The 55,983-nt window shown below is 45.2% G+C and carries 44 protein-coding genes; 25 read left to right on the forward strand and 19 right to left on the reverse strand.

The features are described 5' to 3' along the window. Window positions 1-99 precede the first annotated feature (99 nt). The gene (locus GPLA_RS20885; RefSeq protein ID WP_007107014.1) at window positions 100-1,077 is read right to left on the reverse strand and encodes a GGDEF domain-containing protein; all 978 of its coding nucleotides are present in this window, start codon (window positions 1,075-1,077) and stop codon (window positions 100-102) included. Between the two features lie 273 nt (window positions 1,078-1,350). Between GPLA_RS20885 and GPLA_RS20890 the strand changes: the two genes are divergently transcribed. The 10 genes from GPLA_RS20890 (at window position 1,351) to ilvN (ending at window position 14,638) form a co-directional block, all read left to right on the forward strand. Then, window positions 1,351-3,138: a trans-sulfuration enzyme family protein gene (locus tag GPLA_RS20890; protein ID WP_007107015.1), complete on the forward strand. Its 1,788-nt coding sequence runs from the start codon at window positions 1,351-1,353 to the stop codon at window positions 3,136-3,138. A gap of 227 nt (window positions 3,139-3,365) precedes the next feature. Beyond that, on the forward strand, window positions 3,366-5,375 hold the full coding sequence (locus GPLA_RS20895; RefSeq protein WP_007107016.1) for a RecQ family ATP-dependent DNA helicase: 2,010 nt from the start codon (window positions 3,366-3,368) through the stop codon (window positions 5,373-5,375). Between the two features lie 228 nt (window positions 5,376-5,603). Beyond that, the gene (locus GPLA_RS20900; protein WP_007107018.1) at window positions 5,604-6,752 is read left to right on the forward strand and encodes an efflux RND transporter periplasmic adaptor subunit; all 1,149 of its coding nucleotides are present in this window, start codon (window positions 5,604-5,606) and stop codon (window positions 6,750-6,752) included. Continuing rightward, complete coding sequence (locus tag GPLA_RS20905; protein ID WP_007107019.1) at window positions 6,752-9,895, forward strand: efflux RND transporter permease subunit; 3,144 nt, start codon at window positions 6,752-6,754, stop codon at window positions 9,893-9,895. Before GPLA_RS20900 ends, GPLA_RS20905 begins: the two co-directional genes overlap by 1 nt. A 171-nt stretch (window positions 9,896-10,066) precedes the next feature. Further along, the gene (locus GPLA_RS20910) at window positions 10,067-10,654 is read left to right on the forward strand and encodes a glutathione S-transferase family protein (protein WP_007107020.1); all 588 of its coding nucleotides are present in this window, start codon (window positions 10,067-10,069) and stop codon (window positions 10,652-10,654) included. A 36-nt stretch (window positions 10,655-10,690) separates the two neighbouring features. After that, on the forward strand, window positions 10,691-10,990 hold the full coding sequence (locus GPLA_RS20915; RefSeq protein WP_007107021.1) for a DUF1244 domain-containing protein: 300 nt from the start codon (window positions 10,691-10,693) through the stop codon (window positions 10,988-10,990). A gap of 150 nt (window positions 10,991-11,140) precedes the next feature. Beyond that, window positions 11,141-11,629: a DUF4442 domain-containing protein gene (locus GPLA_RS20920; protein ID WP_007107022.1), complete on the forward strand. Its 489-nt coding sequence runs from the start codon at window positions 11,141-11,143 to the stop codon at window positions 11,627-11,629. A 203-nt stretch (window positions 11,630-11,832) separates the two neighbouring features. Beyond that, window positions 11,833-12,201, forward strand: a complete 369-nt coding sequence (maoP, locus tag GPLA_RS20925; RefSeq protein ID WP_007107023.1) for a DUF413 domain-containing protein — start codon at window positions 11,833-11,835, stop codon at window positions 12,199-12,201. A gap of 221 nt (window positions 12,202-12,422) precedes the next feature. Then, window positions 12,423-14,141 carry an acetolactate synthase 3 large subunit gene (locus GPLA_RS20930; protein WP_007107024.1) on the forward strand — a complete coding sequence of 573 codons (1,719 nt, stop codon included), beginning with the start codon at window positions 12,423-12,425 and terminating at the stop codon, window positions 14,139-14,141. Continuing rightward, window positions 14,141-14,638 (forward strand): acetolactate synthase small subunit, encoded by a 498-nt coding sequence (gene ilvN, locus GPLA_RS20935; RefSeq protein WP_007107025.1) that lies wholly within the window; start codon window positions 14,141-14,143, stop codon window positions 14,636-14,638. Before GPLA_RS20930 ends, ilvN begins: the two co-directional genes overlap by 1 nt. An 87-nt stretch (window positions 14,639-14,725) precedes the next feature. Here the strand turns inward: ilvN and GPLA_RS20940 are convergent, their stop codons facing one another. The 10 genes from GPLA_RS20940 to GPLA_RS20985 form a co-directional block, all read right to left on the reverse strand. Next, window positions 14,726-15,310 carry a thymidine kinase gene (locus tag GPLA_RS20940; RefSeq protein ID WP_007107026.1) on the reverse strand — a complete coding sequence of 195 codons (585 nt, stop codon included), beginning with the start codon at window positions 15,308-15,310 and terminating at the stop codon, window positions 14,726-14,728. A 99-nt stretch (window positions 15,311-15,409) separates the two neighbouring features. After that, the gene (locus GPLA_RS20945) at window positions 15,410-17,452 is read right to left on the reverse strand and encodes a putative bifunctional diguanylate cyclase/phosphodiesterase (RefSeq protein WP_007107027.1); all 2,043 of its coding nucleotides are present in this window, start codon (window positions 17,450-17,452) and stop codon (window positions 15,410-15,412) included. A gap of 134 nt (window positions 17,453-17,586) precedes the next feature. Then, on the reverse strand, window positions 17,587-18,228 hold the full coding sequence (locus GPLA_RS20950) for a GntR family transcriptional regulator (protein ID WP_007107028.1): 642 nt from the start codon (window positions 18,226-18,228) through the stop codon (window positions 17,587-17,589). Between the two features lies 1 nt (window position 18,229). After that, entirely contained in the window at window positions 18,230-19,435 is a 1,206-nt protein-coding gene (locus GPLA_RS20955) for a benzoate/H(+) symporter BenE family transporter (RefSeq protein ID WP_007107029.1), read from the reverse strand. A gap of 158 nt (window positions 19,436-19,593) precedes the next feature. Next, window positions 19,594-20,478 carry a bile acid:sodium symporter family protein gene (locus GPLA_RS20960; RefSeq protein WP_040515580.1) on the reverse strand — a complete coding sequence of 295 codons (885 nt, stop codon included), beginning with the start codon at window positions 20,476-20,478 and terminating at the stop codon, window positions 19,594-19,596. Between the two features lie 75 nt (window positions 20,479-20,553). Then, window positions 20,554-21,264, reverse strand: a complete 711-nt coding sequence (locus GPLA_RS20965; RefSeq protein WP_007107032.1) for a type 2 periplasmic-binding domain-containing protein — start codon at window positions 21,262-21,264, stop codon at window positions 20,554-20,556. A gap of 163 nt (window positions 21,265-21,427) precedes the next feature. Beyond that, on the reverse strand, window positions 21,428-22,177 hold the full coding sequence (locus GPLA_RS20970; RefSeq protein WP_007107033.1) for an SDR family oxidoreductase: 750 nt from the start codon (window positions 22,175-22,177) through the stop codon (window positions 21,428-21,430). A 17-nt stretch (window positions 22,178-22,194) separates the two neighbouring features. After that, window positions 22,195-22,899: a histidine phosphatase family protein gene (locus GPLA_RS20975; protein WP_007107034.1), complete on the reverse strand. Its 705-nt coding sequence runs from the start codon at window positions 22,897-22,899 to the stop codon at window positions 22,195-22,197. Between the two features lies 1 nt (window position 22,900). Next, window positions 22,901-23,998 carry a phosphotransferase family protein gene (locus GPLA_RS20980; protein ID WP_007107035.1) on the reverse strand — a complete coding sequence of 366 codons (1,098 nt, stop codon included), beginning with the start codon at window positions 23,996-23,998 and terminating at the stop codon, window positions 22,901-22,903. A 1-nt stretch (window position 23,999) separates the two neighbouring features. After that, window positions 24,000-25,220, reverse strand: a complete 1,221-nt coding sequence (locus tag GPLA_RS20985) for an acyl-CoA dehydrogenase family protein (protein WP_007107036.1) — start codon at window positions 25,218-25,220, stop codon at window positions 24,000-24,002. A 130-nt stretch (window positions 25,221-25,350) separates the two neighbouring features. On the opposite strand from GPLA_RS20985, the gene GPLA_RS20990 reads away from it, so the two are divergent. Continuing rightward, window positions 25,351-26,259, forward strand: a complete 909-nt coding sequence (locus GPLA_RS20990; RefSeq protein ID WP_040515606.1) for a LysR family transcriptional regulator — start codon at window positions 25,351-25,353, stop codon at window positions 26,257-26,259. Window positions 26,260-26,312: 53 nt separating this feature from the next. Here the strand turns inward: GPLA_RS20990 and GPLA_RS20995 are convergent, their stop codons facing one another. Then, window positions 26,313-27,521, reverse strand: a complete 1,209-nt coding sequence (locus GPLA_RS20995; protein ID WP_007107039.1) for an ammonium transporter — start codon at window positions 27,519-27,521, stop codon at window positions 26,313-26,315. 409 nt (window positions 27,522-27,930) lie between these two features. Between GPLA_RS20995 and GPLA_RS21000 the strand changes: the two genes are divergently transcribed. After that, on the forward strand, window positions 27,931-30,549 hold the full coding sequence (locus GPLA_RS21000) for a S8 family serine peptidase (RefSeq protein WP_007107041.1): 2,619 nt from the start codon (window positions 27,931-27,933) through the stop codon (window positions 30,547-30,549). 274 nt (window positions 30,550-30,823) lie between these two features. Beyond that, window positions 30,824-31,417, forward strand: a complete 594-nt coding sequence (locus tag GPLA_RS21005; protein ID WP_007107042.1) for a hypothetical protein — start codon at window positions 30,824-30,826, stop codon at window positions 31,415-31,417. Window positions 31,418-31,665: 248 nt separating this feature from the next. Here GPLA_RS21005 and gpsA read toward each other — a convergent pair whose 3' ends face one another. From gpsA to GPLA_RS21025, 4 genes are read right to left on the reverse strand one after another with little or no spacing between them, the layout of a single operon-like run. Further along, window positions 31,666-32,664 carry an NAD(P)H-dependent glycerol-3-phosphate dehydrogenase gene (gene gpsA / locus GPLA_RS21010; protein ID WP_007107043.1) on the reverse strand — a complete coding sequence of 333 codons (999 nt, stop codon included), beginning with the start codon at window positions 32,662-32,664 and terminating at the stop codon, window positions 31,666-31,668. A gap of 11 nt (window positions 32,665-32,675) precedes the next feature. Beyond that, window positions 32,676-33,185, reverse strand: coding sequence for a protein-export chaperone SecB (secB, locus tag GPLA_RS21015; protein ID WP_007107044.1), 510 nt, complete (start codon window positions 33,183-33,185; stop codon window positions 32,676-32,678). A 22-nt stretch (window positions 33,186-33,207) separates the two neighbouring features. Then, the gene (grxC, locus tag GPLA_RS21020; protein ID WP_007107045.1) at window positions 33,208-33,465 is read right to left on the reverse strand and encodes a glutaredoxin 3; all 258 of its coding nucleotides are present in this window, start codon (window positions 33,463-33,465) and stop codon (window positions 33,208-33,210) included. A 19-nt stretch (window positions 33,466-33,484) separates the two neighbouring features. Next, a complete protein-coding gene (locus GPLA_RS21025; RefSeq protein WP_007107046.1) occupies window positions 33,485-33,910 on the reverse strand; it encodes a rhodanese-like domain-containing protein in 426 nt (141 codons plus the stop codon). Window positions 33,911-34,182: 272 nt separating this feature from the next. On the opposite strand from GPLA_RS21025, the gene gpmI reads away from it, so the two are divergent. From gpmI to GPLA_RS21060, 7 genes are all read left to right on the forward strand, one after another. Beyond that, complete coding sequence (gene gpmI / locus GPLA_RS21030; RefSeq protein ID WP_007107047.1) at window positions 34,183-35,718, forward strand: 2,3-bisphosphoglycerate-independent phosphoglycerate mutase; 1,536 nt, start codon at window positions 34,183-34,185, stop codon at window positions 35,716-35,718. 62 nt (window positions 35,719-35,780) lie between these two features. Then, window positions 35,781-36,872 (forward strand): murein hydrolase activator EnvC family protein, encoded by a 1,092-nt coding sequence (locus GPLA_RS21035; RefSeq protein ID WP_007107048.1) that lies wholly within the window; start codon window positions 35,781-35,783, stop codon window positions 36,870-36,872. After that, window positions 36,872-37,654 carry a divergent polysaccharide deacetylase family protein gene (locus GPLA_RS21040; RefSeq protein ID WP_226993169.1) on the forward strand — a complete coding sequence of 261 codons (783 nt, stop codon included), beginning with the start codon at window positions 36,872-36,874 and terminating at the stop codon, window positions 37,652-37,654. The genes GPLA_RS21035 and GPLA_RS21040 overlap by 1 nt, the downstream gene beginning before the upstream one ends. Before the next feature lie 39 nt (window positions 37,655-37,693). Further along, window positions 37,694-38,638 carry a DUF808 domain-containing protein gene (locus GPLA_RS21045; RefSeq protein WP_007107050.1) on the forward strand — a complete coding sequence of 315 codons (945 nt, stop codon included), beginning with the start codon at window positions 37,694-37,696 and terminating at the stop codon, window positions 38,636-38,638. A gap of 240 nt (window positions 38,639-38,878) precedes the next feature. After that, window positions 38,879-39,109, forward strand: coding sequence for a ChaB family protein (locus GPLA_RS21050; RefSeq protein WP_007107051.1), 231 nt, complete (start codon window positions 38,879-38,881; stop codon window positions 39,107-39,109). A gap of 171 nt (window positions 39,110-39,280) precedes the next feature. Continuing rightward, window positions 39,281-40,540, forward strand: a complete 1,260-nt coding sequence (locus tag GPLA_RS21055) for a serine hydrolase domain-containing protein (protein WP_007107052.1) — start codon at window positions 39,281-39,283, stop codon at window positions 40,538-40,540. A gap of 394 nt (window positions 40,541-40,934) precedes the next feature. Continuing rightward, complete coding sequence (locus tag GPLA_RS21060; RefSeq protein WP_007107053.1) at window positions 40,935-41,192, forward strand: DUF3081 domain-containing protein; 258 nt, start codon at window positions 40,935-40,937, stop codon at window positions 41,190-41,192. Window positions 41,193-41,221: 29 nt separating this feature from the next. On the opposite strand, the gene GPLA_RS21065 is transcribed toward GPLA_RS21060, so the two are convergent. Next, a complete protein-coding gene (locus GPLA_RS21065) occupies window positions 41,222-44,740 on the reverse strand; it encodes a PAS domain-containing hybrid sensor histidine kinase/response regulator (protein WP_007107054.1) in 3,519 nt (1,172 codons plus the stop codon). A 174-nt stretch (window positions 44,741-44,914) separates the two neighbouring features. Between GPLA_RS21065 and lpxL the strand changes: the two genes are divergently transcribed. Then, on the forward strand, window positions 44,915-45,847 hold the full coding sequence (lpxL, locus tag GPLA_RS21070) for an LpxL/LpxP family Kdo(2)-lipid IV(A) lauroyl/palmitoleoyl acyltransferase (protein ID WP_040515582.1): 933 nt from the start codon (window positions 44,915-44,917) through the stop codon (window positions 45,845-45,847). 72 nt (window positions 45,848-45,919) lie between these two features. Further along, a complete protein-coding gene (locus tag GPLA_RS21075; RefSeq protein ID WP_040515610.1) occupies window positions 45,920-46,537 on the forward strand; it encodes a TcpQ domain-containing protein in 618 nt (205 codons plus the stop codon). A 26-nt stretch (window positions 46,538-46,563) separates the two neighbouring features. On the opposite strand, the gene glnE is transcribed toward GPLA_RS21075, so the two are convergent. Together glnE and GPLA_RS21085 are read right to left on the reverse strand one after the other, a co-directional pair. After that, on the reverse strand, window positions 46,564-49,464 hold the full coding sequence (gene glnE, locus GPLA_RS21080) for a bifunctional [glutamate--ammonia ligase]-adenylyl-L-tyrosine phosphorylase/[glutamate--ammonia-ligase] adenylyltransferase (RefSeq protein WP_007107057.1): 2,901 nt from the start codon (window positions 49,462-49,464) through the stop codon (window positions 46,564-46,566). Window positions 49,465-49,637: 173 nt separating this feature from the next. After that, window positions 49,638-49,946 carry a GIY-YIG nuclease family protein gene (locus GPLA_RS21085; protein WP_007107058.1) on the reverse strand — a complete coding sequence of 103 codons (309 nt, stop codon included), beginning with the start codon at window positions 49,944-49,946 and terminating at the stop codon, window positions 49,638-49,640. 229 nt (window positions 49,947-50,175) lie between these two features. Here GPLA_RS21085 and GPLA_RS21090 point away from each other — a divergent pair, with 229 nt between their 5' ends. From GPLA_RS21090 to GPLA_RS21100, 3 genes are read left to right on the forward strand one after another with little or no spacing between them, the layout of a single operon-like run. Continuing rightward, a complete protein-coding gene (locus GPLA_RS21090; protein WP_007107059.1) occupies window positions 50,176-51,534 on the forward strand; it encodes a TolC family protein in 1,359 nt (452 codons plus the stop codon). After that, window positions 51,531-52,700: an efflux RND transporter periplasmic adaptor subunit gene (locus GPLA_RS21095; protein WP_007107060.1), complete on the forward strand. Its 1,170-nt coding sequence runs from the start codon at window positions 51,531-51,533 to the stop codon at window positions 52,698-52,700. Before GPLA_RS21090 ends, GPLA_RS21095 begins: the two co-directional genes overlap by 4 nt. After that, window positions 52,697-55,918, forward strand: a complete 3,222-nt coding sequence (locus tag GPLA_RS21100; protein WP_007107061.1) for an efflux RND transporter permease subunit — start codon at window positions 52,697-52,699, stop codon at window positions 55,916-55,918. The genes GPLA_RS21095 and GPLA_RS21100 overlap by 4 nt, the downstream gene beginning before the upstream one ends. Window positions 55,919-55,983 lie beyond the last annotated feature (65 nt).

Here is a 55,983-nt window from a genome sequence, read left to right on the forward strand (position 1 = left end):
TTTAATGTAGTTATTAACTGATCTTAACCGATGGGCGAGCCTATACCAATGGCTTTCGGTTTTGCATGGGCTAAACAAAGCGCAAATCTTAGGGGCGACTTATGAGGCCGCTAAACAGCACAGATCTCGGCCCGCTGATTTAGCCTGATACATAGCAGTATCGGCTCGACCTAACCACTCGAACCCCGTTTCATCGGACTGATATTCAGCTAAGCCTATGGACACTGTGATGCGTATACCTTGCTCAAAAGGAAAATCGTTGACTGTCTGACGAATATTTTCGGCCAAGGCGATGGTTTGTTCCAAAGTATTGCTGGCCAGCACCACGAATTCTTCGCCACCAAAACGGAAAAGATGCTGATTTGGGTTCAGAATATGTTCGATTAAGGCCGCAGTTTGGGCCAAAACGTCATCGCCACAAGCATGTCCTTGTCGATCGTTTATTTTTTTAAATTCGTCTAAATCAATCAACAGCAAACAGGCAGAATTGTCAGCGGGTTGTTGGCGTTGTTGCGCCACAAATTCAATCAGCTTCTCTTCCATCGCTCGGCGATTACCTGCCCCGGTAAGGGGATCTTTATAAGACAAAATGAGTAGCTGGGCTTGTTGATAAAGCATGCGATCTGAAAAGGCGTAGCTAAAAATAAAGGTAATAAGGGTGGAAAAATAAAAACGTACGTTATCTAGCATGCTCATGTCCGATGAGAGTAAACAACCAATTACGGCAACCGTTATCACGCACAGCAAAGCCGCTAAATTAGGGGGGATAATAAAAAACAAACATATGATTGCAGGATAAACCCAGACAATCTGTTCTGGCCCTTTAAGCCAGATTGTACCAGTGGCAATACCGATACAGATAATCGAAAGTACCCAACGGGCCAGTAACGTACGCTTGGTAAAGTAGACATAAGCAAGCAAACTGGTGGTGGTGGCAACAGCGACAAAATCCAATAATGCGATGTGCCAATCTTGATTATAAATACGAATAATTAAGAAGGGCAAAATGCACAGTGCCGCTGCTGCACTAATTGACATGACAATTTGCTCTTCTGAGGAACGTTTTTGGTATTTCATAGTGCCCTAAACTTCCTTTTAATACGTATTAGTGGCTTATAGCCATAAACCTATATTAATGGGCTTCCCCTTTATTGCCAATATTACTGCTGATAGATCCGACTAATTTCAAGTGTTAGACCGTTGCGCCGATTTTTACGCTTAACATATTAGTAACGTTTTAATTCCAATATCACCTGTAAATTAAAATAATATTTGCCTATATTGCTTTGTTGTCGATTTTAATTTGGATTATTTTTGTTTTAAGTAATTATAAAAGGATGGCACTCACTCATGCACGATGACAATCACCTGCTCCACGCTAAACTTCTTTCACCTAAACGCAATACCACCCAGGCTGCCAGCATTGACGAACTGACACAGGAACAGCTGCAGCATTTTGGTATCGACGTGAACAGTGATTATGGCCAGGCTTTATATCAAGCCGCTAGCCACTTGTATCATGCTCAAGCGGATGTGAATCAATTATGGAAGGTCACTAATGAGACGTTGGGGCAGTTGGCCCAACAAGATAAAGTGGCGTACTTTAACGCTAAAAAATTCTTATCATTTCAGATCGCTAAGGTACTCGATACCTTGCAAAATCCTTTCAGAGCCACGTACCAAAGCATGACCAATCAAGGGGGAGCAGGCTTATCAAAACATCATTATCCCTTGTTCGATAATGTCACCGCTTTGTTTTCTGCCACACCTGTGGTGGTGCGCACCGCCACCTATGTTTATGCCTGTACCGAATGGGTTGATGATGCATTTCAGGGCAAAGAGTCCACGCATCAGATTTACTCGCGTTTGTTAAACCCCACTAACATATCGTTGGCCAATGCTATTGTAGATTTGGAAGCGGGTCCCTATGCAGCAGATTATCTCGCGTGGAATTTCAACTCAGGAATGGCCGCCATCGATGCCTTATTGTGCAATGTGTTGAGCCACGGAGATGTGCTGATTGTCTCGCGCAATGTTTACGGTGGTGTGTACCAGCTACTACATGACTTTTTCGCCAGAGAAAATCGTTTGAACATTCAATTGGAGTGGTTTGATGGTTATACCGCCCTAGCCTTTGATGAATTTTTAGTTAAGAGCAAAGCCAAACACGCCAAACGTCTGGAAAATAACGCGCTGCATGTATATCTCGAATCCCCCTGTAATCCCCATGGTTATGTACTTGATATTGCCGGTATCAGTAAAATAAGCCACAGTGCTGGTCATTTAGTCATGCTTGACTCCACGTTAGCCACGCCCGTTTTACACCAACCTCTGCAACGCGATGATGAGCAAGAGCGTCCAGATTATGTGGTGCACAGCTACACCAAAGACATTTGCGGTAGCGGGGCAACGACAGCAGGGGTGGTGATAGGACAGGGGTACCGCATGTTTCAGGCAAAAGGGGATTGTGCAAACGGCTATGATTGGTCAAAAACCATGTTCTGGGATGTGTACTACATTAAAGGTGCATTTCTCGACTCTGAAAAAGCCTTTGACGTACTCAATGGTATGAAAACGTTAGAAATGCGTATGCTACAAAAAGTGATTAACACCTCTGTGTTCAGCCAATTTATGGCGTCGCATCCCGATATCAATGTAAATTGCCATGCCATAGAGGGCCACCCCAACAGCAAGTTGCGCGCCAGCCAAATGCGCAACGGTTGGTCTTGCCCACTGTTTACCATGGATATGCAAGGCGGTGATATTGATCGTGACACATTCGTGCGCTTTTTTGACGGGCTTGAGCCTGCGTTCAGCCACCAGGTCAGCATTGGCCAAAGTAATACCATCATTCTATGTCCTGCCTTGACATCACATTCTGAACTAGATGCAGAAACCCAACAAAAAGGGGGTATTTACTTGACCACCATGCGTGTGGCAATGGGAACTGATAATGTAAAAGCGTTAATTGGGCATTTAATTAACAGCGCACGATTACATATTGACCCGCTTTATGCCGGTTTTAGTCAGGGTTTTATGTCTGCTGAGCAGATTGATAGCTTGTATCGCGACGTGGCCACCCAAGTGATGCAGCAACAGCAAGCATCATTAGGCAAGATGCAGGAATGGATTGATTAAGATATGGATAACCCCAGTCCTAAGTACTTGCCAGTTGCATAATTAGGGCTGAAATTCCTTGCTGCTTTACCTATACTGAGCGATTCATACTATTACCCATAGTCGCTCGTTTTCTTTGCTTGGTTTTGTCGACGAAACTCTTACTCAGTTTAGCGCTGCACTTTCGTTAACTGTCGAGTTTGCAATGTCCCATGGTTGGAAGTTTTCGAAGGCCAAAGGAACACGCCATGTCACTGCCACCTTCCACTTTTGCCACTGATTTACCTGCTCAACATGCCAGTCTTGCTAGCCTTTTTGGTTTTACGCAGTTTCGCGGCGGGCAGCAACAAGCGGTGACTCAATTACTAAGTGGGCATTCTTCTTTAGCTATTTTTCCTACTGGCTCTGGTAAATCTTTATGTTACCAGTTCTGCGCGGTCCATCTGCCCCACCTCACGTTACTCGTCTCGCCGTTACTGGCTTTGATGAAAGATCAATTGGCTTTTTTACAAGGCAAGGGGATAGCCGCTGGAAGTATCGATTCGACGCTTAGCGCAGACGAGCAGCGCACAACCATGGAAAGAGTACGCAGTGGTGAAATTAAAATACTTATGGTGTCGGTGGAGCGCTTTAAGAATGAACGGTTTAGGCAGTTCATTGAAAGTGTTGATGTGTCTATGTTGGTGATTGATGAAGCACACTGTATTTCTGAATGGGGGCATAACTTTCGCCCAGATTACCTGAAGTTGCCAGATTACCGGGCCCAATTGAACATCCCTTTGGTATTGCTGCTAACCGCCACGGCGACCAAAAAGGTCAAACTCGACATGGCTAAACGTTTTGCCATTTTACCTGAACATATAGTGCAAACGGGCTTTTATCGACAGAATCTGGATCTACAGATATTGGCCGTACCTGAGCAACAAAAAGCGCACACACTTTTGCAACTGGTTCAGCGTCAGCAAGGCTGCGGTATTGTGTACGTGACCCTTCAGCACACTGCCGAACAGGTGGCCCAACAATTAGCCGCAAATGGCGTCGTCGCTAAGGCCTATCATGCTGGGTTAGCTGATGAAATACGTCAGGGAGTTCAGCAAGACTTCATGGACGGTCATACCCAAGTGGTGGTGGCGACTATCGCCTTTGGTATGGGGATCGATAAATCGGACATTCGCTTTGTTGTGCATTACGACTTACCTAAATCTATCGAAAATTATAGCCAAGAGATAGGCCGGGCGGGGCGTGACGGGCAAATGTCTTACTGTACGACTCTAGGGAATTTGGACGGTCTGCATACAGTGGAAAACTTTGTCTATGGAGATACACCTGAATTACGGGGCATCGAGCATGTGTTGAATGATATTCGCCAGGGTACGCAAGTTGCTGGCGATGCCCAGTTAACTGAACACCAGCGCGGTCACCAATGGGAAGTGCAAATTCATGCCTTATCAAGCCTGAGTAATATTCGCCAGTTGCCACTTAAAACCTTATTAGTACAGCTAGAATTACTGGGCGTAGTGCGCCCGCAATATGCTTATTTTGCTGATGTGCGCTACAAGTTTTTGCATGATAAAGCTGAAGTATTAGGACGCTTTGATGCGCAGCGGCAAGCATTTTTAAATCTTATTTTTCAGCATACTGATTTTAAGAAAGTCTGGGGCAGTCTGAATTTTGATAGCTTGTTTGCACAAACGGGCAGTGAGCGCTCACGGGTTGTGGCCGCCTTGGAGTATTTACAACAACATCAATTAATAGAATTGCAAACGAAGCAAATGACCGAGGTGTTTCAGGTCGATGTTGAAAAACTCAATCAAGGTCAAATGGCTGAAAAACTGTACGCATACTTCATGGATAAAGAACAAAAAGAGTTAAAACGCATTGCTATGTTAGTGCGTTTTTTTGGGCTGGATAAATGCCTGAGTCATAATTTGTCCCGTTATTTTGATGATCAACAAGCGCCTGAAAAATGTGGGCATTGCAGTGTGTGTAAAGGGCAGGTGGCGTATTTAGACGTTACCAACGAGGTCCCTGCCATTGATTCACATGCAGTGGCTGAGGCGATGCAAGTGTTAGCAAAACACATTCAGCAAAAACAAGAGCACCCGCCTAGCGCCGACACCTACTGCCGTTTTCTAACGGGCATGAGTACGCCTTTGTTTACCCGCTTAAAAGTCCGTCAGGTTTCTGGTTACGCACTGTGCGCCCAAGTAAGGTATGGCGCAGTAAAAGAGGTGGTCAGTCAGATATTAGCGCAATGAGTTAATGGGACTTACGTTCATTTTGCCAGACCTAATGATGTAAGCGATGATTGCAGCAAAGCGGCAAATGCGCATAAAATCACAAAAAATACATAACTTGTTACTGAAATTGGATTAAAAGGTATCAATTTACATCTTAGTAACATTTAATCTACTTTCTTAATGCTCCCTTAGCAGTATGCTTTTAGTGAAACATCCAACATAAGCGCTCGTCGTATAGGAAACCCCATGTCAAAGTTGATGCACACCCTTCGCCTGCAACCTTATTGGATAGCGTTGGTTATTTTAATAGTCCTGTCGCTGTGGGTAGCCTCAGGCATGTTATTTGCCGAAGCGGACAACAACGCCCAAGCGCGTAAAGAAGCGAAACACCGAGATGCTGGGCTAGTGAGCGTCAGAGTTGAAAGGGTCAATGCCCAAGCGATTACTCGGGAAATCAACTTGTATGGACGAACCGAGCCGAATCGTGCGGTGACTTTGCGCAGTGAAGTCAGTGGTTTGGTGGAAAAGATATACGTTGAAGAAGGGCAAAGCGTTAAGCAAGGCGAGCCATTAATTGATATTGAAACCAGTGATTTACGCAATCGTTTGACATCGGCCCAGTCAACCTTAATTCAGCGTCAGATCGAACTCGAAGGGGCAAAATCTCTTGGTCAGCAAGGCTACCAGTCGAAGGCGACCTTAGCCCAGGCTCAAGCGAATCTTGAAACCGCAGTATCTCAGGTCAGCACGTTGCAGTTGGCCGTGGAAAAATCAACTTTGCGCGCACCATTCGATAGTATTGTGAACGAACGGCATGTGGAGCTTGGTGATCTACTAAAAGACGGTGACAAGGTGGCGATGCTGGTGGACCTTGATCCGCTGATTATCCGAGCGGACGTCACCGAGAGCGATGTACAAGCACTGACGTTAGGTCAGCCGGCCTCAGGAAGAATGATTTCCGGCAACACCTTACAGGGCAAAATTCGTTATGTGTCTAGCGTGTCAGACATGGGCACCAATACCTTTAAAGTTGAAGTGGCTATCGATAACCCAGGTAACGGTTATTTGGCAGGCATGAGTACCGAGTTATCTGTGCCACTAAAAACCACTATGGCAGTGCGTATCACGCCTTCGGTAATGGCACTGGATGAAGACGGAAATCTGGGGGTAAAAACCGTTGTAAACGAGCATGTAAAATTTATCCCCATTGATATAGTGAAAAGTGATAGTCAGGGGGTATGGCTTGGAGGCATGGGAGATATTACTGACGTGATCACCCTAGGGCATGGCTTCGTACGTGACGGAGATAAGGTGAATGCAATATACAATGACAGCGAAATGAGCCAGCAAGCAAAAATTAAGGCTTCTGGCAGTGCTATTGAGCAGGCCCAGTAATGAATAATTTAATTGCTGCGGCGCTTACCCATAGCCGTACTGTATTGATGATGTTTGTGCTACTCATAGTGGCAGGGGCAGTGACTTACGTCACCATACCCAAAGAAGCGAACCCAGACGTTCCCATTCCGTTTATTTATGTGTCGATTGTACACGATGGTATTTCGCCTGAAGATGCAGAGCGTATGCTAGTCAAACCCATGGAGCGAGAGTTACGCTCCATTGATGGGGTCAAAGAGATGAAAGCTACTGCCGGTGAAGGCTTTGCCAACATCACGCTAGAGTTTATCGCAGGTTTAGACTCAAAAGATGCCCTAGCGGATGTGCGTGACAAAGTGACAGTAGCACGGGCTAAATTGCCTTCTGAGACTGAAGAGCCAACGATCCATGAAGTGACGATGGCCGGTCAACAGGCCGCGATAACCGTTGTTTTGTCTGGTCCTGTGGCGGAACGCGCGCTGGTCACAGTAGCGAGAGAACTGCAAAACCGCTTGGAAAGCCTCAGTGAAGTGCTGGAAGTGGACATAGGTGGAGATCGGGAAGATATAGTTGAAATCGTCGTTGATCCCTTGTTGATGGAATCTTACGGATTGGATCAAAATGATATCTTCAATTTGCTCTCTCGTAACAACCGTTTGGTGCCTGCGGGTACCATGGATAATGGCAAAGGAAGCTTTGCAGTCAAGGTTCCGTCGGTTTTTGAATCCGTTAAAGATGTCATGGAGCAGCCGGTTAAAGTAGTGGGCGAACGGGTTATCACCTTCCAAGACGTGGCTCAAGTCCGGCGTTCCTATAAAGATCCCACGAGTTTCGCTCGCCTAAACGGGGATAACTCAGTTTCCCTAGAGGTGAAAAAACGCCCGGGTGAGAACCTGTTAGAAACGGTTGCCAATGTGAAAGGGCTTATTGAAGGTGCCCAGCAAACGGCTATTTGGCCAAGCAGTGTATATGTGAGTTACACGGGAGACCAAAGTGTCGATGTGAATATGATGCTTGGCGATCTGCAAAATAACGTCTCTAGTGCGGTGATCTTAGTGGCGGTCGTGATCGTCGCCATATTGGGCTTACGTACGGCTATTTTGGTTGGTGTATCGATTCCCGGCTCATTTTTAACCGGTATTTTGATTATCGCTATGTTTGGCTACACCTTAAATACTGTGGTGCTGTTCTCGTTGATCATGGCGGTAGGTATGCTGGTGGACGGGGCAATTGTCGTCACCGAGTACGCCGATAGGTGCATGGGTGAGGGAGCCAATAAACAACAGGCGTACCTTAAAGCGGCCCAGCGTATGGCGTGGCCGATTATCGCCTCAACGGCGACGACACTGGCGGCCTTTGCTCCCCTGATGTTTTGGCCAGGCATGATGGGGGAGTTTATGAAGTATTTGCCGTTCACCCTGATTGCCGTGCTGTCTGCATCGTTAGTGATGGCATTGGTGTTTGTGCCGACGTTGGGAGCCGTATTTGGTAAACCGCAAACCATCTCAGCCAAAGCCAAAGAGCAAATGTTGCTCGCAGAAAATGGTGATTTAAGCAAATTAACCGGCTTTACGGGACGTTACGTACGCCTGCTAGCCAAAGCAATTAGCCATCCGTGGAAAGTGCTCCTGATTGCCTTTGTGGTCGCTGGGTTATCGTTTTTTGCGTATTTTGCATCAGGTCTGGGCTTGGAGTTTTTCCCTAAAGTCGACAGCAGTGGTATCAATGTTACCGTGCGCTCTTCCGGTGATATGTCCATTTACGAAAAAGACACCATAGTGCAAGAGGTGGAGCAAAAGCTGATTGATATGGATGCAATCGAAACCTTGTATGCCCGTACCGGTGGGCGAGACCAAATTGGGTATTTACGGCTAAATTTAGTGGATTGGCATTTACGTCCTCATTCTGACGAAGTACTCAAGGAAACGCAGCAGCGGCTATCAGCCATGGCGGGTTTGGATATTGAAATAACGCCGGATCAAAACGGCCCGCAATCAGGCAAAGATCTGCAAATTCAGTTGTCTTCTCGTTACCCAGAATTACTCAATACAGCGGCATTGAAGGTTCGGCATGCCTTAGATGAAAACGATAAGTTTACCTCCATCAGTGACACGGCATCCCAGCCGGGTATTGAATGGCAGCTAAAGGTTAACCGTGCAGATGCGGCGCGCTTTGGTGCCGATGCAACCTTAGTAGGTAGCACAGTACAATTTGTGACAAACGGTTTGAAAATAGGTGAGTACCGGCCAGATGATGTGGATGACGAGCTTGATATTCGAGTTCGTTACCCGATTGATTCGCGTTTCATCGGTAAGTTAGATGAGCTGCGCATGAAAACGTCCACGGGCATGGTACCTATTACTAATTTTGTGCAGCGAGAAGCGCAGCCTAAAACAGACCTTATTCGTCACGTGGATAGCCAACGTGTTATTACCGTTGAAGCCAACATGGCGCCAGGAGAGCTGCTCAGTATTGAGTTACCCAAGTTGCAAACACAATTGCCTGACTTAAACCTTGATCCTAGGGTGTCGTTAACGGTCAAGGGGCAAAATGAAGAGCAAGCTGAATCAGAAGGCTTTTTAGTGAATGCGTTTTTGGTCGCCTTATTTGTTATGGCGATTATTTTGGTCACGCAATTTAACAGTTTCTATCAGGCGTTTTTAATCCTAAGTGCGGTGCTTTTCTCCACCGTAGGGGTATTTTTAGGCTTGGCTATTTTCCAGAAACCCTTTGGCATAGTGATGTCGGGTATTGGCGTTATTGCATTAGCGGGCATAGTGGTGAACAACAACATTGTATTAATCGATACTTATAATATTTTGCGCAAAGAGGGTTATAGTGCCACTGATGCTATATTGCGCACAGGGGCTCAGCGGTTGCGTCCGGTATTGATGACAACCGTGACCACCATACTGGGTTTGTTACCCATGGTGGCTGAAATCAATATTGATTTTATTGGCCGCAATGTGGATGTCGGCGGACCGTCAACCCAGTGGTGGTCACAGTTGGCGACCGCCGTTGCTGGTGGTTTGGCGTTTGCGACTTTGTTAACGCTCGTGCTGACCCCGAGCTTACTGGCGTTAAAAGCGCGCCGTGAGCAGCGAAAAATCACCACTTTGCCTCTTACGTCGGCTCAAACGCTTACATCAGCAGAGCAACCCTAGGCGGGTTGGTTGCCACAGCATGAGCGCTGAGATCTTTAGCGCTCATGTCATACACTTGGAGGAACTTTACCACAAGTATTTAGACTAAATTTTGACGCGCGCCATCGGTCATTTTTTTCGCTATTATCGGTAGTGCAATTACGCTACTTTTCAGAAAGTAAGGATCTGCATATGTTTACACTGTATGGCTCTACGACTTCTCCCTATGTTCGACGACTACGTATCTGGTTAGCCAACACCCAACATGAATTTGTTAGTATGCAAATTTACCAACAGCAAGACCGGGCGCTACTTATCGAGAAAAACCCAGCGTTAAAAGTCCCAGCGTTAGAACATGTTGTCGGTGAAAAACGTACCCTTATCTATGATTCACGGGTGATCTATCGTTACTTAAGTGAACAACTTAACTATCAGGCTCTGACTTGGCAGCAAGAAAATCAACTCACCTTAGTCGATGCGGTCAATGATAGCTTGGTGCAAATGTTCTTACTTTCTCAGTCTGATGTGGTGGCGGATACCGATAAGCTGTTTTTTAAACTGCAAAAAGAGCGGGTTAACAATGTATTGGCAGAACTGAATGAGCAGGTAGAACAAGGGCTATTCGACCATTGGCATTATCCGGCCATATGCTTATTTAGTCTCGTGGATTGGATTGAATTTAGAAACTTGCATAACTTAAAAGGCTTGGCCGCCTTGCTGCATTTTCACCAGGAAAACGCCCAGCGCATTGAAGTTACCGCAACCGACCCCAGAATGTAGGTCTGACGTTAGTTTCCAATTGATAGGTTAAATATTATGACCCCAGCACAACAAACTGAAGCACAAGCTGCCGCATTTAGGCAATTGATTAAGCACTTAGATGAAAATAAAGAGGTTCAGAACATCGACCTGATGATTTTGGCGGACTTCTGTCGTAATTGTTTATCGAAATGGTACATGGCTGCAGCAAAAGAGCAGGGCGCAGATATAGATTACGATCAGGCAAGGGAAGCCATTTACGGTATGCCATTCGCCGACTGGAAAGCCAAGTATCAAACTCCTGCTACTCCAGAACAACTTGCGGCATTTGAAAAACGTCAAAATCCCTGCGGCTAACCAGCCCCTAAATAGTCGCGTCAATCGTGTTGAGCGACTATTTACTTCCTTCTTTACGCCCGATGTGGCGATTAAATTGTGACGAATAGTTTGTAACTTCTCTGGCTTATTGGCACACTGTTATCTGGTCTAACCAGATAAGGTGGCAAGATGTCAGTTTCTAACCCATTGCGAAAATTTGTCGATAAAGTTAATCAATATCCAGCGTCTGTAAGTGCATTTTTAATGACCAAAGTGTTTCGCTTTAAAGTGAAGCTGGCGGGCACTACCAGTATTGAAGTTGTTTCTACTGATGGGCGCCGGGTTGAGTACCGATTAAAAAATCGCACCAAGGTGCAGAATCATATTGGTAGTGTACATGCTGCCGCGATGGCTTTACTGGCTGAGTCAGCGACAGGCTTTATTGTGGGGATTAATTTACCGGGTGACAAACTGCCATTGATTAAGTGTATGAACTTAAATTATGTGAAGCGGGCGACCGGGGACATGACCGCAGTAGCAACCTTAACTGATGCACAGATTGCGTTGCTTGCACAGCAAGAAAAAGGTGAAATTAACGTACAGGTTAAGGTAACGGATGAGACAGGAATACAACCTGTGGAGTGTGAAATGATTTGGGCGTGGGTGCCTAAACGCTGACATATTTTGCCTGCTTACAATACTTAATGAGGTGTCATAAGAAACATATAGAAACAATAGTGTTGTAATCGCTATTTAATGGTAAAAAATCGTATATAAAATCACACTAAAAATATTGACAGATTTTAGATTTAAATTATAAAGCAAGTTGGCAAATGCCAAATTATGTTGTCTTTAAATTAATTTAAATCGGGGATGCCATCATGGCAAAACTTTCAAGAGAATCATTGTTTCAACGTATTTTTAGTGATCCTAAACACTATCCGTATGGTTTTGCGCGTTCAGGTGACTTTTCAATTTCAGAAAGTCGAGCGCTGAGTCAATACGGCTGCTTAATTACTGCCTTACTTGATGGTCAAATTGAAGCTGAATGTGATGAAGATAACGCATTGTTAGCCTCCGCTAAGGGTGAGAAAGAGCCGAGCACAGTTGCGGAAAAAGCCTGGTCAAAGTACGACAAGCGCATACATCGGCCTAAGCTCGGTAATATTTATGGTAGTAGACCGTCAACACAGCGAGATGAAGAGGACATGTCTGAAGATACTGACCTCGAAATCGAGCTGGATGATTAATCTTAAATCATCGCTATAATCATAAAATCATCCTACAAATGACAGTGTTTTAGCCTGTAATCGAAAGGTATATCCTAATATGTTGCTATATTGGGATATATATCTCACTTTTATGTAAATTCCTGTTTAATCTTCCTCTTCCCTCAAGTATAGTTTTCGTTCGTTTGGTGGCAATATTGTGCCGAAACCTTTTTTTTAACAACTTTTTAGGAGAGTAGCCGATGGAAATGATGTCAGGCGCCGCAATGGTTGTGCGAACCCTAAAAGATCTTGGGGTTAAGCACGTATTCGGGTACCCGGGTGGAGCCGTTTTAGATATTTATGATGCATTATATGCACAGGAAGATGTGGAGCACATTCTGGTGCGTCATGAGCAAGGTGCCGCGCACATGGCTGATGGTTATGCCCGTTCTACAGGTACTACAGGTACCGTGCTCGTCACGTCAGGTCCTGGTGCGACCAATACCCTAACCGGTATCGCCACTGCTTATATGGATTCTATCCCTATGGTCATCTTGTCTGGCCAAGTGCCGTCAATGCACATAGGTGAAGATGCCTTCCAGGAAACCGATATGGTCGGTTGTTCGCGCCCTGTGGTTAAACACAGCTTTCTCGTTAAGCGCGCCGTTGATATTCCTGAGGCGATTGCCAAAGCTTATTATATTGCTAACACTGGACGTCCTGGTCCTGTGGTAGTTGATTTACCAAAAGACATAGTCAATGTGCTTGAAGAGCATCCTTATCAGTTCCCTGAAGATGTGACTATGCGCTCATACAACCCGACGTTGAAGGGGCATCCTAAGCAAATTAAAAAAGCCGCTAAGGTCTTGCTTGACGCCAAACGTCCTATTTTATACGTAGGCGGCGGTGCGATCGCGGCTGAAGCGAGTGAACTGGTTACTGAAATTGCAGAAAAGTTACACCTTCCCGTTACCTCTACTTTGATGGGACTGGGTGCCTTTTCCGGTGTTCATGCTCAAAGTCTAGGCATGCTTGGCATGCACGGCACGCTTGAATCAAATAAAGCCATGCATAACGCAGATTGTATTTTAGCGTTAGGCGCACGTTTTGATGACCGGGTAACCAATAATGTTGAAAAGTTTTGTCCCCATGCGACCATTATCCATGTGGATATCGACCCTGCTTCTATTTCTAAGACCGTTGCCGTTCATATCCCAGTAGTGGGCAGTGTGGATCAAGTGGCTAAGCAGCTACTTGAGCAAATGGGTGACGTTGACAGTAACAAGCAAAAAGAAAAATTAGCTGATTGGTGGCAACAAATTGAACAATGGCGTGGCCGTACTTGTTTAAACTATAAAAAAGACGACAAGCTGATTAAACCCCAGGAAGTAATTCAGTCAGTTTACAAACATACCAATGGCGATGCTTATGTCAGCTCTGACGTAGGTCAGCATCAAATGTTTGCTGCTTTGTATTACCCGTTTGCTAAACCACGTCGCTGGATCAACTCCGGGGGCCTAGGCACCATGGGCTTTGGATTACCGGCGGCTATGGGGGTTCAGATGGCTCACCGTGATGCGACGTCCGTAGTGATCACAGGTGATGGCAGTATTCAAATGAATATCCAAGAGCTATCCACGTGTTTGCAATACAAGTTGCCGATCAAAATCATCTCTCTGAATAACCGCGCTTTAGGCATGGTACGTCAGTGGCAAGATATGAATTATAAGAGCCGTTATTCCAGTTCTTATATGGATTCAATGCCTGATTTCGTTAAATTGGCAGAGGCTTATGGCCATATCGGTATTCGTGTTGATCATCCAGATCAGTTAGATGCAGCCATGGAGCGCTGTTTTGCCGAGAAAGAACGTTTGGTATTCATGGATATCCAGATAGATCAGAATGAACATGTTTACCCCATGCAGATTAAATTCGGCGCGATGGACGATATGCGATTAAGTAAGACGGAGCGCACATAATGAAACGTATTATTTCAGTTTTAATGGAAAACGCGCCCGGTGCTCTATCACGTATTGTTGGTGTATTTTCCCAACGGGGCTACAACGTTGATTCGTTGTGTGTGGCAGCGACAGACGATAAGAGCTTGTCGCGCTTGACCATCACCACCCAAGCAGATGACAAAGTTATTGAGCAGATCACTAAGCAAGTAAACAAGCTTATTGATGTACTGAAAGTGACAGATCTGACTGACGGTAATCATGTTGAACGCGAGTTGATGTTGATTAAAGTTGCCACGCGCAGTGAATTGGTGCGTGCAGAAGTTAATCGCAACGTGGATATTTTTCGTGCGCAGATCATTGATGTCGACCTAAACAACTATACGATCCAGGTCACGGGTACGAGCGATAAGTTAGATGCATTTGCGAACGTATTAGCGCAAAGTACCGAGATTATCGAAGCGTCACGTACTGGGGTATGTGGTTTGGCTCGCGGCGATAAAGCGCTGCGTCCTTAAGCCAGTTCCTAGGCACTAATATTTGCAAAATAGGCTCATTATGAGCCTTTTTTTATGGGTACGCCCCATGCTGAAGAATATGGTTGTTTAAGGTTTATCCCACACGAGTTCTTTAAAGTGTTTACGGCACATTGACTCATATCTGTCATTGCCGCCTACTTCAACTTGAGCACCTTCTCTGGCGGCGTTGCCTTGCTGATCAAGGCGCACCACAAAAGTCGCTTTTCTGCCGCAATGGCAGATAGTCTTTAATTCGATTAGCTTATCTGCCCAGGCCATCAAGTAGCGGCTGCCTTCAAAGGTTTCGCCAACAAAATCAGTACGCAGACCATAAGCTAAAACAGGAATATCTAAGTCATCGACCACAGAAACCAGTTGCTGTACTTGTTGTTTATTTAAGAACTGTGCTTCATCGATAAACACACAATCTAATTTTTTGTCATGGCACATATCTGCAATTTGTTGATGTAAGTCACTACTAGCATTGAATAAAAAAGCACTTGCTTCGAGACCAATGCGGGATGCAACCTTGCCTGCACCGAAACGGTCATCAAGAGCTGCAGTGAAAATAGCGGCGCGCATACCGCGTTCTTTATAGTTGTAAGCAGACTGCAGCAGAGAGGTTGATTTGCCTGCATTCATTGCAGAATAATAGAAGTAGAGCTGTGCCATGTAACACGGGATCCTGAGGTGCACCAAGAGCGCTTGGTATTCGTTATTATTTGCTTGCTATGGTAGCGGATCTGCCAGTTAAAGTCCGCTGCTGTTAGGCTATTTTACGTCTAAGGATTCGCAGGTGATATCGTTTATGGGATTCTGCCACTGAATTAACTGTTCGTTGCGCATGGGTTTAGCAAAATAAAAACCTTGCAGATAGTCCACACCCATAGCGGTTAATGCTTGCGCTTGGGCTAGACTTTCCACGCCTTCGGCGACGGTCTTACAGTTGAGTTCGCTGGCAATAAACAACGTGGCACGAATAATCGCCTCACCATTGTTGTCCATATTATCAATAAAGGATTTATCGATTTTGACTTGGTTGACTGACAAGGTTTGCAATTGGGACAAAGACGAATATCCGGTGCCAAAATCATCAATGGAGACTTGAATTTTCCTGGCTTGGATCGCTTCAAGTTGCTGCTTAATTTTGATTTTATTGTCGACAAATATGGATTCAGTTATTTCCAAATGCAATCGTTCTGGGTCGAGCCCACTGCTACGCAACGCATTATCAAGGGCGCGTATAAAGCTGTCGTCCATCAGTTGAATAATCGATACATTCACTGATACAGCGGCATTGTGGGCATATTGCCACTGACTGGCATCCATGCATGCTCGGTTGAGTACCCAAGCGCCAATTTCTTTAATTAAGCCCGACTTTTCGGCTAACGGAATAAATTGATCTGGCCCGATGAGGCGCCCATTAAAATCCCAACGTAGTAAAGCTTCAAACGACCAAGAAGTACTGTCTTTGGCTGATATAATGGGTTGGTAGCACAAGTATAATTGCCGGCGTTCTGTGGCGTGTTGTAAGCCTTCAAGTATGCTTTGTGAATCAACAACCTTTTGTTGCAACTCATTGCTAAAGATCGCTGGCGTGCGGTTTGAGGTGTTTTTTTGCTCACACATAACTAAATCGGCAAACTGAATTAGCTCAGCCGCGTCAGCACTGTGCTCAGGACACATAGCGATGCCAATGGTTGCGCCTAAATGCACACTATTGTTATTGATGATTATGGCTTGAGAAATACTGGTAATAATCGCGCTGGCAATGGCTTGGGCGGTTTGTGCATCGCTGTAAGGCAGGGCAACTAGAAACTCGTCACCGTTCCAGCGACCGAGTTTATTCTTATCTGCGAATGCGCCGATGCGTTTGGTCACTTCTTTTAAGACGCTGTCGCCCACTTGATGACCCATGGTGTCGTTAATTTTTTTAAAGCCATCGAGATCAATAAACAGTAGCGCTAGGTCGCTGTTACTTTGGGCGGCTCTGGCCGTTAATTTACCTAAGGTTTGGGTAAATGCTTTGCGGTTCATTAATTGCGTGAGGGGATCAAGGTACGATAGTTGGGCGATTTTTTCCGTGCGCTTACTGACTTGCTCTTCAAGGGTATTGTTGATGGCATTGAGCTTGTCATATGCGGCGTTTAATTCTTGATTAACTTCGTCCAATTGACGCTTTTCTTGACGAAGCTGCTCGCTCATCGCCATGTTCATATTTTTAATATGGATGGAATCTAAAGTGAATTTTACCGCCTTATGGTAGGTAAACACTAGCCCAATGCTAAAGGCTAAACCTAACCCTCCGAGTATGACGCGATAATCTTCTTGAGAAATCACGCCCAATAGTGAGATGGGTACCAACAATATCAGTGCATAAGAAATCGATATACGGGCGTTAGCAGCCAACACGGATTGCCCTCCCGCTGCCATAGACGACAACACTATGATCATGGTCGAGAATTCGAGTAGGTTGACTTGATTGAAGGTAAAAAGCGGCAAGCTGGCCCAAATAACAGCGGTGGCTAGGCAACCAACACCAAAACGGCGCTGGGCTGCACCGCCATCAAAATCATTACGTGGCCTTATTTTATGTTGCCAATAGATCCCATCAAGCAGGCGGGCAGTTAATATCGATAACATCACCAACCACCAAAAAAATTTGATCCCTGCTATGTCAGGGTTGGAAAAACCAAATGCGAGAACTGTGCTAGATGCAAGCGTAATCGAACAGCCTGCTATGGTATTACTATAAAGTAATTTCGCCGCGTCCTGACTGTTTAGTGCTCGTAATTCAGCTGAAGTATTACTCACTCTCATCCTAAGTATGTTGACTAATTCTTTGTTTCTCGTTTGTTATTAGCAAAACGCTAAGCAAAACTGAACGTAAATTTATTGCTATTAGACGGATAATCTACCGCAAATTTTTGAAAAAAGTAACAGCTGCTTTACAAGGACTGTTTTAGGTATCTCACTAATTGTTCTCCAGCGATGCGAATGTGCTCTGTGAGCACTTTATTGGCCTTTTGTCGATCATCTTCACGCAGTGCTGTTAGTAACGCCTCATGCTCATTTTGGCTGTGGGATAAATAATCCAACTCCATTTCCTGAAACCCTATGTACCGAGCGCATAATTGATGCAATTGAGTCACAGTGTCGAACAGCGCAGGGCGATCTGCAGGTAGATATAAACAGCGATGAAATTGCCAATTAAGTTCGCCTTGTTGCAGTATATCTCGAGGCTCACTGCTTTTCAGCTTCAACAAGATGTCTTGTGCTTTGCCGAGGGTTTCAAAATTGATATTAGGTATGGCGTGGCCTAGTAACATAGGCTCAAGATGCAATCGCATTAAATACAAGTCTTCAGCGTCACTGGAGTTTAATGGCCGTATCATCACACTGGACTTGCCATGATTACTTAACCAGCCGTCGTTTTTTAAGCGTTGCAGGGTATCGCGTATCGGAATACGACTTACCCCGTAACGCTCAGCAAGTAGCGTTTGCTTGAGCGCGGTATTTTGCGGTAGTTTCCCATGCACAATATCGTGTTTGAGTTGTAGGTACAGACTATCAGTCTTCGAATAATGCATATCAAGCTCTGTTATTAGATGCTGAAATGTGGCTTTTTAGAGCGGCTTTACGATTGAATAATAATGTCAGCATACCAAGGATTAGCCCCCAGAAAGCCGAAGATACGTCAAACAACGACACACCTGAGGCGGTGACCAGAAAGGTCAATACGGCGGCATCACGATATTGGGTATCATGTACCGAGCTATACAAACTCGCCCCTATGGTTCCCAGTAGAGCCAGTCCGGCTAAGGTTGCGACTAACGCCGCAGGAAAGGCGGCGAACAGACTAACGACCGCAGTGGCGCCAAGACCAGCAAGAACATTAAATATCCCGGCTGACAAACCAGCCACATAGCGTTTGGCGGGATCTATATGTGACTCTTCACTCGTACAAATGGCAGCCGTAATGGCGGCTAAGTTGAAGCTAAAGCCACCAAACGGAGCGAGTATTAAATTAAGCGCACCGCTAGTGGTAATAATCGGTGAGATGGGTTGTTGTCCGTAACCACTGGACTTGAGTACCGCCATTCCGGGTAAGTTCTGCGCTGTCATTGTCACAATAAACAAAGGAATACCAACACCGAGCAAGACTGAAAAGTCAAATTGTGGCGAAACCCAGACTGGTGTGGCCATGGTTAAATCAATATCTGTGCTATTAAACATACCAGCATACAGTGCGTAAAGCGTACCTGTGGCCAGCACCAACAAAATACTGAAGCGGGGTAACAAGCGTTTCGCGGTAAAATAGCTAAGCAGCATAATACCCACAAGTTCCGGTTGCAGGGCCAGTGAACTAAAAATCCCCAAGCCGAATTGCAGCAGTATACCTGCCAGCATGGCACTTGCTAAGGGCAGAGGGATGCGTTTTGTCAGGCGATCAAACCAACCTGTCATTCCCGTGATCAGGGTTAGCACCGCCACAAAAATAAATATACCAATGGCTTGTTCGACACTGACCCCTGCAAGGCTAGTGGCCAGTAATGCGGCGCCAGGTGTGGACCAAACAATGATAATGGGACGCTTGTAATACCAAGACAGCCCAAAGCAACCTAGGCCCATACCGACACCGAGCGCCCATACCCAGCTGACAATCATCTCGTGGGTGGCACCTGCTGCTTGAGCGGCTTGAAATACAATGGCCACTGCACTGGCAAAGCCTACGAGGACTGCGATAAAACCTGCGCTCACGGCAGATAAACTCATGTCTTTAAACAGGTTTCTCATTTTGTATACCATGCTATATTTGTATACAAATTTAACACGGCCAAATAACAGCTGTATAGTATTAACCCTTAGGGTTGCTCAATTGAGCTGAAAAAAACAAGAATAGGAGAGAATGTCAGTTAGAACAGCAAGTACTGCCTAGCGACAGGTATCGTTATTTAGGGTACCTGTCGCACGATAATAGGGGGCGAGCGGAATTTTTTGGCCAAAAAAACTAACAAGAAAGCACCAATATACATAGTCACACCATATACACCAGGAGCGACGGCATAATCAGCGCGTTGTAAAAACGTGATCGCAATCAAGATCGCCATTGCTGAATTTTGTACCCCAACCTCAATACCCAGTGTGACGCAGTCCCGAGCAGAGAAACGAAATATCAAGCCTAATCCTATTCCCAGCAAAATTGCGACGAGATTTAAGGTTAACGCACTGGTGAAAACCGCTGAAAATGACGAAGCCAAAGTTGCCTTCTCTTGAATGACAATGGCAAGGATCATCAGCACTAAAAATGCGCTGGCTAAATGGCGGAAGAAGGGTTCACTGGAAATTGCCTTCTCAGCAAAGTAGTGGCGCAGTGTAATTCCTATGATGACCGGAATAAGGGTGATGAAAATCAATCCAATAGTGGTGCTCACTAATGAAAATGATTGTTGCTCTTGTTGCCCAAACTGACTCACAGCAAATTGGATGATAAGGGGCGTTGTCAGCACACAGATAAGTGAGCTAATGGCGGTAAGGCTCACAGAAAGTGCCAGATTTGCACGTGCTAGCTGGCTAATGATATTCGAACTTGTGCCACCTGGGCAGGCTGCTAATATCATGATCCCAATCGCCAGATTAGAGGGTAACTCAAATACGAGCGCTAGAAAGTACGCCAGCAACGGCAGCAACATAAGTTGGCCAAATAAGCCGACAATTATCGGTAACGGGGCACGCCATAATTGCTGAAAATCCTGTTTAGTTAAACTTAGCCCCATGCCAAACATGATAAAAGCCAGTACCAAGGGGGCGATATATTGGGTTAAAAAAGATTCGGTCATTATTTTTATTATTCACTTTATTGGTTCAGCGCTAAGCGTCTATTTTTGAGAGGGAAAGTCGTATTGCTTATGACATCACTGACCATTAAGTTCATTAGGCTCAATTAGGCGGTAGAATTTACGCAACTTTGTCATCAAGGCTTGATTGTTGGAAATAAAGGTATTCAGCTGTTGAATTATATTGCCTTGGTGAATGGTTGCCAGATGAAACGTAACAGGGCCGTGGGGCAACATTTTGGCTAATGTGATTACGCTTTTCTGTTGGGTTGATTGCCACAAGTGTTGAGCCACGTTGTATTCAATGTCAGCTCCATCAACTCGGCCTTTCAACACTAAATTAAGCGCGGCAATAGGGGTATTGACCTCGACTAAATTTAAGCGTTTTTGCGCAATGCGATCTAACCAATGTACAGGCGTAAAACCATGGGGCACAACAAGAGAGCTAAATTTTCCAATGGGATCGAACTCATGTTTTTCTAATACTAGGGTTCCACTGATGGCAGTAATCAGCGGTTGGCTGAGTATTTTTTGTGGCTCCACTTCGCTGGGCAAAGCGCGCCATCCTTTGTTGTCAGGATAAGCAAAATCAATGCTGGCATTGACTAAGGCTCGCTGCAAACGTTTGATGGGATAGGAACGATATTCAAAGTGGTAACCAGAGTGCTGGGCGAATGCTTGTAAAACTGCCCAAGCATAACCTTTGTCCCCTTCCCGGCCAAAATCATAATGGGGGTAATACGCAATATCTTGACTGCCAACAATATAGCTGTGCTTGGTGGCAGCCATGGTGGTGAGGCTAATGCCAGAAACTATAAAGAAAAGCCAAAGCCACTTTATTACATGCATAAGTATTAACACGCTACTTCGATTGAACTATGTGCTTTAGCATAGTTGAAAGTCGTGAGTTCGATGAAAATACCTTCTGTGCAGATAATTCTGAGCAGACAGTCTAGCTCATTTTAGCCAACAGGCGAAGCGGCGCAATTCGTGCAATGTAGCGAAACAGTGCCCAGGGCCAAGTCGGTACAAAACTGCTGGCGACTTCTTTCTCTATGGCTTTTACCATCGCCTTACAGCCGGTTTCTGTGTCAACGATGAAAGGCACGGTTTTAACTTTTTCATTAATTTCACTTTGAATGAAACCTGGGTGAATTGTTGTAACTTTGATTGGGCTACCCAGTACATCAATACGAATGCCTTCCGTCATTGAGGTCAGTGCGGCTTTTGTGGCGGCATAGACAGTCATAGCGCGACGCGCACCGCGCACTGCACTGACTGATGATATGGTAACTAGATGGCCTGCATTTTGCGCCCGAAAAATCTCCATACTGGCTTCACATTGGGCAAGTGCTGAGACAAAGTTAGTGATTGCTGTTTGTTTGTTAGCATGAAAATAGCCTGTCCCAACCGATGCGCCTTTACCCATACCTGCATTGACAATCACCCTGTCTAGGCTGCCCATATCTTCGGCGAAACCTTTAATGACCTCAAACACTTGCGGGTGATCATTCACATCTAGTGGCCGAATAAACACCTCAATGTTGGGGTTGATGGCCAGTAATTCGGCTTTTAATTCTGCCAATCGCTCTACACGTCTAGCGCATAAACCTAAGTTGCGACCCATTTTAGCAAACTCAATGGCCATCCCTTTGCCTAAGCCTGAGCTGGCGCCAGTGATTACAATATTTTTTCTTGTCATGGTGGCGTGTCTCTGTGTTATTTGTAAGTGATAAGACGACTATGATGCCCTTCAAACGCGCAATGTTCATTCAAAGTCGACAATATGTGCCCTTTACAGCCGAGTATAATTTTACTTATCCCGCAATTGACCAGGGTCCAATTTAAATCCATTAATTTTCCAGCTGGAATCTGTAATAGCATCTGACTCAGTAACGCTATTGGCCCGCCGGAACTGAATACGGCTATATTTTTCCCATCGCCAGCTTGCTCGACCGTCGTTTGCAAAGCACGTTGAACGCGGGCTTGGTAGACGGTCCAAGATTCATTATATTGCTCAGCGTGATCGTTTTTTATCCAGCGTGAAAATGCACTGTTCAGTAGATTTTGTAATGCGATATTGGGGTTTTTGTGCTGCATTAGGTGCTGTTTTACCCCGTTGGCACTGGCATAATCCGGATTAAGTTTGCTTAGAATATCTTGGTGGTCATACTCGTTCCAATCAGCATTGATTGTCATTTCGTTGCCAAGTGCTTCACCTATCTGCATGGCTTTTAAGCAACCTTCAGCCGTCTGCTGATGGCGCAACATACCACCCACAATAACTTTGTCGAATTGTATACCGCGACGCAATAAGTCAGCGCCCAAATGGCTAGCTTGCTCTGTGCCAATAGTCGACAGACAATCATAGTCATCTTGGCCGAATGAAGCTTGACCATGCCGGATTAAATATATGCTGGCCATACTAACGAGTTCCTTTAATGGCTTTTCGGCATTGCCACAGCAAATAATGCACAAAAAACCAGATATTTTTAAAGGCTGGATTATTTGTTTGCTTATGGTGATAGCGATAATAAATTTGCTGGGCGATAGCGGCTAATCTAAAGAGGCCATAGACTTCATAAAAAGCAACATTATCAGCCTTAAAACCGGTTTTATCCAGATAGTATGCAATCACTTCTTTACGGGTATACATGCCGTTCAAGTGGGTCGGTTGGCGACGTGTTGATTTTGCCAAGCGATCATCGTCTGCTTGCACCCAATAGGCTAAACTATTGCCTAAATCCATCAGAGGATCACCAAGGGTGGCCAATTCCCAGTCGAGTACGCCGATAATATGCGTTGGCTCGTGGGCATCTAGTACCAAGTTGTCAAAGCGAAAATCATTGTGGGTTAAGCAAATATGTTCATTGTCTGGCAAGTTGGCTTGCAACCAATCGCATATGTAATTGGCTTTGGGAACATTCCACGTACGAGCTTTGTGATAGCGAGTTATCCAGCCATCGATTTGCCTTTGGGCATAACCGCTACCTTTTGCGATGTGACTCAGATCTGCAGCCTGATAATCAACTTTGTGTAACTCAATCAAACTGTCTAATGCGTTCTCGCATAAAGTACGAGTATCCTGGGTTGATAGCGGTAAATCTCTAGGCATGTTTTTACGCGGAATAATGCCATTGAACTTCTCCATGATGTAAAATTCAGCGCCTATTACGCCTTTATCCTCGCAGTGAGCAAGCATCTCAGGCACATATTTATATACCGGTTTTAAGGCTGCTTGCAGGCGATACTCCCGGCCCATATCATGGGCACCCTTAGCTTTGGTGCCTGCTGGACCTCGGCGTAAAATGACTTCATTATCGGGGCTGGTCGCCTCGTTAAATGTGAGGCAGTACGTCCAATTGGACGCACCTCCGGCATATTGAGTGACTTTTGGTGTACCGTTTAAATGGGGAAGTTGACTGTTAAGCCAAGGTAATAAGGAGGCTACATCTAGCTCCTCACCTTGGCGCACATGACCAGCTTCATCAACAACGGTTTGCCCATCGGTAAGCTGACTCATGTTATTGATATTTCTTCAGTTCAAGGCGTGTCACCATACCCATATGCACTTCATCTGGGCCATCGGCTAAGCGCAGCGCTCTAGCACCAGCGGCGAATCGTGCGAGTGGGAAGTCACTACTCATCCCCGCACCACCATGCAACTGTACCGCCATATCCACTACGTCTTGTAGCATTTTAGGCACGGCAACTTTAATTGCAGAAATTTCGGTCATGGCATTTTTTACGCCTACTTCGTCGATTTTCCACGCAGCGTGCAGCGTCATTAGACGTGCTTGATGAATGGCAATACGTGCCTGAGCGATTCGTTCGCCATTACCGCCTAGTTTTATGAGCGGTCTGCCAAATGCGGTACGGCTTAAGCTGCGTTTCATCGCCAGTTCTAGTGCTTTTTCAGCCGCGCCAATAGAACGCATGCAATGATGGATCCGACCCGGCCCTAAACGACCTTGGGCGATAGCGAAGCCTTTGCCTAAACCGACCAATAAGTTCTCTTTCGGTACGCGTACGTTGGTGAAATGCATTTCACCGTGACCCGATGGCGCATCAAAGTCGCCGTAGGCACTAAGCATACGTTTAATTTCGATCCCTGGGGTATCGAGCGGCACAATCACCATGCTGTGCTGGCTGTGTTTGTCATTTTCAGGATTGGATAAAGCCATGAAAATCGTTATTTTTGCATTAGGATGACCTAAGCCCGTAGACCACCATTTTTTGCCATTTAATACCAACTCATCACCGTCTTGTTCGACGGTGGCCTGCATGTTTGTCGCATCAGAGGAGGCTACGTCAGGCTCGGTCATACCAAATACCGAGCGTATTTCGCCGGCGAGTAACGGTTTAAGCCATTTTTCTTGTTGTTGCTCGTTACCAAAGTGGTAAAGCACTTCCATATTGCCTGTATCAGGGGCATTACAGTTGAATATTTCAGAGGCGAATAATACTCGACCCATTTCTTCAGCCAATGGAGCGTATTCTAGGGTCGTTAACCCTTTGCCTAGTTTGTCGTCGGGCAGGAATAAGTTCCATAAGCCTGCTGCTTGGGCTTTCTTTTTTAACGGCTCAATAAATGGATGCATCTGCCACTTCGTCCAGTCACCGGTAGGGTTAAGCTCTTCCGTCTCACGGTAAATTTGCTCTTCCACTGGATATACGTGTTCATCCATAAACGCTTTAACGCGTGCAATGTAATCTTGAGTTTTTTGGCTATGAGCAAAATCCATAATTTTCCCTTACTGTTGGTTAATGACGGTTCGTTAATGTGTCATCAGCATAGCGTCATTATTAAATTGAATGAAATGAAAAATAGTGCAGGTATACTATGAATTAAATTCATTGCTGTGGGGCGCAACTGTGGCAGATATACATGCTCTTAAAAAGCTCGACCTAAATTTGCTTAAAGTCTTTGAAAGTCTGTACCTTGAACAAAATATGACGCGCACCGCAGAAGCACTGCATATCACGCCATCAGCGGTCAGTCATGGAATTAAACGTTTGCGGGATTGCTTGGGTGACCCGTTGTTTCAACGCAGTAATAACCGCATGTTACCCACTCCCGCCTGTCAGCGCATGGCGCCACTTATTATCGATAATCTCACGCGCTTGCGGCAGATCATGCAACATTGGGGTGAGTTTCAACCCTTGACCAGTGAACACCATTTCAGAATCGGGATGCATTACGCACTCGAACCCAGTATTTTCCCCGCGTTAACGACTCGTCTTGCCCAGTTAGCACCCAAGGTGACGTTTTCTAGTGTTAAGGTTGACCGGGTTACTTTGACTCGGGATCTAAGTGCCGGGCATATGGATTTAGCATTAGATGTTGCGCTACCAATTAAAGCGCCTGTGTTGCACCAGAAACTGATTGATGATGAGTTTTGTGTGTTAATACGTAAAACTCATCCTTTGTGTAACGGAATGAATAAAGAGGCTTATTTTGCGGCTGGCCATATTGGGGTGTCTAATCGGTCAAGTGGAGCATCGGCAGAAGATCTGTTGTTCCAACAGCAGGGGTTATCGCGCAAGGTGGTGATTCGATGTCAGAATTATTATTCCGCTAAGAGCATGGTGGCTAATTCAGATTATTTACTGACAGTTCCTCGCATGCTGGCTGAGCATTTACGTCAAGACGAGGTAGCATTACTTGATCTGCCGCTAAAAATAGCACCGATTTCTACTCATCTTTATTGGCATAAAAATACAGAACAAGACTCTGCATTAACGTGGTTAAGAGCGATTTTTGAAGGGATTTTTGTGAATTAAGGAACATATGTGGCTCGCCATTTTAGATATAGCGAGCCAGATTGCTTGGGGGATTAATCGTGATTAATAGAGCCGATACGATGGGTCGTCAAATCAGCGCCGTTATATTCTTCTTCTTCGGTTAAACGTAAACCCATGGTCTTATTGAGTACGCCGTAAACAATGACACCGCCAATCAAAGCCACTGAAATACCGCCAAGGGTACCTATAAGTTGTGCTACTAAGCTTACTCCGCCTAAGCCACCCATATTCTCGCTACCAAAAATACCTGCTGCAATACCGCCCCATGCACCACATAAACCATGTAGTGGCCACACACCTAAAACGTCATCCAGTTTTTTGCTGCGTTGAATGAGGGTAAACAGAGTCACAAACAGCCAACCTGCGACAACGCCAATAACCAGTGCGCCAATAGGGTGCACAATATCTGAGCCCGCACAGATAGCGACTAAGCCAGCAAGGGGACCATTGTGGACAAAGCCGGGGTCATTTTTGCCGAATAACCAAGCGGCAATAATACCGCCTGCCATGGCCATAAGTGAATTCATGGCCACCAAACCACTGATACCGTCAAGCGTTTGCGCCGACATTACGTTAAAGCCAAACCAGCCAATGCATAAAATCCATGTACCCAAGGCTAGAAAGGGAATATTTGATGGAGCAAAAGCGATTAACTTTTTATCTTTCACTCGGCCATTACGTAGCCCTAAAAAAAATACCGCCACTAAGGCCAACCATCCACCGACGGCATGCACCACGACTGATCCAGCAAAATCATGGAATTGTGAACCTGTGGTTTGCTCTATCCAGTCCTGTACGCCGTAATTGCCATTCCATACCACGCCTTCAAAAAAGGGATAAATTAACGCGACAATAATCGCTGAAGCTAACAAGAAGGGATTAAACTTGGCCCGCTCCGCAATACCGCCTGAGATAATTGCTGGGATCGCGGCGGCGAACGTCATCAAGAAGAAAAACTTGACCAAGTCATAACCGTTATTAGCAGTTAATTCTCTCGCACTACTGTAAAACGTGGTGTCGTAGGCAATCCAGTAACCGATAAAAAAGTAAGCAATACAGGATACGCCAAAATCGGTGATGATCTTAACCAAGGCATTAACCTGATTTTTGTGGCGAACGGTGCCCACTTCTAAAAATGCGAAGCCAGCATGCATGGCAAAAACCATGATTGCGCCGATAAGTAAAAAGTAGGTATTAGAACTTTGCACCAATAACTCGGTGGCGCTAGTGACATCTTGCATGTGATATATCTCTGTGTGACAGGTTAAATGTTACAGCAAGGTAAAAGTGTTGGTTTTACCTTTTATTGCGACTGCTCTTATTGTGTTGTTTATACGTTACCTAAAAAAGCCTGTACTATTGTTTCAGGCCTTGCTGTGGCGGAATGATACCCCGCGTCAGTGAAAGATTGCGTACCTCATATAGAACTAAAATATATAGCTCATACGTATTTAACATCGAGTGTAAAACTAAAGGCTAGTTGTTAAATTTTGCCCCTGTGTCTTACTAAAGGTATGCATGAAATTTGCTCAGGATGGCCTGAATGCTCATAGGATGTCATTCGAAAGTCTGATTTTCGATACCTTACATCCTCACCCTAAATAATGCCTATAGATTAAGATAAGTGACTATCACTTAGCGAGAGATATCATGAAAAATGCGCTTTTAAATCGATTTCCACCTTTTGTTGCATGTTGGTTGTGCTGTATTTTTGCGAGCTTTGTCAGCATTAACCTAGCGAATGCAGCGGACAGCAATCTACTCAATGCCAAGCAACGTCAGTTATTAGTCAGCGAAATGCAGCAAACTGGCACGGTGCGAGTCATTGTGGAGCTTGATATTGACTCGAATGGATCATCATCATCCGTTGATGAAAATAACAGTGCAAGCCAAAGTGACAGCAACCAGCAAGGCGTGAGCGACGCTAATCGTGAGGCCAGCACGATGCGAGCAATCGCAACTGCCCAAGCTAACTTACAATTGACCTTGAATCAAAGCGGCGCGCAGTTAAAGCACAGCTTTGTTCATTTGCCTTTGGTGGTGTATGAAATTAATGCTCGGGCCTTATTAGTACTCGAAGGTCAAAGTGATGTACGCAGTATTCAGCTTGATAATATTCGTCAGCCTACACTCGCCCAAAGTACCAGTATTATTGGCAGCGATGAGGCTTATGATATTGGGGCCAATGGAGCCGGTCAGACAGTAGCCGTGCTTGACTCAGGTGTTGAGGCAAATCATCCGTTTTTAAATGGTAAGGTGGTTTCTGAAGCGTGTTTTTCCACTAACCGCAGCTCCGGCTTTTCTGAGTCTGTCTGTCCTAGTGGTAATAATGATGAAATAGCCGATGGCGCTGCCCAAGCCTGTGATTTTAGTGGCTGTTACCATGGTACCCACGTGGCAGGCATTGTCGCAGGTAATAGCGATACCTTACACGGGGTTGCTAAAAACGCCGATATCATCGCCATTCAAGTGTTTTCAAAGATCCTCGATAGTAGTTATTGTGATGGTAATCCACCTTGTTTAGGCGCCTACGATTCTGACGTTATTCAAGGATTAGAACGAGTATATAGCCTGCGAAATACCTATGCTATTCCGTCCGTGAACATTAGCTTAGGGGCGGGGGGGTATCTCACTCAAAGTGATTGTGATTCAGCTAACCGCAGCTACGCGGCAGCAGTCGGTAAACTCGACGAGGCGGGTATCGCCGTCGTGATCGCGTCGGGTAACAGTGGTTATAGCAACAAAATAAGCGCACCTGGGTGTGTCACTGGTGCGGTAAGTGTTGGGGCAACAACGGATAACGACAGTGTCGCGTCATTCACTAACCGAGCAGATTATTTAACCCTATTGGCACCCGGCACGAGTATTGTTTCCTCTGTACCCGGCGGAACTTATTCCTCGTTGCAAGGGACATCTATGGCGGCTCCTCATGTGGCTGGCGCATTTGCTGCGCTGGCTTCATTGGATAACAAACCTGATAAAGGGCAAATTTTAGCGGCGCTATTAAACACGGGCAAGGCCATTGATGTCAGCACCTTGACATTTGGTCGCATCGCATTAGGCGCCGCCGCCGAGAACCTCATGCCCGAGCCTGCAATTAATCAACAATTAAGCATTCGCCTAACGGTTGATAATTCAGAAGAGTTGTACTTTAACGGGGTACTGTTAGGCGAGTCTGCAGATTGGAAAAGCAGCCAGTTCTATAGCGTTAATGTGACGCAAGTCAATAATGTGCTGGCAGTCAAAGCGATGGATGTTGATGGTTTAGCAGGACTGCTGGCTGAATTAGAGTTAGCGGGTCAACCTTTGTATAGCGATGAAAATTGGAAAGTTTCTACTGAGCATGTTGAAGGTTGGCAGCAAACCGATTTCGATGATAGCCAGTGGCAACCAGCCAGTACCTATGGTTACTACGGCGTGTGGCCTTGGTATAAAAAAGTACAGGGATGGGCAAGTACAAGCCAAGCGCAGTGGCTATGGTCAGATGAACGTTATGACGACGATACTGTGTACTTTCGTTATCACATAACTGCAAGTGATGAGGCTGCGCCTGATCCTGTGGTGATTGAAACGCTGGCCTTAGCACAAGGGCAGGTGAATGAAGCTTATTCAAGCATGCTGTCTGCCAGTGGTGGAAGCGAGTCTTTTGTATGGTCACTAACAAACGGTAGTTTACCTAATGGGATTAGCCTTGAGACGCAAAGCGGGGAATTGGCAGGAACACCTAATGAAGCAGGCGAATTTACCTTTACTGTTCAGGCTAGTGATACAACAGGCACACACGCTCAGCAAACCTTTACGCTGTCTATCGCCGCCGCGCCTGTCACCTCTGAAATGGCAACGATCACAATATCGGTTGATAACTTTGAAGATACTTACTTTAACGGCGTATTCTTAGGCTCATCAAACAACTGGATGTACGCTAAGAGTTACATCGTGGAACTGGCCTCTGGTCGCAACGTATTAGCGGTGAAGGCCCAGGACGTAGATGGCATTGCGGCGCTTATCGCTAAGATAGAAACCGAACAGGGCGTTATCGTCAGCGATACGCAGTGGAAAGTTTCTACGCAAACGTTTGATGATTGGAATACGCAAAGTTATGACGATAATAGTTGGGGTTATGCCGCAGAGTATGGCGCTTATGGGGCTTTACCTTGGCGCTCGCGAGTGAGCGGATTGTATGGCTCCAATGGCGCCAATTGGATTTGGTCAGATGATAACGAGCTGCATGATCTGGTCTATTTTAGGCTGGTGATTGAACGTCCCTAAATAAACACAATTTTTAACAGCTAAAAAGCCGAGTTGATATATCTGACTCGGCTTTTTATTTTTTGTAACCCTCATCACAATTCGCCCTCATTGCACTCTTGTCAAATGCCCAGTCAGAAAAATGACACTTGTCTTTGTGTTTTTCTCTAGAGGCGGATTTCGGCTTATAAGCTATTGATTAAATTAATAATACTCACTTTGGCATAATCTCTGCTGAACGGTAGGATATTAGTTAAACACTAGCTGCACACCAAAGGCAGCAAAAGGTATTCATATGCTAGGTTCTGCCCATATTCAACTCACTAATACGCTTGGCCAAGATGTTGCGCGCACAGCAAGGCCAACAGTAGGCTCAGCCCACGTATTACAGCAATTGCTGCCTACATTATGGGTAAATGAACCTAGAATGCGATATCAGCCTATTACGGGGTTGGATTATTATATACGCGAAGAAACTGAACACTTGTTAGCACGGATTGAAACCCACTGTGAAATGGTTCTAGAGGCTGCGGGCGCCAATGCTGGCGATAAAGCCATGCCCAAGTTTACGTTAAGGTTTGCCAACGGGGAGTGCGTACTCGCAGGGCAATACCCGCCAGCGCTATTAACACAACTCAAGCAAGATCGCTGGCTCATGGATGCCTTCGCCTGGCTTGTACCCAATTATTTCGCATTAGTGCACTCGTTAGAGTTGGTCGCTTTTTCACATGTTTATCAGCGCTCACGCTCAAAAGCGAGCAAGACTTACCGTCATTTTGATGGTGAAAATAACGGTTTATATGTATCAATCAAATTTGATACAGGCAAAGCCCAGTGGAATATCGCCTCACCGATTAACGTTTTTCATTTGCAGGCAACGAAGAAATAAGGCCATTTAGTTCAGTCAATGAACGCGAATCTATTTGAGCTATTCGTTTCATTAACTGTGCTTTTCCCCGCGGTTGCCGAACCTAAACACTAGTTGCGATAAATGATGCTTGTTACAATGGGCATTGGGTTAGCTTTGCGCTTACACCTTCATATCACACAAATAAAAATGCCCTCTGGATAGGAGGGCACTAATCGTCAATGAGGCATTTTTATTTTACTAACTAAATGCAGTTGTAACCCAGTTTGTTATTCAGATGTTTGCTCTCGACCTAGTAAGGCTAGTGCAGCTTCTTTTGCGGGTTTGGCTTCGTATAAGACTTTGTAGATTTGCTCACAAATCGGCATTTCTACGTTATGACGCGCAGCCAATTGATGTACTTCTTTGGTATTGCGGTAACCTTCAACCACTTGGCCGATTTCTGCAATCGCGTCGTCTATGCTTTTTCCGGCGCCTAAAGCTAAACCGAAACGACGATTACGGGATTGGTTATCAGTGCAGGTTAATACCAAGTCACCTAGGCCTGCCATACCCATAAAGGTTTCAGGCTGTGCGCCTAAGGTAATACCTAAGCGAGTTAGCTCTGCTAGACCACGGGTGATCAAAGCCGTTCTGGCGTTTGAACCAAAGCCTAAGCCATCGGCTAACCCAGCGCCTATGGCAATGACGTTTTTTACCGCACCGCCTAATTGCACGCCAATAAAGTCATTGTTTTTGTATACCCGAAATGAACGAGAGCAGTGCAGCATATTGGCAAAATCTGTGGCCAATTGATCATCCGTTGATGATACGGAAATAGCGGTGGGTAAGCCTGCGACCATTTCTTTAGCAAATGTGGGGCCTGACACCACCGCAAGAGGAATAGTATCACCGAGTATTTCCCGGGCAACATCTTGCAATAATCTGCCGTTTTGGGGATCGAGTCCCTTGGTGGCCCAAATAATTCTGTGCTCTGATGTGAGCATGGGTTTAATTTGGCGTAACAACGCTGAAAAGCCGTGGCTTGGGGTCACAATGAGTAAATCATTGTTTAGGCTCACCGCGCTGCGTAAATCGACTTCAATACTTAATGGCTCGGGGAAAATAGCCCCTGGTAAGTATTTTTGATTACTTCTGACGTCGGCCATATCTTGCATTTGCTTTGGGTCTCGGCCCCATAATGTGGTGACAACCCCATTTCTGGCCAGACAAAAAGCAAGGGCGGTGCCATACGACCCCGCCCCCAATACTGAAACTGTTTGTTTCATTAGCTCAGTACTTACGCGTCTAACTGCGTAGGCGCTTGCTCTTGTGCTTGTTGAGCCGCACGTTTTTGCATGTAAGCTGCAAAAATAGCGTCAAAGTTAACAGGCGCAAGATTAAGGGGCGGGAACGTACCACGATTAACTAAGTTAGAAATCGTTTCACGAGCATAAGGGAAAAGCGTGTTCGGGCAGAAAGAACCCAACATGTGCGCTTTATTTTGCTCAGGCATATCGCCGATAGCAAAAATACCCGCTTGTTGTACTTCACACAAAAAGGCTGTTTCTTCACCTAACATGGCGGTCACTGTAACAGCCAAGACGATTTCATAGACGTTTTCTTCAATCAGCGCACTACGTGTGTCCAAATCTAATTGAACTTCAGGTTTCCATTCTTTTTGAAAAATAGCCGGTGAATTTGGCGTTTCAAAAGAGATGTCCTTGGTGTAAATACGCTGGATTGCGAATTGAGGTCCCTGAGCGGCTTGAGCTGCGTCAGCTGGATTTGTTTGGTTTTCTTCAGCCATTTTGCTTCCTTAAATTTTCTGCTTAAGCAGAAAGTAATGTATCTAATTTATTTTGTGATTCTAGCGCGAACAAATCGTCACAACCACCTACGTGTTGTATTCCAATAAATATTTGCGGCACGGTTGAACCACCGTTAGCGCGAGTGATCATTTCTGAACGTAGTTCAGGCTGAACATCCACTTTAAATTCGGTGTATTGCACGCCTTTCTGCTCTAGTAGCGCCTTCGCGCGGTGACAGTACGGACAGTGTCCTTTGGTGTATAACTCGACTTTACTCATGATAAAAATACCTTTTTGTTTATTTGCTAATTGGAAGACTCGCACCTTGCCAGGCGTTCATCCCTCCTTTAAGAACGGTTACCTGCTCAAAACCTTCCTTAAGCATTTGGTTTGCAGTACGTTTACATGTCATTCCCATTGCACACACAACAATAATGGGTTTGTCTTTTTGTTTTTCAAGGCTAGCGAAATCGCCCTTAGTGACGAGCTCAGGTTTAATTTGCTTGGCGCCTAAAATATGGCCCTTTTTAAATTCGGCCACTGGGCGGATATCCAGCACCATGGCGTCCTCTTTATTCATTAGAAGCGTAGCCTCGTGGGTGCTGAGCTCTTTTAATTTTGAAAATGAACTCGCGACAGTGGTGTATAGCAGCGATACTAACAAAGCGACGAATAAACCCGCTAAAATGTAGTGATTTGTAGCAAATTCAATCACTTGATCCATAATTATTGCGCCTCTTTAAAGCATTTAAGGTAAAAAAATGAGAGCAAAGTATATAGAAATTACTGCCTAAAACCAGTAGCAGTGCGCCACCAAGCCATAACTTATAAAATAAGGTTTTGTAAACACGCGAGTTTTTCCACTAATTGCCCGTGACGAGCCAACACACACAGGATAATATGGTACCTGTGTGTGTAGAATGTTTACTTGCACTTTGCAATCTATCGTTCTGACCCCAAGTTACTTTTTTACAACCTTTTTCAGCGGAGACAATCATGAGCCAAGGCAAAAAAACGTTAGCCCTAATTATAATGGACGGGTGGGGACACCGAGAAGACACCACCAATAACGCGATTGCCCACGCAAACACCCCGGTACTAGACCGCTTAACAAAAGAAACTACCAATACACTTATCTCTGCCTCAGGTATGGATGTGGGGTTGCCGGGTGGACAAATGGGTAACTCAGAGGTAGGTCACGTAAATTTAGGCGCAGGCCGTGTGGTATATCAAGATTTTACCCGAGTGACCAAAGCGATTAAAGACGGTGATTTTTTCGAAAACGAAATATTGGTCAACAATGTAGATAAAGCCATTAAGCAAGATAAAGCCGTTCATATTATGGGCTTGTTATCCGAAGGTGGTGTACACAGCCACCAAGACCATATCTTTGCGATGATTAAGCTGGCAGCTAAGCGCGGCGCGAAAAAAATCTATTTGCATGCATTTTTAGACGGTCGCGACACTCCGCCTCGTAGCGCTAAAGCACCGCTTGAAGCCGCTGATAAAGTATTCGAAGAGCTCGGTGTGGGCAAAACAGCTACCTTAGTGGGCCGCTATTACGCCATGGATCGCGACTCTCGTTGGGATCGTGTTGAAAAGGCTTACAAGGTCATAGCCAAAGGTGAAGGGGCTTTCAATGTAGCGAGTGCCGTGGAAGGGTTAGAAAATTCTTATAGCCGAGATGAAAACGATGAATTTATGCAACCTACTGTTATTGGTGATGCTGCGCCGATTGAAGCGGGTGATGCATTAGTCTTTATGAACTTCAGAGCGGATCGTGCCCGTGAAATCAGTCGTCCGTTTGTGGAGAGCGACTTTAGTGATTTCGACAAAGGGCAACATATTGATCTGAGCGCATTTGTGATGCTGACTCGCTACGCGGAAAGCATAGATGCACCAGCAGCTTATCCTCCGGTGGCATTGGTCAATGTCATGGGCGAGTGGTTAGCGAATCATGGTAAAACCCAATTACGTATATCCGAAACAGAAAAGTTCGCTCACGTGACCTTTTTCTACAGCGGCGGTAAAGAAGATTTATATGAAGGCGAAGAACGTATTTTGATCCCTTCACCAAAAGTCGCCACTTATGATTTACAGCCAGAAATGAACTCCACTGAGCTGACTGATAAGCTTGTAGCGGCTATTGAGTCAGGTAAATTTGACGCCATTATATGTAATTATCCCAATGGCGACATGGTCGGTCATACCGGTAATTTTGCTGCGGCAGTGAAAGCCTGTGAAGCAGTAGATACCTGTATTGGACGTGTTGTTGAAGCGATTAATCACATTGGTGGCGACTGCTTAATCACTGCGGATCATGGTAACGCGGAAAAAATGGCGGATGAAACAACAGGTCAAGCACATACGGCTCATACCAGTGAGTTAGTGCCGTTTTGGCACGTTGGTCAAAAGACCACTGCACGCACTGGCGGCACCTTGAGTGATGTGGCGCCCACTATGTTGCACTTAATGGGCATGGAACAACCAAACGAAATGACTGGCACGCCCATTGTGACTTTGGTTAAGTAATTCTTTTGCAACCATTGTTGTCATGGATAAAAAACAAAAAAGCACCATGCTTATGGTGCTTTTTGTTTGTTTGCCTTTTACCATTTCAGGTGTTGGGCCAATCCAAAGAAGAACTACAAGCGCTGCAACAGCAGATTAAACAGAAACAACAGCAAGTTGCGAAACAACTGGCAAAAGCCAAAGCGTTGCAAGGTGAGTTAAAGCAAAGTGAGCTTAAAATTGCCTCCGCCGCCAAAGCACTTAACAGCACAGAACAAGAGTTAAAGGCGAACCAAGAGGATCAGCGAAACCTTAAAAAACGCCAAAGCGAAATTCAAAGTAAGTTAGCAAAGCAGCAAGAAACCTTAGCCAAGCAAATTCGCAGTGCCTTTATGACGGGCAATTATGATTACGCCAAAATGCTGCTTAACCAAGAAAGTGCGGCTAAATTTGAGCGCACGATCACGTATTACCAATACCTGAATAAGGCGCGAAGCGAATTAATTGATGAATTTCGAATGTTGGGCGAAGAGTTAACTGAAATCAATCTAAGTTTAATCGTGAAGCAAGATGGTCTGCAAAACCTGCTTGACCGTCAGCAGGCTCAACAGGCGACACTTACCCAAGGGCTGCGCAGTCGAGAGCAGACCCTAAGCAAATTACAATCAGCCATTGAGAGTGATGCGGCTAAGATTGAAGAGCTACAAGCGAACGAGCAAAATTTACGTAAAGCCATTGCTGAAGCTGAGCGTTTGGCCGCCTTAAAGCCAACCACCTTTGATGGTTTAGCGAAATTGAAGGGTCAGTTACTCATGCCAGCTGATGGGCGAGTGCGCAAATTATTTGGGACTAAGCGCCAAGGACAAGTGCGTTGGAAAGGCATTATCGTTGACGCCAATGCGGGCAGCAATGTGGTGGCGATTCATCACGGTAAAGTCTTGTATGCAGACTGGCTACGAGGGTTTGGTTTGGTCACGGTGATCGATCACGGCAACGGCTACATGAGTTTGTATGGGCATAACCAGGCCTTGTTACATCAGTCGGGTGATACTGTTTCAGCTGGGGAGCCGATTGCACTGGTAGGGCAAAGTGGTGGTCAATCTTCACCTAATTTGTATTTCGAAATTCGCTATAAAGGTGATCCGGTGAATCCTACCCAGTGGTTAAAGTTGTAGTGGATATTAATAACAATAAGCTCAGCAGGACACGCCGTATTTGCCTCGTCTTATTGTTAATGTTGATTGCTCCCGATACAGCCTACAGTGCGCAAATCGCGATTATCATTGACGATGTGGGAAATAGTTTTCTGCGTGATAAAGCGGCATTTTCCTTACCAAAGAATGTGGCTGTGTCCATATTACCCCACAAAAAAATGAGTCAAAAGTACGCTCTGTTAGCGAAAGAGCAGCAACGTGAATTTTTGCTGCACATGCCAATGGAGTCTGTTGCCGGGTTACGGCAAGAGCCGAATGTGCTGCTGGCGAGCATGAATGACAGTGACATATTGCAAACTCTTAACGCAGCGTTTGCCAGTGTGCCTGATGCCCTTGGTATGAATAATCATATGGGTAGTCGTCTTACTCAACTGGCTCATCCCATGCGTACGACTATGGGATATCTGCATCAACATGGTTTAATCTTTATTGATAGTCGCACCACCGCACTTACGCTGGCTGAAACGATTGCCAGACAACAGCATGTACCCACCATGCGGCGGCATGTTTTTCTAGACAATGATTTGTCGGTGGACAAAATAGACCGTCAGTTTAATTTATTAGTCACAAAAGCACGAAAATATGGACGCTCCCTAGCCATTGGTCACCCCCATAGCCAGACGATCACTTACTTGCAGCAACGACTGCCGAAATTAGCACAAGATAATGTGCAGTTAATCCCCCTCAGTGCTATGTTACTGCTGCAAGGTGGTAATGAGCCACCACGCGCTATTGCAGAATAATTCACTATTAGTCTTAACCCCAATTTTTAGGAGCCAAGCATGGCCGCTGCAAACCTACTTGCCTTGATTGATGACATCGCGACGATCCTTGATGACGTGGCTATTTTATCTAAAGTGGCAGCCAAAAAAACGGCTGGCGTGCTAGGTGACGATTTGGCATTAAACGCAGAGCAAGTCTCTGGTGTAAAAGCAGAGCGGGAACTGCCTGTTGTGTGGGCGGTTGCCAAAGGTTCATTTTTAAATAAATTGATCCTCGTACCATCAGCACTATTGATCAGTGCTTTTGCTCCTTGGTTGATTATTGTGTTACTGGTTATTGGTGGTTTGTACTTGTGTTTCGAAGGCTTTGAAAAAGTTGCCCATAAGTGGCTGCACAGCAAAGCGGAGCGTGAAGCAGAGCATCAAGAAAAGCTCAATGCGTTGGCGGACCCAACGGTTGATTTAGTCGCGTTAGAAAAAGGCAAAATTAAAGGGGCGATAAGAACAGATTTTATTTTGTCTGCTGAAATCGTAGTCATCGTTTTGGGCACAGTGCAGGCTGAGCCTTTAAGCACACAAATAATCGTTGTGTCATTATTGGCCATTGCTATCACCGTTGGGGTGTATGGTTTGGTTGCTGGTATCGTCAAACTAGATGATGCTGGTTTGTATATGCTGCGTAAATCTGTGTCTGGATCATTTAACCGCTTACAACGGTTCGTTGGGCGCAGTTTATTGATTATTGCGCCGTTACTGATGAAAAGCCTGGCCATTATCGGTACGGCTGCGATGTTTTTGGTGGGTGGAGGGATAGTGGTTCACAGCGTGCCCTTTGTGCATCATGTAGTGGCAAATGTGTTAACTCAGTTCAGTGGGGTAGGAAGTACTATTAATGCTATTTTACCCATACTAGCCGACGGTATAGTGGGTATTGTCGCCGGAGGACTGGTGTTATTAATCGTCTCTTTAATGGGGAAATTAGTATCTGCGTTTCGCGGTAAATAAACCCATAACCTTGTAATATTTTCACAAGTGGGACGGGGATAACAGCCCCTATCATTGCATATATTCATCAATGGTCATTTCATGTCAGCGTCAGTGTTGCACGCTGACTTTATTATGTGTTTGGAACTCTTCTTGCTTCTTTTTATTCAGTAAGCGCGTTTAGGGCTGCAGAGCAAAGCAGCCTAAACTTTGCGCTAGTAATAGCTATGTTATGACTTAAATATTTTAAGGAGCGTCTATATGCCATACGATTCTCATAAAGATCTGCCTGACACGGTGCAAAATGTGTTACCCCCTAAGGCACAGAGTATTTATTTAGCTGCGTTTAACAGTGCGTGGGATGAATACAAAGATCCCGACGACAGACGGGGAGACCAAGGGCGTGAAGAAGTCGCCCACAAAGTGGCTTGGTCAGCTGTGAAGCAAAAATATCAAAAAAATGACAATGGTCTGTGGCTTAAAAAAGTATAAGAGTCAGCCAATTTAATTGGCTTTTTGGGCATAACTCATGTGATTAGGCCTTGATTACTGGTAGTTATATGTTGGGATGATGATGACTTATTGTTAATTTTGATGATTTATCACATTAGTATGATATATCCTCAACCACTCGATTGACGCATATCCTAAAACAGGTCTTTCATGAAAAAAATCAATAAAATTCTTTTAGCAAGTGCCATGAGTGCATTGTTAGCGCAGCCTGCCTACGCCGACATTCGTGTTACAAATCCAAAAAAAGTGGGTATGTCTGAAGCTCGTCTTGAACGAATTGAACCGGCTATGCAGGCGTTTGTCGATCAGCAGAAGTTAGCTGGCACTGTGACCTTAGTGGCACGTAAGGGCAAAGTGGTACACCTTGAAGCAGTCGGATTTAGCGACCGTGAAGCTAAAACTGACATGGCAGAAGATACTATTTTCCGTATTTATTCCATGACCAAACCGATTACCGCTGTTGCTGCCTTAACGCTGTGGGAGCAAGGCAAATTTCAGATGAATGATCCTGTGAGTAAGTATCTACCTGAGTTAGCAAATCTTAAGGTATATGCAGGAATGGATGGCGATAAAATGATCCTTGAAGACACAAATAAGATCATGACCATTCAGCAGCTGTTTACCCACTCAGCAGGTTTCAGTTATGGTTTTAGCCAAAGCCCAGTGGATAAGTTGTATCAGCAATCGGCTCTGTTCTCGGGTAAAACCAAGCGTGCAGATTTGCTAACAGAAGTGGCTAAGTTACCGCTAAATCATCAACCCGGTACGAAATGGAACTACAGCATAGGCACCGATATAATTGGCGTGTTAGTTGAGCGTTTATCCGGTCAAACCTTAGGTGAGTATTTCAAGCAGCATATCTTTAACCCACTGAAGATGAACGACACTGGCTTTTATGTGCCAGCAGATAAAAAAGACCGTTTAGCGCAGATCTACGTTATCAATCAGCAAGGTCAAACGGTGCCAATGGAAAATGAACCACTTGGGGATTACTTATCTGCTCCTGAAATTGAATCAGGCGGTGGTGGTTTAGTCTCAACCATAGATGATTATTATACCTTTACCCAAATGCTGTTAAATGGCGGTGAGTATAAGGGCAAGCGTATTCTCGGACGTAAAACCGTTGAATACATGCGTACCAATCATTTACCCGCTAGTCTTATCCCATTTGAGCCTTCTGCGCCTGGTGAAGGTTATGGTTTAGCGATGTCGGTTACCGTTGATGAGCAAGGTGCGAATACTATGGGTTCAAAAGGCGATTATGGCTGGGCTGGAGCCGCTTCAACTTATTTTAGAATCGATCCAAAAGAGCAAATGATCATCATTTCAATGACTCAGCTTATGCCCTCTAGTTATTTTTCCTATAACAAAGACTTTAAGAACATGGCGTATCAAGCGTTAGTTGACTAATACTTACCAAATTAGATTAACGTTCAGCCACTGGGTTAAGCCCAGTGGTTTTTTTGTGTCTGCTAGTGGGCAAAAACGATTGATAGGTTAGTGTGTAGATTTTCCTCTTTGGTATCCCAAACTTACCCTAATGTATTGCGTATCAATGATTTTGTATTTTGTGCGTCATTAGTCAAAGGCGAGCACTGCATATTGATATCGTGTGCACATGCCCTTATCTAATAACGTATAGCGAGATTCATCTTCATTGTTCGCTGTTTGCAAAGTGATATATTTAACCTTGCCTAGCAGGCGTAGTTATTGCATTTGTCAGCGAATACAATCCATTATTGTCAGATGCGTTAAGGTTGACTCGTTAACGTAAAACCAATACTCAACACGTAAAGGCCAGGCCATGAAAAATGAAATGGACAGTAAGTTTATACTGTCAATCTTTGAGAAAATTAGAGAAAACGGTGAGCCTAAAGGTGAAGGCCATTTCCTTGCTGGTGTAACCGCTTTTAGTGATTTTGATGGCTATACTATTTTCATGGAAGATCAATTAGTTAAACTTCGTTTTGGCTTTCATAACCAATATCATTTTGATTATGAAAAAGATGAGCACATGGTGCAATTTGAAAAGAAACTTAAGGCTATCGATAACGATTACTGATCGACAGAGATAAATCGCATCAGAGGCTATTATTTAAGCCACTGATGCAACTCAGCTCTTAGGTCTGCCAGCACAATCGGTTTAGATAGGTAGGCATTCATACCCGCAGCTAAGCAAGCCTCTCGATCACCTTTCATAGCGTTAGCGGTGAGCGCTATAATGGGCAAGGTTGAGGCGTAATTTTCATGCATGTTCTTGCGAATAATACGGCTTGCTTGATAACCGTCCATGATCGGCATTTGGCAATCCATTAATATGGCATCAAAAGGTTTATCTGCCTGCTCAAGGTTATGGATAGCCTCTTGCCCGTTTTCTGCTACTTGCACTGAGCAGTGCAATTTCTTAAGCATTTCGATCACCACCTGCTGGTTAATAAAGTTATCTTCTACCAACAGAATATGCGGCGCTTGTTGATGTTTATTCAGTAACTTTGTCGCAGGCTGATTTTTACTGTGTTTAGCTGGTGAATCTTTCTCTACAGCCCCGGTAAACGCTGCGCTCAAGGTAGCGGGCTTAATAGGTTTAGTGACATAGCTAACCGCCCCTGTTAGCTGGCTGGATGTACCACTTTCAAGCCAATCATGGGGCGTCATTAAAATAATGTGCAAGGTGTTAAACAGATCGTTACTACGGATCGCTTTGGTTAACTCAATACCATTTATGCCGGGTAAATTGGTGTCGATGAGGACCATATCCATTTGCGTCGTGCTAAGGTGACTTCGGCGCAACAATTTTAGGGCCTGAGACGCGTTCTCTGCGTGATGCATGATCATATTCTGCGTCGCTAGCCACTGACGTAAAATATCCGTCAGTGTAGGATTGTCATCCACGACTAGCACCTGTAGGGGGCTTTCTCGCTCAGAAAATATAGGCAAACTTGGTGTATTGCCACGAGAAAATGCTTCTAACGATATGGTAAACCAGAATGTTGAACCTTGCTGCCATTTGCTGGCCACGCCAACCGTTCCACCGAGTAATTCACTCAGTTGCTTGCTAATAGCTAAGCCTAATCCGGTCCCCCCAAAGTGACGAGTGGTAGAGGAGTCGACTTGCATAAACTTAGAAAATAATGCTTGTTGATTATCTTCGTGAATACCAATTCCGGTATCCAATACATCAAATTTGAGTTGCTCATCCCCAGCCAATGCAGCCCGTAAAATGACTTCACCGTGATGGGTGAATTTAATTGCGTTACCCAACAGGTTATTTAAGATTTGTCGAATGCGACCTGGATCACTGGTGATCCACTGGGGTACGTCTGGATGTAAATCGAATATTAGCTCAAGGCCTTTTTGCTGGGCACGGCTGGCAAAGGTATCGATTATGTTTCCTAGCAGTAAGTGTAAATCGAAGTCGATTGAATCTATGCTCAACTTACCGGCTTCAATTTTGGAGAAATCTAAAATATCGTTGATAAGTAGTAGTAATGATTCACTGCTGCTGTGCACTAATTCGGCAAAATGGCGCTGTTTTTTAGTCAGTTCGGTGGCCAATAGTAAATCGTTCATGCCCACAATCCCGTTAATTGGCGTGCGGATTTCATGACTCATATTGGCTAAAAATTCACTTTTTGCCCGGCTGGCTTCTTTGGCTTGTTCTTCTGCCTTTTTCATTTCTGTAATGTCTTGAAAGGCACCCCGTAATAATATGGGTACGCCATCTTGATACTCGGCGTAACCAACCGCTCGAACCCAAATATGGTTCTTTTTGGCCGTAAGAAATGGCACTTGTAAGTCCCATTTCTTGCCATCAGCAATGGAGCTATTCATTGCATTTTTCACGGCGGGGCGCACGTCGCTGGGATAAAAGTTCATCGCGCTGGTTAAGTCAACTTCAGAGCCGATAGGTAATTCATGAATGCGGTACACTTGATCTGACCAAGTCACTTTGTTCGAGGCTAGGTCCAGTTCCCAACCACCTAATTTGGCCATTTCCCCAGTGGTTTCCAGTAGGTCCTGCTGGCGCCGGCGTTCTTTCTCAAAACGTTTGATTTGGCTGATATCTCTGGCGACCAATAAGTACCCCTCTAAGGTATCTTCCAGGGATATAATGCCCGTTACGGCGACCTCCATAGGAATTTGCTGGCCATTTTTGGTAACAAAGCTCCACTCATTTTCATCAACGTCCCTTTGTGAGGCGCGATAAAAAAAAGCCTCCATGGGAGAGGTAAATTTATGAGAACCTTGTTGTGAGAATTTAGTGAGTTCTGACGTCAGCATAAATTGCTGAATATTGGCGTCTTGTTTCAGTTCATTACGACTATAACCTAACACGGTTTCGGTGGTCTGATTACAGGTCAAAATCTGGCCATCAGCATCACATGACACCATTAACAAATGCGCACTGTCGAGTATCGCTTTTTGAATACTATTGGCCTTGAGCAGGGCAAATTCGGCATTTTTCTGTTCGGTTATATCGCTTTGAATGGCGATAAATCCGTCAAACGCACCGTTTTGATAAACTGGATGGCTATTGATTTTAAACCACAGTGGCGAACCATCTTTGCGGTAATTCAGTATTTCTATGTTGAACCGCTCTCGTTTTGCCACAGCATCACGCATCTGAGCGATCGTATCTGGGTTACTTTGTAAGCCTTGTAATACATGGCCGGGATTTTTGTCTTTGACTTCTTCTAAGTAATATCCCGTAATACGAGTAAAGCTGGGATTAACCCATTTGGTCTTGACGTTTTTATCGGTAATGAGGACGGCATTGTCGGTCTCTCGCAGCACTTTGATAAATAGCTCGTTACTTTGTAAGCCATTTTCTAACCACTTTTGCTGTTGGTGCTGGGCACCAATATCGTAATTCACACCAATGATTTTCGATACCTGCCCGTCGGCGCTGCGCACGGGCCTGGCAAATGCGCGTATATGACGCATCTCGCCTTTTGGCGTCACTATTCGAAACGCGATATCGAGTTTATCAATTGTGTTGAGCGACCGGTGAAGACAACCTAGGGCCTCTTCTTTGTCGTCAGGGTGGAGTAAATCACTCCATTGGTTTAACTCCCCGCTAAAATCAGCGGGATCACAGCCATGCAGAATAAACATCTGTTCATCCCAAATGAGCTTCTGTTGCTCCAGATTGAATTCCCAAATACCTATTTGTGCCACACTTGTAGCGACATTAATGCGATGAATAATGTCATAAATCTCATTCCCCGTTGGTGGGCGAATGTTACTTGGGTTGATATTAAGCACATATGACGTATCGGTTTCCAGCCAAGAAACGGGTTTTACCTGGACTTCCGCGATGAGATGTTCATCGTTGATGATCATGCATTTGTAAATGCCGTTAAGTTGCTCGTTTTCTTGTGCCTCGGCATAGAACAAATGATCGTCAAAAGGTTGGTTTTTATCGGAATAAAAATTCTCTAACAACTGATTGATCTGCATGTCAGTTATTTTCTTTGCTTGGTATCCAAATAAGGCACAGGCCGCCTCGTTAGCAAACAATATTTGCTGCTCTTTGGTTACGTGTAAAGTCGCGCTATTTACCGCATCGAGTCCACAATAATAAGCGTCGAGAGAATTGAGTTGGGCCATTCATTTTCCGTTTAAATCAAAGTAATTCTGCCCATTTAGCGAGGTAAATCGGCGCTGCATTGGGACAAACTTAGAATCTATAGAATAAAGTAATTAAAACTTTATACCCAGTTAATTAGTAATCGCTCATTTGTCGATTACAATAGCCCAACTTTTTTTGCTTCGGATCCGACCTTGCACCAATCTTTTGTTGCCGCCCCAACATTCACATTGACGTTTTTACACCCACGGTTTTGGCTAACATGGGTCAGTATCGTCCTGCTTTATACGATTTCTTGGTTACCGTATAGGCTACAGACATATATCGGCAGGGGACTCGGTAAACTGTTGTCTGTGTTAGCAAAAAAGCGCGTACAGATTGCTAAACGCAATTTAGCGCTGTGTTTTCCTGATTATAGCCCGGCTCAACGTCAAAAATTGCTTGCTGACAATCTAGATAATGCAGGTATGGCCTTGTTAGAAGCCAGCATGGGGTGGTGGTGGCCTACTTGGCGGATCAAAAAAATGGCTGAGTTTGAAGGATATGAACACATCGAGGCAATTTTAGCGCAAGGTAAAGGGGTGTTAGCCTACGCTATTCACAATATGAATTTGGAATTTGCGGTGCGGGTGGCAGGCCTGCGCAATCCGTCGGTGGCGTTTTACCGCAAGCATAACAACCCACTGATGGAATACATGCAGTATCACGGGCGTAATCGCTCAAACAAGTACATGGTGCATAAACGCGATGTACGGGGGCTTATTCAAGCGCTCAACGATGGCGAAATATGCTTTTACTTGCCTGATCAAGATTATGGTCGAGTAAAATGTGAATTCGTGCCCTTTTTTGCCGTTGAGCAAACGGCCACCACGACGGGCTCATTACTGTTTGCCAAGGAGGCCAATTGTGAAACTGTTTTTCTTGCATCGATTAAAACCGCCACGGGTTACAAAATTAAAGTGGTTCCCGGACTGGAGAGTTTCCCCTCTGGTGACGATAAAGAAGATGTAGCTGGTATGAATAAAATGGTTGAGTCTCTCGTGTTAGAAGCACCAGAGCAGTATTTGTGGATGCATAAGCGTTTTAAAACGCGACCCAATAAAGATGACCCTTCGTTGTATGACTAAGGGTGAAATGGTTGTCTGTAGAGTGAATTAGCACTCGTCCAGTTTGTTGTTTTTAAGGTAGTTATGGTAGCAATGAAACACAATCCCAGTGAATCTCAATCATTTGCATGGTGGCGTCACGCCCTATTAGCTTTGGCGTTGATCCTGATTGCGATTTTCGTGATTGTATTGCAGCAGATGAATATCAATGCACCGATACCAGAAGGTGGGGAAGGACCTAAGTCTGTTGCTCAGAACATGACGGATTTTTATGCTGAATACCGTTTGTCATCACGCCATCCCAGGGGGGAAAACATAGGGGATTTTGTCAATGTGGTGAATATGTCAGATACGCCCCTTGGCGAGCGCTTAAAAAAGATGGAAAGCCTGCAAAAACCACTGGCACCTAATTGGGTAGGCGAATACAAACACCGCTCATTCAAAGCCGGTTCGACATTGCGTGATAGTATTATCTCCTATGCTCAATCAGAAGGTATGCAGGTAATATGGGAACTTAATCGTGACTTTATCATTAAGCATGCCTTTCAAATCGACAACTCAATTGTGGGTAGTCTGCATGAGATTTCTCGCGCCATCGACAGTAATTTCGATGGCACCGTAAAAACTTATGTATGCCCTAAGCAACGTTCATTGGTGATCACTGCGGTGATTAGCCAATATTTAAAACAGAATTGCAAAGTCGTAGGCTGATTGTCACTGCCGTTACTTTGTGGAGCTTAACTTTGCATTGTAAATAGTTGCTGCCAAATTCGGCTGACCCCTTCACGTAGCTGGATGAACTGATCGCCATCAGGGGGTTGTTCAGATTGCTGTAAGACTAGTCTGTGGTTGGTATTACGATAGGTCAAATAGGCATCATTTAGGATTTGTGTATCCTGTTCTCCAAGTAACTTACTGGCTTGTAGTTGCTGCAAAATTCTAACGTTGTCGGGCCATTTGGACAGCGCCGGATACTCGCAGGAATAGGCTAATACATAGTATTGAACGATGAATTCGATATCCGCGATACCACCACTGTCTTGTTTTAAATCAAATCCAGCCTTTGATGAGGAGCCTAAATGCTTACGCATTTTTTCACGCATCTGAGCAACACTTTCTTGCAGAGGTTTAATATCGCGTTTTTGCGATAGTATCTGATGACGTACCACTGAAAACTCTTGGGCAAGACTTGGGCTACCTACGATAAAGCGTGCGCGTGTTAGCGCCTGATGTTCCCACGTCCAAGCTGTTTGGTTTTGATACTCACTAAAGCCATCAATATGGCAAACAAGTAACCCAGCATTGCCAGATGGACGTAAACGCATGTCCACTTCATATAAATGGCCTGATGCCGTTTTGGTATTGAATAAGTGTAAAATACGCTGGGCCAATTTGAGATAAAACAACCCAGACTCTATGGATTTTGGACCATTTGTTGCAGCTCTGCTGGTGCAATTATGCAGAAACACTAAATCGAGATCTGAGCCATAACCAAGTTCATAGCCACCTAATTTACCATAACCTATGACTGCAAAACCTCGGCTGAGCATGTCGTGCTGTTCATTCGGTATATCAGCATAATCAGGTTCGCCGTATTTTTCAGTCATTTGTTGCCACGCTAAATTAACCACTTGGCGAATAATGCTTTGAGCGAGAAAAGTAAGATGGTCACTGACTTTCATCACGGGCAATACACCTGTGATATCAGCCGCGGCAATTTTTAGTTGTTGGCAAAGCTTAAATTGACGTAATGCTTCCATTTGTTGCTCTAAATCGCTTTCATCCACGCGCAGCATCGCTAGCCTAAGCTCAGCGTTATATTCGGTTAACTCTGTGGGATTAACTAATTGTGCTGGATTGAGCAATTCGTCGAGCAATAGCGGAAATCGACTGATCTGCTCGGTTACCCAAGGACTGGCAGAACACAAACTGACTAATTGCTTGAGCGCTCCTTGGTTTTCAAACAATAAATCTAAATAGGCGGTACGCCCATAAATGGCGCGAAATACTTTTAAGCAACGATCTAAGCTTTGGCTTGCCGCTTGGGGTGTTTGTTGCAAAATGACGAACAGTAGCTGAGGGATAAGCTTGTTGAGTATATTCTCGCCGCGCTGACCAATACGACTAGCACTTAAATTATCACCAAATGCCACAAGAGAGGCGTTAAATGCTTCGGCTTGTTCAGGGGATAACCATTGGCTGAGTATTTCGTGCTGCTCTTCTGGGGTTAAGGGTAATAGCCATAAATCTTCTAGCGGGGAGAGGGCGTCGTCGTCCTTGGTTAATTCAGGTGCGGCGTCTTCCCCAATAAGCAGTAAAAACTGTTCATGGATAGTTGACGTATGTTTCAAAAGCTCGCTGTTGAACTGCGCATAGTCCGCCAAACCTAAAATGGTGCACAGGCGCATTTTATCAACGTCGTTATCGGGTAAGACTTGGGTTTGTTTATCGTCAAACTGCTGTAAACAGTGCTCTACTTTTCGAAGCCATAAGTAACTGTTTTTTAATAATGTTGCATCCTCGCTTGGGAGGATTTCCATGTCGATTAGAAGGTGTAAATTATGCAGTAACCCTTGCTCTTGTAGCGCCGGCTCGCGGCCACCGCGGATCAGTTGCAAGCTTTGTACGATAAACTCTGCTTCACGAATGCCGCCTTGGCCAAGTTTGATATTGTTACTGAGCTGACGTCTGCGCACTTCTTTCTTAATCATCGCCTTCATCTTACGTAGCGAGTCTAATGCGCTGTAATCAAGATAACGGCGATAAATAAAGGGCCTAAGTATGTCAGCAATTTCGGGGTAGTAGGTATCGTCAGGATTGAGCACACGGCCTTTTACCATGGCATATCGCTCCCACTCTCGGCCCTGTTCTTGATAGTAATCTTCCATGGCAGCAAAGTGCATCACAAGCGGTCCGCTTTCACCAAAGGGGCGAAGCCGCATATCTACGCGGTACACTTGACCGTCTACGGTGATTTGATGCAGCGCTGTGATCAGTTTTTGCGCTAACTTGGTAAAGAATTGTTGGTGCTCAATGGGCTTGCGTCCACCTTGGGTCATGCCTTGCTCTGGATAGGTGAAAATCAAATCAATATCGGAGGAAAAGTTCAGTTCTCGGCCACCTAGCTTACCCATACCTATGATGTACATATGCTGCTCACCTAGCTCTCCCATAGGTAAACCAAAGCGTTTTGATAGCTCTGCTCTTAGCCACAAACTGGCTTGCACGATAAGCGCTTGCGACAAGGCGGATACGCGTTTGAGTGAGTCTTCAATGGATTGTGTGTTAGTCACATCAGCCCAAGTAATACGGACCATATGTAAGTGGCGAAATAAACGCAGGGTTTTATGCAACTGCTCTTCGCTGGTGACATCGTTTAATGCCGCGTTGAGTAACGCTTCGTAATCCTGCTCCTGATTTTGTTGTTCAGGGTAGGCGATTAATTCATTCACAAACATTGGATGCTGAATGCACTGGCGGGCAACAAAATCACTTAAGGCGAATACAATGCAAATTTGCGCTTGGTGCTCACACCATTGTGGCTCAAACAAATCATGCTCTGATAGCGCCTGCCAGTGGCGTTCGCCGATAGCCAATAATTCCGAAGATAAATTTTGCCGATGGGAAGGAGTTTGCATATTTTTGGCCTATTAACGGGTTAGCAATGGCTTACTGACTAAATGAGTTTGTACACGATTTTTCTATATTAAGTCTATTTGAACTCGGGCTCTCTAAACACTGCACTTCTAGAATATGGCTAAGTATATTTGTCTATAGCTTGGCGCTAACATTCGTCATAACAGCCCTAACGTTAGATGCTAGGGGTGTTTACCAAGGGTGCCATTTCAACATTAAAGGGGCTACTTAGGCTACCACTGACTAACTGTACTTTTTTAGCTTTTGTGAGTTTTTTTACCCAAATTTCCATTTTCAGTGCTGTAGAGTGATCGGTTAAGCCCACGGCGTAAATCATCGTTAGTGGACCTTTACCGCGTAACGCCTTAGCGCACAAAGGACCGCTGGTGTAATGCTGGGTAAAGCGTTTGTCCAAGTCTTTACAAATGCCAGTGTAATAATGCTGATATTTGTTTTCAATAATGTATAAAAACCAAGGTTGCATATTGGTAACGGTTATTAACCCTTTGAAACGGAAGGGATGAATTTTTACATATTAAAAGCGCTAGGGGGTAATTAAAACCTTTTTACGCTTAGGGGGGAAGTTGGTGGGCAAAACCAGTCCTGAACTGTAAATTAACGTAAAGTTTCGCTTCCTTCCCTATTATTTAACCTTGCCTTAACCCATCATTCATTACCCTTTATGCAATCGATAAAGTCAGTATGGGTAAATTATGTATACCAACAAGCCAGCGACTTTGCTGCTGCTCGCTGTAACCTGTGGATTAGTCGCGTGCAGTAGCCAACCTAATTACAAAGCCAAAGACACTGAGCAACTGCTTAATCAGCATGAGCAATGGCAGTACCGTCAACAAGGCGCAGAACACGTTAGCTACCTAACCGATTTGGTCAAGATTGACGGGCTTGAACCCATTATTGCCCAAGCTTTAGCAAATAACCCTTCATATAATCAGATGCACGTGGCTTTAAAATTAGCCTACGCACAGCGCCAAGTCACAGCAGCGAGCCAGTGGTTCAGTGTGGACGCTGATTTTAACGCTCAGCGCAGCAAAGATGAAGGCACTCAATATTCGTCATCATTAGGGGTGAGTTGGGAGGCCGATGTGTGGCAGAAGAACGCAGACAGTGTTTCTGCCCAAGACATGACCATCGTTAGCAGCCAAGCGGATTATCAAGGCGCGCGCGATACACTGGTTGCCAGCGTAATGCGTACCTACTTAAACATTATTTTACGTCAGAACTTGCTCAACATTGAACAGCAACGTTTAGTGGTGCTGCAAAATAATGAACAAAGCATTATCGAGCGCTATCAATTTGGTTTAGGTGATTTAGAAGCGCTTGATACGGCACGCACGAGTACCGCTTCTACCCGAGCAACGATTGCTGATTACGCGGAGCAAATTGCTCAGTCAAAGCGCGCTATCGAGGTGCTCGCGGGCGTGGATACGCTAGATGATTTTTCCGTTTCGTTGACGATGCCAGAGGTATTACAGCCTTTGGCTAACTTCCCTGAGCAAGATTTGTCTCGGCGTCCTGATTTGCAAAGCGCTTTTTATCAAATTGAAGCAAAGCGCTATTTAGTAGATGTGTCTTACAAAGCGTTGTTGCCGTCGATTACGTTGTCGGCATCGTTAAGTGACTTAGCCAAAACACCTAGCCAAGCATTATTAACGAGCCCAGTGTGGAGTTTGCTAGGTAATCTCAGCGCGCCATTATTTCAAGGCGGGGCACTGCGAGCACAGGTTGATATCGCAAAACTGAATGCCGAGCAGGCGTTTTGGAATTATCAAGACATCCTTTTGACAGCGGTGAATGAAGTCGAAGATACCTTAGGACAGGAGCAGTCGTTAAATACTCAGCAAGAGCAGTTAAAGCTGGCGTTGCAGAGTGCCCAGCGCAGTTTTAGCAACTATCAAAGTAAATACCAACAAGGTTTGGTCGACATTTTGGACTTGCTCACAGTGCAACAAACTGTGTACGACCTACAAGTTCAGCTCGCACAATTACATTACACCCTACAAACTAATCGTATTGATTTAGGCCTCGCACTGGGCCTTGGAGTATCATCATGAAAATGTCACCAACCCCTATTCTTGTCACAGTCGTTGCTGTTGTGTGTATCGGCTTTGCCATCATGTATAACGGTAAAAAAATGGCTGAAAGTGCCAATGCACCTCGCCCTGTAGCGACTAAAGCCAGTGCCCCTAATGTGTCGGTGGTGCTTGCTACTCCTGGTAGCTATCAAGCCTACGTAACCGGACATGGTGAAGCGCAAGCCCACTGGGCACTCACCCTAAAAGCGCAAGTTCAAGGCGAAGTGACCACCATGAACCCGCAGTTCGCTACCGGTAATATTGTCGAAAAAGGCGCGGTTTTAGCCACGATAGACAGCACTGCATACGAGCAAGCAGTCGCCAGCGCAAAAGCAGAACTTGCTGACGCCCAGCTTGCCTTGCAAGAAGAAAAAGACTTAGGCGCTCAAGCGAAGCGTGAATGGCAGCGCTCAGGGGTTACTCAGGCACCAAGCTCGCCTTTGGTGTATCGCACATTGCAGTTAGAAGCGGCGCAAGCCAGCGCTGATAATACCTTTTTCGTTTTAAAAACCGCCGAGCGCGACGAGCAAAATACCCGAATTTCTGCCGCCTTTGATGGTGTTATATTAAGCCGAGATATTGATCTTGGCAGTTACGTGAACGTTGGCGATACCATTGCGACGCTCAATAGCACAGATAGAGTCGAAATTGCCGTGCCTTTATCTTTGTCCCAGTGGCAAAACCTTGGGAGTGACGCATCCGCTACGGTTACTTTGCAAGATGTGACCACGGGATCACGTTGGACAGGCTACATTGCGCGCTTGGAGCAACATTTAGATGACAGCTCTCGTCAGCGCAACGTGATAGTGGCGCTAGACAAACCTTTCGAGCAAGCAACGCCTTTATTGCCGGGTACATTTTTATCAGCCGAGATCACCGGTAAACAACTGAGTAATGTGATTAAGTTACCTGCTTCTGCCGTTTCGCAAAATGGTCAAGTCTGGTTCGTGAACGAGCAAAATACTTTGGTTAATGTCATGGCTGATAAAGTGTTTGAGCGGGGCGACTTTGTGTACATCAAGCCTATAGCCGGCGTGAGTGAGGCTAAAGTGGTCACTCGCCCACTCGTGAGCTATTTAGCAGGTATGCAGGTATCTCCTATGGTGGAGATGATATCGCCGATTGTTAAGGAACAGGCACTATGAGCCAGCATCACGTGCCACCGCCATCTGCCAATAATAACCCGCTGCACGGCATTATCGCTTGGTTTGCTAACAACTCAGTAGCGGCTAATTTGCTGCTTGTTAGTGTGATAGTGATGGGCGTGATGTCACTTTCAACATTACGAAAAGAGGCATTCCCGAGCCTTGAACCAGATAAAATTTCTGTTTCTGTCGTTTACGACAGCGGTGATGCACTGCAAGCCGAAGAGGGCATAGCCCTAAAAATTGAAGAAGCCTTAGAAACCGTGCCTGGGATTAAGCGCATCACGTCTACATCTGACGCCACCGGCAGTCATGTGAGTATCGAGAAGAAAACCGATTATTCCCTTGATGAGCTGTTGACCGACGTTAAAAACCAAGTGGATGCGATCAATAACTTTCCTGCGGATGCAGAAGAGCCAGTGATTGATAAATCGAGACGCCAAGATCACGCATTAACGATACAGCTTTATGGTGACGCCGACCGCCACGAATTACAAACCTTGGGGGAAAGGCTAAAAGCGGATTTGCTCGCCCAATCGGGTATCAGTGATGTTGTGCAATCTGGTGTGCTTGACCCCATGATGTCAGTTGAAATCGATGAAGGGAAGTTGCAAGCTTATGGTCTAACGATCAGTGATATCAGTGATATCAGTGATATCAGTGATATCAGTGATGTGATCAATCAGGAGTCATCAAGCCCGCTTTCAACAAGCTTGCGTGACAGCAGTAAAATTATTCGTTTGAAAGCAGCAGAACAGGCCTATTGGCAACGTGACTTTGCCAATATTGTATTGTTAACCACACCCACAGGTACGCAAATAAAAATTGGTGACGTTGCGACGGTAACTGACACCTTTGCTGAAGACGCAAATTCATTGGGTAGATATAATCAGCAAAACGCCGTGGCCATTGAAATATTAATGGACGACAACAGTGATATCACCGTCATTGTAGAGCAAGCACACAATGTGATGGATAACTGGTATGAGCGCGGCTTACTGCCGCAGAACGTTGAACTCACCAGTTGGTACGATAAAAGCAACATGATCACCGAGCGCCTGTCTCTACTGACCAAGAATGCGGTCACAGGCATCATGATAGTATTCGTTATTTTGGCTATATTCTTGAACGTGCGCGTGGCACTTTGGGTGGCTGGTGGCTTGCCGTTTGTATTTTTTGGCACCTTGTATTTTATGACTGACACTTACGCTGGGTTGACCATTAACGAAATGACCACCTTTGGTTTTATTATGGCGCTGGGGATAGTGGTAGACGATGCTGTGGTGGTTGGTGAGAGTGTTTACAGCACGCGTAGGCAGCACGGCGACACCCTAAACAACACCATTCTAGGCACAATGAAAGTCGCTATACCGACGATATTTGGTGTGCTTACTACCGTGGCTGCATTTATGGCGCTGTCGAATGTATCTGGGCCGCTGGGGCAAATTTACGCCCAGTTTGCCACCGTGGTAACCATATGCTTGCTACTTTCAGTGGTGGAATCAAAGCTTATCCTGCCTTCGCATTTAGCGCACATAAACACTAAGCGAGAGGTTAAAAAAGGGCTAAGCGGCTTGTGGTCTAAAGTGCAGCATGGTGCTGATTACGGCTTGAATTGGTTTAGCGATAATATTTATCGCAAGGTTATCGAATATTCACTGCGCTTCCGTTATGCCGTAGTAGCAGGGTTTATTGCCTTTTTGATCCTCGTGATTGGAATGCCAATGACAGGCGCAGTCAAAGTGGGATTCTTTCCGAGTATTTCCGGGGATACTGTTAGCGCAGATTTAGTCATGCAAAATGATGCGGCGTTCGGTCAAACCAATAGTAACTTATTCATGCTAGAGCAAACGGCCATACAAGCTGAGAAAAATTTAATGGCTAAGTTTGCAACACAGCAAAACGAAATCACCAGCTTACAGGTCATAAGTAGTGGCGATACCAGTGGTAGCGTATCTGTTGAATTGACTCGCGACGGCGCATTTAGCTCAAGTGAATTCGCCAAAGAATGGCAACGCCTATCGGGCACGCCAGAGGGCAGCAAAAAGCTGCAGATTTTGGCGACACGAAAAATGGTCGATAATTTCAAAGTTGAGCTTAAAGCGTGGGATGACGAAACGGTCATGGCGGCAGGCGCACTATTCAAAGAGCGTCTTGAGAATACTGCGGGCGTGAACGGAATTGACGACAATCTTAACCCCGGTCAGCCCCAGCTCAAATTTACCCTAAACGCTCAAGGCCGAGCCCTAGGCATGGACACTGCCAGTTTGTCGCAGCAGGTTTTACAAGCGTTCGGCGGTGCCATTGTGCAGCGTTATCAGCGCGACAAAGATGAAGTTAAAGTGAGGGTGCGTTACCCTGAAAATGCGCGTAAAACCCCTGCCGATATCATGCAATCACGTATCCGTTTACCTGATGGCACAGTTGTCCCCTTGGTCAATGTAGCAACGATAAGCAGCGAATATCAGCAAGACGAAATTACCCGTATCGATGGTTTACGTGCCATCTATTTGAGTGCTCAGGTGGACAAGTCCGTTATTGCCTCAAACGTTTTAGTGGATAACTTACGCCGTGATCTAGTACCAGAGCTAACAGCGCAATTCCCTAATTTGAATGTCTATTTTGCGGGTGAAGCTGAGCAGCAAAGTGAAACAACTGGCTCCATGAGCACCATGTTTATCGCCGCATTATTAGTGATTTATGTGTTACTGGCGATCCCCCTTAAATCCTACATTCAACCTTTGTTGATTATGGTTGCGATCCCCTTTGGTATTGTGGGGGCGATACTCGGCCATTGGTGGAATGACTTAACCATTAGCATATTGTCCTTAAACGGCATTCTCGCGCTAAGTGGAGTAGTGGTGAACGACAGCTTGTTACTGGTTTCGCGTTTTAACGAGCTGATTAAAGATGAAGGCATGAGTGTGCATGATGCGATTGTCGAATCTTGTACGAGTCGTTTACGTGCGGTTTTACTGACGTCTGTTACCACGTACGCAGGTTTGGTCCCTTTGCTGAGTGAAACATCGATGCAAGCGCAGTTTTTGATCCCTGCGGCGGCATCACTGGGTTACGGGATTTTATTTGCCACTGTGATCACCCTTATATTAATTCCTGGCTTACTGATGATACAAATTGACGCCAAGCGCGGCATCATCAAGCTATTGACCCTTTTAGGACTTAGCGCTAAATCCGTACAAAACCCAGCACATCCTTAATCCGTTTTGACTCTACACGCCTTAGGTCGCAGCCCGCCAGCGTACCTAAGGGCATTATACCAATT

The sequence above is a fragment of the Paraglaciecola polaris LMG 21857 genome (assembly GCF_000315055.1).
Classification (GTDB): Bacteria; Pseudomonadota; Gammaproteobacteria; order Enterobacterales; family Alteromonadaceae; genus Paraglaciecola; species Paraglaciecola polaris.

What these genes read in the sequence shown, in the direction of transcription:
- GPLA_RS20970 (WP_007107033.1), bottom strand. Translation starts at nt 22,177, where the DNA reads ATGACAAGAAAAAATATTGTAATCACTGGCGCCAGCTCAGGCTTAGGC.
- glnE (WP_007107057.1), bottom strand. Translation starts at nt 49,464, where the DNA reads ATGCAAACTCCTTCCCATCGGCAAAATTTATCTTCGGAATTATTGGCT.
- gpmI (WP_007107047.1), top strand. Translation starts at nt 34,183, where the DNA reads ATGAGCCAAGGCAAAAAAACGTTAGCCCTAATTATAATGGACGGGTGG.
- GPLA_RS20895 (WP_007107016.1), top strand. Translation starts at nt 3,366, where the DNA reads ATGTCACTGCCACCTTCCACTTTTGCCACTGATTTACCTGCTCAACAT.
- GPLA_RS21095 (WP_007107060.1), top strand. Translation starts at nt 51,531, where the DNA reads ATGAAAATGTCACCAACCCCTATTCTTGTCACAGTCGTTGCTGTTGTG.
- GPLA_RS20985 (WP_007107036.1), bottom strand. Translation starts at nt 25,220, where the DNA reads ATGGATTTTGCTCATAGCCAAAAAACTCAAGATTACATTGCACGCGTT.
- GPLA_RS20885 (WP_007107014.1), bottom strand. Translation starts at nt 1,077, where the DNA reads ATGAAATACCAAAAACGTTCCTCAGAAGAGCAAATTGTCATGTCAATT.
- GPLA_RS21045 (WP_007107050.1), top strand. Translation starts at nt 37,694, where the DNA reads ATGGCCGCTGCAAACCTACTTGCCTTGATTGATGACATCGCGACGATC.
- grxC (WP_007107045.1), bottom strand. Translation starts at nt 33,465, where the DNA reads ATGAGTAAAGTCGAGTTATACACCAAAGGACACTGTCCGTACTGTCAC.
- GPLA_RS20900 (WP_007107018.1), top strand. Translation starts at nt 5,604, where the DNA reads ATGTCAAAGTTGATGCACACCCTTCGCCTGCAACCTTATTGGATAGCG.
- GPLA_RS20975 (WP_007107034.1), bottom strand. Translation starts at nt 22,899, where the DNA reads ATGGCCAGCATATATTTAATCCGGCATGGTCAAGCTTCATTCGGCCAA.
- GPLA_RS21085 (WP_007107058.1), bottom strand. Translation starts at nt 49,946, where the DNA reads ATGCAACCTTGGTTTTTATACATTATTGAAAACAAATATCAGCATTAT.
- GPLA_RS21005 (WP_007107042.1), top strand. Translation starts at nt 30,824, where the DNA reads ATGCTAGGTTCTGCCCATATTCAACTCACTAATACGCTTGGCCAAGAT.
- GPLA_RS20980 (WP_007107035.1), bottom strand. Translation starts at nt 23,998, where the DNA reads ATGAGTCAGCTTACCGATGGGCAAACCGTTGTTGATGAAGCTGGTCAT.
- secB (WP_007107044.1), bottom strand. Translation starts at nt 33,185, where the DNA reads ATGGCTGAAGAAAACCAAACAAATCCAGCTGACGCAGCTCAAGCCGCT.
- GPLA_RS20915 (WP_007107021.1), top strand. Translation starts at nt 10,691, where the DNA reads ATGACCCCAGCACAACAAACTGAAGCACAAGCTGCCGCATTTAGGCAA.
- GPLA_RS20920 (WP_007107022.1), top strand. Translation starts at nt 11,141, where the DNA reads ATGTCAGTTTCTAACCCATTGCGAAAATTTGTCGATAAAGTTAATCAA.
- GPLA_RS21090 (WP_007107059.1), top strand. Translation starts at nt 50,176, where the DNA reads ATGTATACCAACAAGCCAGCGACTTTGCTGCTGCTCGCTGTAACCTGT.
- ilvN (WP_007107025.1), top strand. Translation starts at nt 14,141, where the DNA reads ATGAAACGTATTATTTCAGTTTTAATGGAAAACGCGCCCGGTGCTCTA.
- GPLA_RS20940 (WP_007107026.1), bottom strand. Translation starts at nt 15,310, where the DNA reads ATGGCACAGCTCTACTTCTATTATTCTGCAATGAATGCAGGCAAATCA.
- GPLA_RS20965 (WP_007107032.1), bottom strand. Translation starts at nt 21,264, where the DNA reads ATGGCTGCCACCAAGCACAGCTATATTGTTGGCAGTCAAGATATTGCG.
- GPLA_RS21065 (WP_007107054.1), bottom strand. Translation starts at nt 44,740, where the DNA reads ATGGCCCAACTCAATTCTCTCGACGCTTATTATTGTGGACTCGATGCG.
- GPLA_RS20960 (WP_040515580.1), bottom strand. Translation starts at nt 20,478, where the DNA reads ATGACCGAATCTTTTTTAACCCAATATATCGCCCCCTTGGTACTGGCT.
- GPLA_RS21060 (WP_007107053.1), top strand. Translation starts at nt 40,935, where the DNA reads ATGAAAAATGAAATGGACAGTAAGTTTATACTGTCAATCTTTGAGAAA.
- GPLA_RS20950 (WP_007107028.1), bottom strand. Translation starts at nt 18,228, where the DNA reads ATGCATTATTCGAAGACTGATAGTCTGTACCTACAACTCAAACACGAT.
- GPLA_RS21075 (WP_040515610.1), top strand. Translation starts at nt 45,920, where the DNA reads ATGAAACACAATCCCAGTGAATCTCAATCATTTGCATGGTGGCGTCAC.
- GPLA_RS21050 (WP_007107051.1), top strand. Translation starts at nt 38,879, where the DNA reads ATGCCATACGATTCTCATAAAGATCTGCCTGACACGGTGCAAAATGTG.
- GPLA_RS20905 (WP_007107019.1), top strand. Translation starts at nt 6,752, where the DNA reads ATGAATAATTTAATTGCTGCGGCGCTTACCCATAGCCGTACTGTATTG.
- GPLA_RS20890 (WP_007107015.1), top strand. Translation starts at nt 1,351, where the DNA reads ATGCACGATGACAATCACCTGCTCCACGCTAAACTTCTTTCACCTAAA.
- GPLA_RS20955 (WP_007107029.1), bottom strand. Translation starts at nt 19,435, where the DNA reads ATGAGAAACCTGTTTAAAGACATGAGTTTATCTGCCGTGAGCGCAGGT.
- GPLA_RS20930 (WP_007107024.1), top strand. Translation starts at nt 12,423, where the DNA reads ATGGAAATGATGTCAGGCGCCGCAATGGTTGTGCGAACCCTAAAAGAT.
- GPLA_RS20995 (WP_007107039.1), bottom strand. Translation starts at nt 27,521, where the DNA reads ATGCAAGATGTCACTAGCGCCACCGAGTTATTGGTGCAAAGTTCTAAT.
- GPLA_RS21000 (WP_007107041.1), top strand. Translation starts at nt 27,931, where the DNA reads ATGAAAAATGCGCTTTTAAATCGATTTCCACCTTTTGTTGCATGTTGG.
- GPLA_RS21025 (WP_007107046.1), bottom strand. Translation starts at nt 33,910, where the DNA reads ATGGATCAAGTGATTGAATTTGCTACAAATCACTACATTTTAGCGGGT.
- maoP (WP_007107023.1), top strand. Translation starts at nt 11,833, where the DNA reads ATGGCAAAACTTTCAAGAGAATCATTGTTTCAACGTATTTTTAGTGAT.
- gpsA (WP_007107043.1), bottom strand. Translation starts at nt 32,664, where the DNA reads ATGAAACAAACAGTTTCAGTATTGGGGGCGGGGTCGTATGGCACCGCC.
- GPLA_RS21055 (WP_007107052.1), top strand. Translation starts at nt 39,281, where the DNA reads ATGAAAAAAATCAATAAAATTCTTTTAGCAAGTGCCATGAGTGCATTG.
- GPLA_RS21100 (WP_007107061.1), top strand. Translation starts at nt 52,697, where the DNA reads ATGAGCCAGCATCACGTGCCACCGCCATCTGCCAATAATAACCCGCTG.
- GPLA_RS20910 (WP_007107020.1), top strand. Translation starts at nt 10,067, where the DNA reads ATGTTTACACTGTATGGCTCTACGACTTCTCCCTATGTTCGACGACTA.